Origin of the sequence: Enterobacter cloacae complex sp. GYL001 (genome assembly GCF_049237125.1) — a bacterium.
Taxonomy (GTDB): domain Bacteria; phylum Pseudomonadota; class Gammaproteobacteria; order Enterobacterales; family Enterobacteriaceae; genus Enterobacter; species Enterobacter hormaechei_C.
The window spans coordinates 1-57,671 of the sequence record NZ_JBMKGW010000003.1; the positions used below are offsets into that span (position 1 = coordinate 1).

Consider the following 57,671-nt stretch of genomic DNA (forward strand, 5'->3'; position numbering starts at 1 on the left):
CAGCAGCCCGTCGTTGCCTGATGGATCCAACCCCTCCGCTGCTATAGTGCAGTCGGCTTCTGACGTTCAGTGCAGCCGTCTTCTGAAAACGACAATCCGGGTCTTTTCCCCTTCAAGATTGTATCGAAATAGTATTGATCAATTTAATCGACACACCTATAATCGATACACACTAAATCGCTACGCTCAACAGAACAGGGAAACTACAATGGCTAACATCGGTTACATTCGAGTAAGTACAGATAAACAATACACAGAGCGCCAGCTCGACGGCGTGACACTTGATGAAAAGTTTGAAGAGAAGGTAAGCGGCAAGAATACCAACCGTCCCAAACTCCAGGAGATGATTGCTTACGTTCGTAAAGGCGACGTGATCCACGTTCACAGCCTTGACCGCTTAGGGCGTAACCTCCGTGATGTTCTCGACATTATCGAGCACGTTAAAGCCAAAGGCGCAAGCGTCCAATTCCACAAGGAAGGGATAACAGCAGGAGCAGAAGCCAACGCCGCCAGCAACCTTATGCTAAACATCTTCGCGGCTATGTCACAGATGGAACGTGAAATGATGCTCGAACGCCAGGCAGAAGGCTACGCAGCAGCCAAAGCAGCGGGACGCAAAGGCGCTCGTGGTAATGGCGCAGCGGTTGACCGTGTAGGGATTGTGTCAGCACTTGCCGCTGGTCAGTCTATCCGAACCATAGCGAAAGATTTCAACGTGTCCACCAGCACCGTGCAGCGTATCAAGACCGAACAAGCCGCCGCCTAACAAGATTCCTTTTGAGGCCACAAGCCACTGATATTTAAGGAATCCTACCGCTGGAATTGGGTACGTCGCGGAAATCGTGTTAAACATCTCAAGTAATGGCGCAACACACATCACCTGGTAAACGTCTTGTTTATACACTGATACGGATGATGCGAAGTAGATTATTGTTAAATTAGTCGCTTGCCATCCTTCCCTACGACCTTTTCTCCATCTTCCTTAATGAACTCGCCTTTCTGAGGGTTTGGAAGAATGTCCAATACCACTTCTGATGGACGGCAAAGGCGTGTTCCAAGTGGCGTAACGACAATCGGACGGTTGATCAAAATGGGATGACTTAGCATTGCCTCTATCAATTCTTCATCGGTGAAACGGTCTTCTGTTAAACCAAGTTGCTCGTATGGTTCAACATTTTTTCGTAGCAACGCACGAACACTGATCCCCATCGCGCTAATCAATTCCTTGAGTTTATCCCTGTCTGGAGGTGTTTCCAGATAGAGAATCACAGTTGGCTCAACACCGCTATTTTGAATTAAAGCCAGCGTATTACGGGATGTTCCACATGCTGGATTGTGGTAAATGGTTATGTCAGTCATGATTATTCTCTTATCTTACAGGGAAAACGACAGGCGCAATGCCAGCGCACTAAGGGTAACGAACAGCACAGGCAGCGTCATAATCACGCCTACGCGGAAGTAGTACCCCCAACTTATTTTTATGCTTTTCTGTTCAAGGACATGCAACCAAAGCAGCGTTGCAAGACTTCCTATGGGTGTGATTTTTGGTCCCAGATCGCAGCCAATCACGTTGGCATAGATCATCGCTTCCTTGATAATCCCTGATGCCATACTTCCATCTATCGACAAAGCACCAATCAAAACAGTGGGCATGTTGTTCATGATGGATGACAAGAACGCAGCTAAGAAGCCAGTTCCCAGCGTAGCGGCCCAGATACCTCTATCAGCAAGCTGGTTTAGAACACCCGAAAGATGTTCGGTTAGTCCTGCATTACGCAGACCATAAACAACCAGGTACATACCGAGCGAGAACACTACAATCTGCCAGGGCGCACCACGCAACACCTTGCCCGTATTAATCGAATGCCCTCGTTTGGCAACAAGAAAAAGTATTAAAGCCCCTGCTGCTGCAATCGCACTTACAGGTATTCCGAGAGGTTCGAGTACAAAAAAACCTATTAAGAGAAGCAATAGCACTATCCAACCAGTTCTGAACGTTGCCAGATCTTTGATAGCTTCTGCTGGCGCTTTTAACCGGGACAATTCATAAACGGCTGGAATGTCTTTACGGAAGAAGAGATGAAGTACCGCAAGCGTGGCAGCAATCGCCGCAAGGTCTACCGGAACCATCACGGAAGCGTAATCACTGAACCCAAGTTTGAAGAAGTCAGCGGAAACAATGTTCACAAGATTAGATACGATCAGCGGTAAACTTGCAGTATCAGCTATAAACCCGGCTGCCATAACGAAAGCCAGCGTTGTTTCTTTACTGAATCCCAACGCCAGTAGCATAGCAATAACAATCGGTGTAAGAATCAGCGCGGCTCCATCGTTAGCAAACAGAGCAGCAACAGCGGCCCCCAGCAACACTATGTAGGTGAATAGCAGCCGCCCACGTCCATTACCCCATCGGGCAACATGTAAAGCGCACCATTCAAAGAAGCCAGACTCATCAAGCAGTAAGCTGATGATGATAACCGCGATAAAGGCTGCGGTAGCATTCCATACAATGTGCCATACAACCGGGATGTCACTTATTTGTATAACCCCCGTAACCAAAGCCAGCACCGCACCAATTGAGGCAGTCCAGCCAATACTAAGCCCGCGAGGTTGCCAAATCACAAAGAAGATGGTTAGTGCGAAGATTGCTCCTGCCAATAACATTCCGAACCCCTTAAACACATTCGATTTAGTGAATGTATTTTTGTTATCATCCGCAAACAGCGGTATTTACGTTATTCAAAGATTGTCGTACTTCATCGCGCTGGCTACTCCAGGCAGTATCGATGATTGAAGCTGCCCATGCAGCCATGTGTGGTGAAAGACGATAATAGATCCATTTACCTTCTCGGCGATCCAGCACCAATCCGGCATCCCTTAGCAAAGCAATGTGGCGTGAAACCTTTGGCTGAGATTGGTTAGTGACCGAACATAGCTCGCAAACACACAACTCCCCAGCCTCACGCAGTAATAGAATAATCGTCGTGCGTGTCTCGTCTGCAAGTAGCTTGAAAAGTTGAACAGGTAACATCTGTAAGCAGCCTCAGATAAAAACGAATACATATGTTAATCCGTATGTGTTAAAAGTAAAGCATAGTGTACAAACTCTGGAGTAAAGCCATGAAGACATTCCCCGCTCTTAATACTGATTGCTTTGATGCAACCATAGCTGAAAAGGTCGGAGGTACAGCCATCCCTCCTCGCTTTCTTCTCCTTTACGGCTCAGTACGTCAGCGATCTTTTAGTCGATTTAGTGCCGAAGAAGCCGGGCGATTGCTTACGGAAATGGGTGCTGAAGTGAAAATTTTTAATCCTTCTGGTTTACCACTTCCTGACGATGCTCCTGAAACACATCCAAAGGTGCAAGAGCTACGGAGTTTGGTTCGGTGGTGTGATGGTATGGTGTGGAGTTCGCCAGAGCGACATGGCGCGATGAGTAGCATTCTGAAAGCCCAAATAGACTGGATTCCTTTAACAGAAGGAGCGATTCGCCCTTCCCAGGGAAAAACTTTGGCAGTGATGCAAGTTTGCGGTGGTTCCCAATCGTTTAACGCAGTTAACCAAATGCGTGTCCTTGGACGCTGGATGAGGATGTTTACTATCCCTAACCAATCATCGGTAGCAAAAGCATGGCAAGAGTTTGATGATGATGGACGAATGAAACCATCTTCTTATTACGACCGCATTGTTGATGTGATGGAGGAACTATTCAAAATCACACTGATTTTGAAAAACCATACTGAATACCTTGCTGACCGCTACAGCGAAAGAAAAGAAAATCACGAACAACTCTCTATCCGGGTGAATCAGCGGAAAATTTAAAAAATTGGTAAAGATAGCTGGTAATTGAAACCATAAAACCCGTTGGTGGGACAGCTTTACCAGTTTATGCCATCAACCACTGGAAGTAAGTCCCTCAGCGGTGGCCTATGTGTATACCGTGCCGTGATACCTAACGATTGAGTTCGGGAGTGTCCGACGCAAAACTGCACCATCACGGGCATCGCTTTTGTCATTGCCTCTGAAATAAAAGTATGACGAAGGGCATGGATCACCCTCTTTTGTCCAAATTCATTAAATTTTTGTATGTTGCAATCGGCCATGATGCTGTTCCACTCAAGCCCGATCTGCTCATACGTCGGTAAATCACCGAAAACAGGATCAGTGGGTTTGAGCGATTTAACACGCGCCAAAAGTAACTTTTCTGAGGTCTTGTTTAACGGTATCTGCCGCACAGCCTGTTCAGTTTTCCCGCCGTCAATGAAGACATACCAACGCCGTGTTTCTTCATCTTCGCGAATGTGCTCTTTACGGATAGCAGCAATTTCGCCCCGGCGTGCTCCGGTATAAATCAGAGTCAGGAAATAATCACGTCGCCAATCTTTGCAAGTATTCAAATACGTTACAAGGCGTTGCATCTCAGGTTTTGAGTAAGAGCCGCCCTTGTTCTCCGTTACCTCGTATTTGATCCCTTCTGTGGGGGCTTTCTCTAAAATGTCCTTTTCATCTTTCAGGAAGACTTTGAAGAACGAGGAATAAATCTTGAGATGCTTTTGGACGTTAGCGCTGCTCATCAAATCCTCTTCCGGTACATCAAAATCAATACACTCCGTAAGCGTCATTTCGGAATAAGGTTTTTTATTTCGACGGGGAAGATTTTCAATAATGGTTATAGTTTGCCGTATGTGCTGCTTCGTGATCACTCCGACAGGAAGATCACCGATAACATGCAACAACACATTATAGAAGCGCTGGTTTTCGTTGGCGACAGCCGCCACCCAGTCCTTTCCTTTTTCAGTGGTAAACATTTTCCATGAAACAGAAAGCAGAGGCGTATCGTTACTTTCAGACTCAACCGTTGGCGCTACAGCATGTTTAGCTGCTGGCTTCTTCAATCGCTCGGCTTCTGTCAGCTTGAATTGCATCTCTTCGACCAAAGAGCGATATCGAACAAGATCACCAGAATAGAAAGCGTCGTAGGCTTGGTGGAGCATAGCCTGATGTAAATCAATCTGCCCCGCCACATCGTAAGCCTGTTCAACATCACGTTGATCAAAGGAAACCTTCTTCATCAGCAAAGTGGCAAGAAGCATCCGCGCCGTTGAATCATCACCGTTATACACTCGGTTCAGATGTATCTCAGCACGGCCTTTAGCCTCTGTAACGTTGGCAGTCGGGGAGATTGCTGCATCTGGATCGATCTTGCGTTGCATCCGTCCAAGTTCCGGCATTCGTTTAGCTTCATCAACACCCATCCTAAGCCAGTCCAACAGATAAGTGTCGAAATCGCGCTGAGTGGCTTCCCTGAAACCGTCAATGTGCATTTTGAACTGTTCGTTGGACAGCGAACCATTTTGAACAAGGGGGATGTATGCACTAAGACGTGACATTGTAACCCCGACCGCTTGCAATGAATCTGTGCCGAGGCTACGACGGAAAAATGTTCCGTCGGGAAGTCGAAAGTTGATGTAGTAGACGTTACCGCGCTTCGTCGTGAATCGAGGAGTCTTGTTGTACACTCTGTTCCTCATTGCGTTACCCATTTTGTTATACATTTCATGGAGTTAACGCTAACACTTTGATTTGATTCGGTGATTTTTCGCCTTCACAGGCGTCGAATCAGGTCAAAAACAGGGCGGCGCCCTGCTTTGATGGCCGCGTAGTATATCTGCTTACACCCTTACAAGAAAGGCTTAACATCGCCCACGCCTTCACGAATCACTTCTGGCGCGTCTTCGGTGAGATCCACCACGGTGGTCGGCTGCTGGCCAAGATAGCCGCCATGGATAATCAGCTCCACCACCTTCTCCAGACGATCTTTGATCTCTTCCGGGTCGGACTCGGTAAACTCACTGCCCGGCAGCATCAGCGATGTGGAGAGCATCGGCTCCCCGAGGGTTTCCAGTAGCGCCTGGGCAATCGGGTTCGACGGCACGCGCATGCCGATGGTTTTACGTTTTTCCTGCAACAGACGACGCGGCACCTCTTTTGTCCCCTTCAGAATGAAGGTGTAGTTACCCGGCGTGTTGTTTTTAATCAGACGAAAGGCCACGTTATCAACATAAGCATAGGTCGACAGCTCAGAGAGATCGCGACACATCAGGGTGAAGTTGTGGCCATCCGGCAGCTGGCGGATGCGACAGATGCGCTCCATCGCCCCTTTATCCTCAATTTTACAGCCCAGCGCGTAGCCAGAATCGGTTGGGTAGACAATAACGCCGCCTTTGCGGACGATCTCCACGGCCTGATTAATCAGACGTGGCTGGGGGTTATCCGGATGGATATAGAAAAACTGACTCATACTTCCCTCTCTTCAATTTGCTGTGGCTGTTCCCAGAGCTGCCAGACAGGCTCAACGCCCGCGGGTAACCAGAGCTTGCGCCCCAGTTCAATCCACGCGCAGGGCTGATGGAAATCTGAACCCTGTGACCCAAGCAGACCAAACTGACGGGCGTAGGTCGCGAGCTGCGAACGCTCATTGGGTGCCTGCTGACACTGGGCAACTTCCATCGCCTCACCGCCGCATTCGGCAAAGTGTGCCAGCAGTCTTTTCAGCCATTTAGCAGAAAGATTATACCGCCCCGGATGGGCCAGCACGGCCTTACCGCCAGAATGATGAATCACATCAATAGCTTGTTTTATTGTACACCACTGTGGGGGAACGTATCCGGTTTTCCCGCGCGCCAGATACTTTTTAAAGACATTCGCCATGGTCGTCGCCTTACCGGCATCCACAAGAAAACGGGCGAAATGGCCGCGCGTCACCGCCCCACCGTTCGCCAGCTTTCGCGCGCCTTCCAGCGCACCGGGAATATGCGCTTTTTCCAGACGTTCGCCAATCATCTCCGCGCGTTGATTGCGGCGTGTTTTTTGTTCTTGCAAAAAAGCACGCATGGCCGGATGTTCTGTATCGATATTCAGGCCAACGATATGAATTTCGTGGTTTTCCCAGACCGTCGAGATCTCAACCCCGGCCACCAGATCCAGCGCCAGTCCGCTACGGGCAATCTCGGCGCGCGCGGCGGGAATGCCGTCAGTGGTATCGTGATCGGTTATTGCCAGCGTGCCGACACGCATTTCAACGGCGCGATGGACCAGGGCTTCGGGTGTCAGCAGGCCATCTGAAGCCTGCGTATGGCTGTGTAAATCATAAATTACGGCGTAGGTGGTATCGCTCAAAGCACTTCCCATAACAGGTTGGAGACATCCGAAGCCCCTATGATACCGACTAACCGTGAAATACTGAAATCAGGGGTTGACAACACGCCATCGAACTAGTTAACTAGTACGCAAGTTCACACGAGAAAGGTATCTGAAAATGACAGCACATTTCGCTCTGCACGGTTGGTGGCGTACTTCCTGATCTTCGGGCAGTGTCACGCGTCTGCGAAATGCAAACAGATACCCGGCCCGCTACCCAGCGGGCTTTTTTTTGAACAGAATATGAGAACAACAACATGCAAACAGCCAAACCTCATCTCGAACTGCTGACCTGCGAGGCGGCCTATCGCCATAACCCTACCGCGCTGTTTCATCAGGTGTGCGGCGCACGTCCCGCGACGCTGCTGCTGGAGTCAGCTGATATCGACAGTAAGGACGACCTCAAAAGCCTGCTGCTGGTTGACAGCGCGCTGCGCATTACCGCGTTAGGTGACACCGTCACTATCAGGGCGTTGTCTGACAATGGCGCGTCGCTCCTGCCGCTGCTGGATGCGGCGCTGCCTTCAGGCATTGAAAATGAACGCCACCCGGACCTGCGTATTCTGCATTTCCCGCCGGTGAGCCAGCTGCTGGATGAGGATGCCCGCCTCTGCTCGCTCTCCGTTTTTGACGCCTTTCGCCTGCTGCAAAATCTGGTGGCCGTGCCGGAAGTTGAGCGCGAAGCAATGTTTTTTGGCGGGCTGTTTGCTTACGACCTGGTTGCTGGCTTTGAAGATTTACCGGAAACCGAGCAGGGAAACCGCTGCCCGGACTACTGTTTCTACCTGGCCGAAACCCTGCTGGTGATCGACCATCAGAAAAAATATACCCGCATCCAGGCCAGCCTTTTCACTCCGTCTGAGTCTGAGAAAAATCGCCTCGCGCAGCGCATCGCCCAACTGCAACAGCAGATGTCAGAAGCACCGCCCGCGCTCCCGGTGCAGCGTGTTGAAAAGATGACCTGCGAGGTGAGTCAGACCGACGATCAGTACGGCGCGGTGGTACGTCAGATGCAAAAAGCGATTCGTGCCGGGGAGATTTTCCAGGTAGTGCCGTCCCGTCGCTTCTCACTGCCCTGCCCGTCGCCGCTGGCGGCTTACGATGTACTGAAAAAGAGCAACCCAAGCCCGTACATGTTCTTTATGCAGGACAATGATTTCACCCTGTTTGGCGCGTCGCCGGAAAGCTCCCTCAAGTACGACGCCACCAGCCGCCAGATTGAGATCTACCCGATAGCGGGAACCCGTCCACGCGGCCGTCGTGCCGATGGCTCCCTGGACCGCGATCTCGACAGCCGCATCGAACTGGAAATGCGTACCGACCATAAAGAGCTCTCCGAACACCTGATGCTGGTTGACCTGGCGCGTAACGATCTGGCACGCATTTGCACCCCAGGCAGCCGCTACGTGGCGGACCTGACCAAAGTCGACCGCTACTCCTTTGTCATGCACCTGGTCTCCCGCGTGGTGGGTGAACTGCGCCACGACCTCGACGTTCTGCATGCCTACCGCGCCTGCATGAACATGGGCACCCTGAGCGGCGCGCCGAAAGTCCGCGCCATGCAGCTGATCGCCGAAGCGGAAGGACGCCGTCGCGGCAGCTACGGTGGTGCCGTGGGCTATTTCACCGCTCACGGTGACCTTGATACCTGCATCGTGATCCGCTCCGCCTACGTTGAGGACGGCATTGCCACCGTCCAGGCCGGGGCCGGGATTGTGCTGGATTCTGTTCCGCAGTCGGAAGCCGACGAAACCCGCAGTAAAGCGCGCGCGGTACTGCGCGCCATTGCTACCGCACATCATGCACAGGAGATTTTCTGATGGCTGACATTCTGCTGCTCGATAATATCGACTCCTTTACTTACAACCTGGCAGATCAGCTGCGTGCGAATGGTCACAATGTCGTTATCTATCGCAACCACGTTCCGGCCCAGACGCTAATTGACCGTCTGGCGACCATGCAAAACCCGGTGCTGATGCTCTCCCCGGGCCCAGGCGCACCGAGCGAAGCAGGCTGTATGCCTGAGCTGTTGACCCGTATGCGCGGCAAGCTGCCGATTATCGGCATCTGCCTCGGCCACCAGGCGATTGTCGAAGCCTACGGCGGTTACGTGGGTCAGGCGGGGGAGATCCTGCATGGCAAAGCGTCAAGTATTGAACATGACGGTCAGGCGATGTTTGCCGGTCTGCCAAACCCGCTTCCGGTAGCCCGTTACCACTCGCTGGTCGGCAGCAATATTCCGGCCGGGCTGACCATTAACGCCTCGTTTGAAGGGATGGTGATGGCGGTGCGTCACGATGCGGATCGCGTCTGCGGGATGCAGTTCCACCCGGAATCTATCCTGACGTCCAACGGCGCGCGTCTGCTGGAGCAAACGCTCGACTGGGCGCTACAAAAGCTGGAGCAGACCAACACCCTGCAACCGATTCTGGAAAAACTGTATCAGGCTCAGACCCTGAGCCAGCAGGAGAGCCATCAGCTGTTCTCCGCCGTCGTGCGCGGCGAGCTGAAGCCTGAGCAGCTGGCCGCTGCGCTGGTGAGCATGAAGGTACGCGGCGAAAGCCCGCAGGAGATCGCCGGCGCGGCAACCGCGCTGCTGGAAAATGCCGCCCCGTTCCCGCGCCCGGACTATCCGTTTGCCGATATTGTCGGGACCGGTGGCGACGGCAGTAACAGTATTAATATTTCCACCGCCAGCGCCTTTGTGGCCGCGGCATGCGGTCTGAAGGTGGCGAAACACGGCAACCGCAGCGTGTCCAGCCGTTCAGGATCGTCCGACCTGCTGGCGGCTTTCGGTATCAACCTGGACATGAACGCCGAGCGTTCCCGTGAAGCGCTGGATGACCTGGGCGTCTGTTTCCTGTTTGCGCCGAAGTATCACACCGGTTTCCTCCACGCGATGCCGGTTCGCCAGCAGCTCAAAACCCGCACGCTGTTTAACGTGCTCGGTCCACTCATTAACCCGGCGCACCCGCCGCTGGCGCTGATTGGCGTTTACAGCCCGGAACTGGTCCTGCCGATTGCGGAGACGCTGCGCGTCCTCGGTTACCAACGCGCCGCCGTGGTACACAGCGGCGGGATGGATGAAGTTTCCCTGCATGCGCCCACGCTGGTGGCGGAACTGAATAACGGCGAAGTGCTGAACTATCAGCTTGAGGCCGCTGACTTCGGGTTGACCCCGTACCATCAGGACGCCCTGGCGGGCGGCACGCCGGAAGAAAACCGTGACATTCTCACGCGCTTATTACAAGGTAAAGGTGAGGCCGCCCATGAGGCCGCCGTGGCGGCCAACGTAGCCATGCTGATGCGTTTACATGGCGAGGAAGATCTGAAAGCCAACGCCCAAAAAGTTCTGGACGTACTGCGCTCCGGTGCAGCTTACGATCGCGTTACCGCACTTGCGGCAAGAGGGTAAATAATGCAGACCGTTTTAGCGAAAATCGTCGCCGATAAGGCCATCTGGGTGGAAGCCCGTAAGCAACAGCAGCCGCTCGCCAGTTTTCAGAATGACGTCGTTCCGAGCAGCCGTCGTTTTTATGATGCGCTCCAGGGCGCGCGTACCGCGTTTATTCTGGAGTGTAAAAAAGCGTCTCCGTCCAAAGGCGTGATCCGCGACGATTTCGACCCGGCGCGTATTGCCGGTATCTACAAGCATCATGCGTCTGCCATTTCTGTGCTGACGGATGAGAAATATTTCCAGGGCAGCTTCGATTTTCTGCCCGTAGTCAGCGGCATCGCGCCGCAGCCGATACTGTGCAAAGACTTTATTATCGACCCGTATCAGATCTGGCTGGCGCGCTTTTACCAGGCCGATGCCTGCCTGCTGATGCTCTCCGTGCTGAATGACGAGCAGTATCGCCAGCTCTCGGCCGTCGCGCACAGCCTGAATATGGGCGTGCTGACCGAAGTGAGCAACGAAGAGGAGCTGGAGCGCGCCATCGCGCTGGAAGCCAAAGTGGTCGGCATTAACAACCGCGACCTGCGCGACCTGTCGATTGACCTCAACCGTACGCGCCAGCTTGCGCCGCGTCTGGGCGCGGGCGTCACGGTGATCAGCGAATCCGGGATTAACAGCTACGCTCAGGTGCGTGAACTCAGCCACTTTGCCAACGGTTTCCTGATCGGCTCCGCGATGATGGAACACGACGATCTTAATGCGGCCGTGCGCCGCGTGCTGTTGGGTGAGAACAAAGTCTGCGGCCTGACCCGTGAACAGGATGCGCAGGCCGCATATGAAGCGGGCGCGATCTATGGTGGTCTGATCTTTGTTGAGTCCTCTCCTCGCGCCGTTAATGAGGAACAGGCGCACAAGGTGATGGCGGCTGCGCCTCTGAGCTACGTGGGCGTGTTCCGCAATGCGGATATTAACGACGTTGCGGCAAAAGCGGACGCGTTATCCCTGAGCGCGGTCCAGCTGCACGGCGATGAAGATCAGGCGTACATCGATGCTCTGCGACATGTTCTGGCGCCTCAGGTTCAGATCTGGAAAGCGCAAAGCGTTGGCGCCACCCTGCCCGCGCGTAACCTGAAGCATGTTGATAAATACGTGCTCGACAACGGCCAGGGCGGCACGGGGCAGCGTTTTGACTGGTCACTGCTGCGTGGCGAAGTGCTGGACAATGTCCTGCTGGCGGGGGGATTAAGCCCCGATAACTGTGTGGAAGCGGCCAAAACCGGCTGCGCAGGCCTCGATTTCAATTCAGGCGTAGAGTCCCAACCGGGCATTAAAGACGCCAGCAAGCTGGCATCGGTATTTAAAACTCTGCGTGCATATTAAGGAAGAGAAGATGACGACATTACTTAACCCGTATTTTGGTGAGTTCGGTGGGATGTATGTCCCACAAATCCTGATGCCCGCGCTGCGCCAGCTGGAAGAAGCGTTCGTGAGCGCACAGAAAGATCCGGCGTTTCAGGCGGAGTTTACCGACCTGCTGAAAAACTACGCCGGTCGTCCGACGGCGCTGACAAAGTGCCGCAACCTGACCGAAGGCACTAAAACTACGCTGTATCTTAAGCGTGAAGATCTGCTGCACGGTGGCGCGCATAAAACTAACCAGGTGCTTGGCCAGGCGCTGCTCGCGAAGCGGATGGGTAAAACCGAAATCATCGCCGAAACCGGCGCGGGACAGCACGGTGTGGCCTCAGCGCTCGCCAGCGCCCTGCTCGGTCTGAAATGCCGCATTTACATGGGGGCGAAGGACGTTGAGCGCCAGTCGCCAAACGTGTTCCGTATGCGTCTTATGGGGGCGGAAGTGATCCCGGTGCACAGCGGTTCTGCCACGCTGAAAGATGCCTGTAATGAAGCGCTTCGCGACTGGTCTGGCAGCTACGAAACCGCCCACTACATGCTCGGTACCGCCGCGGGCCCGCACCCGTTCCCGACCATCGTGCGTGAATTCCAGCGCATGATCGGCGAAGAGACTAAAGCGCAGATCCTCGAAAAAGAGGGTCGCCTGCCGGATGCGGTGATCGCCTGCGTTGGCGGCGGATCTAACGCCATCGGCATGTTTGCCGATTTTATCGACGAAACCAGCGTTGGGCTGATTGGCGTTGAGCCTGCCGGCCACGGTATTGAAACGGGCGAGCATGGTGCGCCGCTGAAGCATGGCCGCGTGGGGATCTACTTCGGCATGAAGGCCCCGATGATGCAGACCGATGAAGGGCAGATTGAGGAGTCTTACTCAATCTCTGCCGGGCTGGATTTCCCGTCCGTAGGGCCGCAGCACGCGTTCCTGAACAGCACCGGCCGCGCGGATTATGTCTCCATCACCGATGACGAAGCGCTGGAGGCCTTCAAAACGCTGTGCCGCAATGAAGGGATCATCCCGGCGCTGGAGTCTTCCCACGCGCTGGCGCACGCGCTGAAAATGATGAAGGAAAACCCGGAAAAAGAGCAGCTGCTGGTGGTAAACCTTTCCGGGCGCGGTGACAAAGATATCTTCACCGTTCACGATATTCTGAAAGCACGAGGGGAAATCTGATGGAACGCTACGACAACGCATTTGCACAACTGAAAGCTCGCCAGGAAGGCGCCTTCGTTCCCTTCGTGACGCTGGGCGACCCCGGCCTGGAGCAGTCGCTGAAGATTATCGACACCCTGATTGATGCCGGTGCCGACGCGCTGGAGCTCGGTATTCCGTTCTCCGATCCGCTGGCGGATGGCCCGACCATTCAGAACGCAACGCTACGCGCGTTTGCCGCGGGCGTGACGCCGAGCCAGTGCTTTGAAATGCTGGCGGCGATCCGTCAGAAGCACCCGACCATTCCGATCGGCCTGCTGATGTACGCCAACCTGGTGTTCAGCCGCGGTATTGATGCGTTTTACGCAGAGTGCGCCCGCGTGGGCGTTGACTCCGTGCTGGTGGCTGATGTGCCCGTTGAAGAGTCTGCGCCATTCCGTCAGGCGGCAATGCGCCACAACGTCGCGCCGATTTTCATCTGTCCACCGAATGCCGATGACGATCTGTTGCGCCAGATTGCCTCTTACGGACGAGGTTACACCTACCTGCTCTCCCGTGCGGGCGTCACCGGTGCGGAAAACAAAGCCGCGCTGCCGCTGCATCATCTGGTGGAGAAGCTGGCAGAATACCATGCTGCACCGCCGCTTCAGGGCTTTGGCATTTCTTCACCGGATCAGGTTACTGCGGCGATTGACGCGAAAGCCGCCGGAGCCATTTCCGGTTCGGCTATCGTGAAAATTATCGAGAAGAACGTGGATAAGCCAGAGCAGATGCTGGCTGAGTTACACGCATTCGTCACATCCATGAAAGCGGCCACGCGCAAGGCGTAACCGTTAACACCGTCTGGCCCCGGCGTCAGGCGGTTTTCCCTTCTCTCTTCCTGAAAGAAGCAGGTCAAAATTGATCCTGTCGATATTTTCGGTGTGAATGACTTTCCAAACTTTCGCGTAAGCGTATGATCTGGGCTCTTTTTAGCGTTACCCTTCTGAGTTCAGAGGTTATTCATGTCATGGCATTCCTTCAAACAGACTTACCTGGTTAAGTTCTGGTCACCTGTTCCGGCCGTTATCGCGGCAGGCATTCTCTCTACTTATTATTTCGGTATTACCGGCACCTTCTGGGCTGTTACGGGCGAGTTTACCCGCTGGGGTGGGCAGCTATTACAGCTGGCAGGCGTCCATGCCGAAGAGTGGGGCTACTTCAAACTGATCCATCTTGAGGGCACACCGCTGACCCGCATCGACGGGATGATGATCATTGGCATGTTCGGCGGCTGTTTTGCGGCCGCGCTGTGGGCCAACAACGTTAAGTTGCGCATGCCGAAAAGCCGCATCCGCATTATGCAGGCCGTGGTCGGCGGCATCATTGCCGGGTTTGGCGCCCGCCTGGCGATGGGCTGTAATCTGGCCGCGTTCTTTACCGGTATTCCGCAGTTCTCGCTGCATGCCTGGTTCTTTGCCGTCGCCACCGCCATCGGCTCCTACTTCGGTGCTAAATTCACCCTGCTGCCGCTGTTCCGCATTCCGGTGAAAATGACGAAAGTTAGCGCTGCCTCTCCGTTAACGCAAAAACCCGATCAGGCGCGTCGTCGCTTCCGCCTCGGTATGCTGGTCTTTTTTGCCATGGTTGCCTGGGCGATTTGCACGGCGATGAATCAGCCAAAACTTGGCCTGGCCATGCTGTTCGGCGTCGGTTTTGGTCTGCTGATTGAACGCGCGCAGATCTGCTTTACCTCCGCGTTTCGCGATATGTGGATCACCGGACGCACCATGATGGCGAAGGCGATCATTGCCGGTATGGCCGTGAGCGCGATCGGCATCTTCAGCTACGTTCAGCTCGGCGTGGAACCGAAAATCATGTGGGCGGGCCCAAATGCCGTCATTGGCGGGCTGCTGTTTGGTTTTGGCATCGTGCTGGCGGGCGGGTGTGAAACCGGCTGGATGTATCGCGCTGTGGAAGGCCAGGTGCATTACTGGTGGGTGGGTCTGGGTAACGTGATTGGCTCTACCATTCTGGCCTACTACTGGGATGACGTCTCTCCGGTACTGGCAACAAACTGGGACAAGGTCAACCTGCTGAATACCTTTGGTCCACTCGGGGGGCTCCTGGTGACCTACGCCCTGCTGCTTATCGCCTTCTTACTGGTTGTTGCACAAGAGAAGCGCTTCTTCCGACGCGCCACCGCCAAAACTGAAACTCAGGAGAATGCCGCATGAAAGAGATCGTGCCTGATTATCGTCTCGATATGGTGGGTGAACCTTGCCCTTACCCGGCCGTCGCCACGCTTGAAGCGCTACCGCAGCTAAAGAAAGGTGAAATTCTGGAAGTGGTGAGCGATTGCCCCCAGTCGATCAATAACATTCCTCTTGATGCCAAAAATCACGGCTATACCGTGCTGGATATCCAGCAGGACGGACCAACCATTCGTTATTTAATTCAGAAGTGACTTCACGATCTAAAAAGGCCTCTCAGAGGCCTTTTCTAGTTTACTGGCTTTGGCCACCGTCGTCGTCTGAGCTTCGGCAGGCATGAATGAATGGTGAGACGTGTTCCGCAAACGGAACAGATAGCACCGTGAGGTAGGCTATGTGCTGGGCTGAACGTCGTGAACTGAAACTGTTTACCTGCACAAACCGGACACTCAAATTTGATGTTGGGGATATCCCCTCCAGCCAGGTGTATGGAACAACCACCATACAGCAATCACCGGCTGACAGGGGATATATCTTCTGTCAGAAACGATAGCCTGCTGAGAACATAAATACCCACGGATCCAGACGGGTATTGATACTTTGCTGCTGCCCGTCAGCTTTAAAGCGCACGTCCGTATCAATGTCCATATACCAGACCGAGGCGTTGATCAGCCAGTCACGGTTAATCAGATAATCCAGACCAACCTGCCCCGCCATACCCCACGAGTCTTTCAGGCTGAGATCGGAGAGCCCGGCCTTTTTACCGGTATCGTTAAATTTCTCATCAAAGAAGGTGGTGTAGTTAACCCCTGCACCAATATAAGGGCGCACCTTGCTGCTGGAATCGCCGAAGTACCACTGCGCCATCAGCGTTGGTGGCAAATGGTGAACCGTGGCAATGTCCCCGGTCGGTCCTAAACCGACGCGGTGACGGAATGGCGTGGCGGCTAAAAGCTCGACGCCAACGTTATCCGTTGCCATATACGTAAACGTCAGGCCTAACTGGGTGTTATTGCTGACGTTAAACCCGCCCATACCCAGTACATTATCGGACCCTTCCGTTGGACGTACCGTTGCCGAACCGGCACGAATAAAGAATTCGCCTGCTTCATGCGCGTACGCGCCGCCAGAGAGACTGCTTAAGATAAGGGCTGCCACCGCTAATTTTTTCATATCCGCTCCATCGTTGTGGTTTTAATTGCGGAGGAGAATATACTCACAAATGAGTAATAAGTGATCTAACACAGATCACATTAAAACCAGTAAGTTAACATTCATTGATCTAGGTTAATTTTTGGTGACACCTCATAAAGCAATAAGTTGTTACCGCGTCAATTTTTGGCATCTCATGGTTACAAAATTTTCTGTTTTCCCTCTCTTGCGCTTCCTGTAGCGGCTGGATAATTTATCGCTCTCACAATGTGATTTGATGCGTTCTACTTTTGCAGGTGTGCCATGAGTGATCATAACCCGTGCATGACGTGCGGAGCCTGTTGTGCGTATTTTCGAGTCTCTTTCTACTGGGCTGAAGCCAGCGATGGCGGCGGCACCGTTCCGGTTGATCTCACTGAACCCTTAACCCCTTTTCTGCGCTGTATGCGCGGCACCAACCAAAAACAGAGCCGCTGTGTGGCACTGCAAGGTGAGCCTGGGGTATCCACCCGCTGTTCCATTTACGCGGATCGCCCCAGCCCGTGTCGCACTTTCGCGATGTCGGGAAAGGATGGGCAGGTCAATGAGGCATGCAATCGCGCCCGCGCCCGCTATGGATTACCGCCGCTTTACAAAGATATGCTTTTCCATACAAGCCTTGATGCTGCCACCAGCGTGTTATCCGGTGTACAATTGCCGGCTAATTAACACCTGCAATACTCAAGGAGAGTGCATGTCTATCACGGCGAAGTCTGTCTACCGTGACACGGGAAATTTTTTCCGCAATCAGTTCATTACCTTTTTACTGATCGCGTTGTTGTGCGCCTTTATTACGGTGGTGCTGGGTCATGCGTTCTCACCCAGTGATGAACAGATTGCCACGCTAAGCCAGGGGGAAAATCTTGCAGGCAGCGCAGGGTTGTTTGACCTTGTACAGAATATGACGCCAGAGCAACAGCAAATCTTGCTGCGCGCATCTGCGGCATCTACCTTCTCGGGCCTGATTGGCAACGCCATTCTGGCGGGTGGCGTGTTGCTGATGATCCAGCTGGTGTCTGCCGGCCAACGCGTCAGCGCGTTACGTGCAATCGGGGCCAGCGCTCCGGTGCTGCCAAAACTGTTTATCCTCATCTTCCTGACCACGCTGCTGGTCCAGATGGGGATTATGCTGGTCGTGGTCCCGGGTGTATTACTGGCTATCGTGCTCTCTTTCGCACCGGTAATGATTGTGCAGGATAAGATGGGCATCTTTACTGCGATGCGCAGCAGCATGAGACTGGCGTGGGCGAATATGCGTCTGGTGGCACCGGCCGTTATCGGCTGGCTCCTGGCCAAAACGATGCTGTTGTTGTTTGCACCGAATTTTGCAGTGTTAACGCCGAACGTAGGCGCGGTCGTTGCTAATACGCTGAGCAACCTGATATCAGCAATCCTGCTGGTCTACTTGTTCCGCCTGTATATGTTAATTCGTCAGTAATTGGGATCGCAGAATGAAGCAGTTTCTTGATTTTTTACCGCTGATCGTATTTTTCGCTTTTTATAAGCTGTACGACATTTATGCCGGTACGCTGGCGCTGATTGTGGCAACGGCTGTGGTGCTGATTTACAGCTGGGTTCGCTATCGCAAAGTTGAAAAGATGGCGCTCATCACCTTCCTGATGGTGGCGGTGTTTGGAGGTCTGACGTTGTTCTTCCACAATGATGAATTTATCAAATGGAAGGTCACGGTGATTTACGGCCTGTTTGCGGGCGCACTCCTCATCAGCCAGTGGGTGATGAAGAAGCCGCTGATCCAGCGCATGCTGGGGAAAGAACTGACCCTGCCGCAGGCTGTGTGGGGACGTCTGAATATCGCCTGGGCGCTATTTTTTATTCTGTGTGGTCTGGCGAATATCTATATCGCATTCTGGCTGCCGCAGAATATCTGGGTCAACTTCAAGGTGTTTGGCCTGACGGCGCTGACTCTTATCTTCACCCTGCTCAGCGGCGTTTATATTTATCGCCACATGCCGCAGGATGACAAGCACTGATCCTTCTGGCCAGATCGCCACGCGGTCTGGCCTCTTTTCCCGCCTTCTCTTTTCTCTACATCCTTCCTGCGAAAATGTCTGAATCATGAAGATTTTATGGAGATTGCTGTCACTTTATTGTAATGAGAATGACTATCATTAATATTCGTCATCGCATTTTTAACAAATGGAAATGAGTTGATGAATAACATAATAAGATTTGCCCCGGCTACACTTACGCTCGCCATTCTTTCAACGCTTTATCAGAGCGCACACGCAGCGGAAGATCCTCTCGCCGATGGTGAAACAATGGTTGTTCAGGCCACCGCTGAAGAGGCGCTGAAGCAACAGCCGGGGGTTTCCATCATCACAGCAAAGGACATAGAAAAGGATCCACCGGTTAACGATCTTTCTGAAATTATTCGCAAAATGCCCGGGGTTAACCTCACCGGAAACAGCGCGACAGGCAGCCGCGGTAACAACCGCCAGATCGACATCCGCGGTATGGGGCCGGAGAACACGCTGATTCTGATTGACGGTGTGCCGGTGACGTCACGTAACTCGGTGCGCTACAGCTGGCGCGGGGAGCGCGACACCCGCGGGGATACCAACTGGGTTCCGCCAGAGATGGTTGAGCGCATTGAAGTGCTCCGGGGACCTGCTGCCGCCCGCTATGGTTCGGGGGCGGCCGGCGGCGTCGTCAACATCATTACCAAACGCCCGACCAACGACTGGCACGGCTCGCTCTCCCTGTACACTAACCAGCCTGAAAATGATAAAGAGGGAGCGACGAAACGCGCTAATTTTGATCTGAGCGGCCCCCTTGCGGGCGATGCGTTAACGATGCGCCTGTACGGGAATATCAACAAAACTGACGCAGATGCTCAGGACATCAACACCGCGCAAAACGGCTCTTACGCCGCCGGACGTGAAGGCGTGCGCAACAAGGACATTAATGCCCTGCTCTCCTGGAAACTCACGCCACAGCAGATTATCGATTTCGACTACAGCTACAGCCGCCAGGGCAATATCTACGCGGGTGATACTCAATACAGCAACAGCAACGTCAGCCCTGACGGTCTGGTGTCGTCCCTGTATGGACACGAAACGAACCGAATGTACCGCCAGTCTTATGGCATTACGCACAACGGCATCTGGGACTGGGGTCAGTCAAAGTTCGGTGTTTATTATGAAAAGACCAACAACACCCGCCTGGAAGAAGGCTCTACGGGCAAAGTTGAGGGGATGATCAATAGCGATAAATACGATACCAGCCGGCTGGAGTCATACCGTTCAACGGGTGAACTGAACATGCCTTTCTTCTGGCTGGTCGAACAGACGCTAACCGTCGGTGCAGAATGGAACCGTGATGAACTGAACGATCCGGCCTCAATGCAGGCGACAAATGTGTCGGGAGAAGTGATTAACGGCGTTCCCGGTACGGCTTCTGAGCGCAACAGCAAAAACAGCGCTGACCTCACTGGCATCTATCTTGAGGACAATATTGAAGCGCGCCAGGGCACCAACCTGATCCCAGGGCTCCGCTTTGATTATCACAATCAGTTTGGCAGCAACTGGAGTCCTAGCCTGAACCTCTCTCAGGATTTGGGTGACATGTTCAAGGTTAAAGCGGGTATCGCTCGGGTATTTAAAGCGCCAAACCTGTATCAATCCAGCGAAGGCTATCTGCTTTCCACCCGCGGCAATGGCTGCCCGAACAACGTTTCCGAAGGAAGCTGTTACCTGTTAGGTAATCCGGATCTGGATCCTGAAATCAGCGTGAACAAAGAGATTGGCCTGGCCTTTGCGCTGGAAGGCTACGAGGCTGGCATAACCTGGTTCCGCAACGATTACAAAAACAAGATTGTTTCAGGAACGGACGTGCTGGGCCAGACAAGCAGCGGCGCAAATATCCTTCAGTGGCAGAACGGAGGAAAGGCTGTTGTTGAGGGGCTGGAAGGCAACCTCACCGTCCCGGTTATCCGCGACACGCTAACCTGGCGTACCAATGCGACGTATATGATTCAGTCTGAAAGTAAGGACACCGGCAACCCTCTGTCGATTATCCCAAAATATACCGTCAACACGATGCTCGACTGGCAGGTTAACAGCAAACTTTCAGCGAACCTTAGCTGGACGATGTATGGCCGCCAGAAGCCAAGAGAAAATGCTGAAATCCGCAAAGAGCAGAATGCGATGTCAGATAAAGAGATTGGCGCCTATTCCATCGTTGGGATCGGTAGTAACTATCAACTGACAAAAGATCTCCGCCTGAATGCCGGGATCAGCAACCTCTTTGATAAGCAAATTTACCGAGAAAATGACGGTGCATCGACCTATAACGAACCAGGCCGTGCGTATTACGCAGGCGTGACCCTGTCCTTCTGACCCGCTGGCGCCTGCTCTGCGGGCGCTAACCCTATTCTCTCCAGCCAGAAATCATAGTAGCATCCCGCCTGAAGTCTTCAGTTACGAGTTTAAAAACAATGACAACAAATGACGCCCCACAGGGCGAACTGGTTTTACGCACACTGGCAATGCCTGCGGATACGAATGCCAATGGCGATATTTTTGGCGGCTGGTTGATGTCGCAGATGGATATGGGCGGTGCAATCCTGGCAAAAGAGATTGCACACGGGCGCGTGGTGACAGTCCGGGTCGATGGCATGACCTTTCTGCGCCCTGTCGCGGTGGGGGACGTGGTGTGCTGTTACGCACGCTGCGTAAAACGCGGCAATACGTCTGTCTCCATCAACATTGAAGTATGGGTGAAAAAAGTCTCTTCTGAGCCGATTGGTCAGCGCTATAAGGCGACGGAGGCATTATTTATCTATGTGGCGGTGGATAGCGACGGTAAGCCCCGCCAGCTCCCACGGAGCTGATCCTCAGGTAAAAAAAAGCCTCCTTGCGGAGGCTTCTTTTATTCCATCTGTGCCCCGCCGTTCAGGCGGAAGACAATGTTCACAATCAACCCATTGCCGGGTTTACCGGCTTCATAGCGCCACCTGCGCATGGCCGATTTAACTTCGCGTTCAAACATATTCGCCGGCTGTGCGGACAGGATTTCCACGTTATCGACACGTCCATCGGCCGTAACGTCGAATTTCACCCGTACACGCCCTTCAATACGTAACGCCTGGGCACGTGCCGGGTACTGCGGCTGGTTACGGCTCAGCGCGCGCGGGCCCGCGGGCGCCGTTACCGTCGGTTTTGTCGCGGTCGTGGTGTTATTCATCAGCGGACGTGACGGGGCGGCATTTTCAACCGGCTGCGTGGCGCGTGGCTCAACCGGACGCACTTCGCGTTTCGGACGCTCTTCCACCTTTTTGACCGGCTTGGGTTTTGGCTTCGGCTTAGGTTTCGGCTCCGGCTTATGGATCACTACCGGCGCTTCTTTCGGCGGTTCAGGAACCGGCTCGGGCTCTGGTTCCGGCTCGGGTTCAACAACGGGCTGTGGCGGCGGCGGCGCAACCTGCGGCGGCTCAAGATCCGCAGGCGATACCATGGTCACAGAAATTGGCTGCGCTGGCGCCGGCATTTCAATAACCTGATGAACCGAGGTATAGAGCAGACCCGCCACGACAGCACCGTGAATAACGACGGAAAGCAGCGTCGGCCATGGAAAGCGGCGAGGTAAATCAAGGGTCATCGAAGTCATAATCATCAACGTTAAAAAACCGAACCTCGATTTTAAATGCAAATAGCAATCATATTCAATAAGACACTTTGTCCTGGCGCAATTTAAGCGTACATGAGGGCAAAAAAGGGGCATCCAGATCAGGGTTTTAACATTGTTATTATCTTTACATTGCAGTCATTTGTGCTTTCACATAACGTAATTGTCACTTTTACCGGTTAAGGAGCTTTGCCGTGCTTTACGTGATTTACGCTGAAGATGTACCTGATTCTCTGGAAAAACGTCTTTCCGTTCGCCCTGCTCATCTGGCGCGTTTACAGTTGCTACAGGATGAAGGTCGGTTGCTGACCGCAGGCCCGATGCCTGCCGTTGACAGCAACGATCCGGGCGCGGCGGGTTTTACCGGCTCCACGGTGATTGCCGAGTTTGAATCTCTGGAAGCCGCGCAGGCCTGGGCAGAAGCAGACCCGTACGTCGCAGCCGGCGTGTACGAGAAAGTCACGGTTCGTCCGTATAAAAAAGTATTCTGAAACGAAAGGCTCCCTCGGGAGCCTTTTCTTCATTCAGTGCAGCGACGCCAGCCTCGCCGCAAATCCGACAAACAGCAGACCTATCAGCCCGTTCCCCAGCTTCGCCAGTTTCTTTTTGGTTTTGAGGTAACGCGTGACAAACGCGCCTGAGAAAATCAGGAAGCTCATGTACATGAAGCTGATCAGCTCAAGCGTTGTGGCGAGGATCAGGAACGACGTGCCGGTATTCTTCGCATTGACATCAATGAACTGCACGAAGAACGACACGTAAAAGAGAATCGCTTTCGGGTTCGTCAGGCTCAGCACCAGCGAACGCTTAAGGATTGCGCTTGCCGGTTCGGCGCTACTTTCGTGCGCATTTTTTTGACGCGTCATAACGGACCAGAGCATTTTTCCGCCCAGCCACAGCAGATAAAACGCGCCCAGATAGCGGACAATATTAAATAAAACCGGAGTGGTCTGGATCAACGCGGCGACGCCCGCCCAGGCCAGAAACATCAGCACGGCATCACCAATAAACACACCGGTGGCTGCCAGATAGCCTTTCTTAACGCCGTGGCCAATCCCTGTTTTCAGCACAAACAAGGTGTTCGGTCCTGGAACCAGCACGATAAAAAATGCGCCGACAACATAGGTCCAGAAATTCAGTACACCAAACTCCGCAAACACGTCTCACTCCTTTCGCTCAAAAACAGCGGGGATACCGGTAATTACGGTATCCCCTGAATCAGTTGCGCTATTGTACGCCGTTATAGCCATCAAGATAAGTCGCGGCCAGTTCGTTACCAAATAATAGGGCGTCTTTACTGTCCATGTCCGAAGACCATTTATCCTTCGCGTTGCCTGCGAACAATTCCTGCGACTTCGCATTTTCTTTTAGCTGATCGCGAATGCTTTGCGCGTATTCACTGGCTTCAGCCTCAGTCCGCCCTTCCGCGCGGTCAGCTTTGCCCCGGGCATAAAGCTCGCGGAACTGCGCCACGTTCAGCTGATAATTTTTCTGCACGCTGGAGGTGTAATTGCCGCCAGTAAAGCTGGACTGATGCGACACGAAATAAAACGCGTGCCGTTCGGGTGAGGTTTTGCTGCTGGCACAACCGCTTAATATCGCAATCCCAAAGAGTGCTGCCATTACTTTTCCGTTCATCCTTTTTTCCTTTAATAAAAATGTATTCCCCATGCGAAAACATAATCTGCCAATGAGGAAAATGACGAAAGTCCTAAATCTTCCCTGAGCGCATCCAGCGACAAAAGTACAATAAAAATCCAGAGATAAGGATTCATCTTTTAATATCATGACGTTATGGGAAGTTAGTATATCGCGGAAGCAGATGGGAAGAGACTGCAAAAATTGATAGCCTGGATGTTTAATGGGCACCTTTACGGTGCCCTTCATGCTTTTCAGATGTCCTGGACCGCGAACAACAGCGCGTTACGGTGTCTGTTCAGGCCACATTTTCTGATGGCGTGGATACGCATATTGCGGCGGGATTGTGCTTCCAGCCAACGAGCCTTACGACGACTCACCTGTCGCAACATGCGCCAGCGCCCAACTTCAGTTCTACTGCGCTTCATGTCTACAACTCTTTCTCTAACAGAGATGCCATTATATGCCTAAGCAGGCGGCAAACCAGCGCTTTTATCTGCCGTTTTTATTTGCCAGATGAATCCTGATGCGTAAACTCATAACAATACGCTTTCAAAAGGATTTTTTATTTATGACAACCTTCTACACCGTGGTGAGTTGGCTGGTCATTTTAGGATACTGGCTGTTAATTGCCGGGGTGACGTTGCGCATTCTGATGAAACGCAGAGCGGTACCTTCCGCCATGGCCTGGCTTCTGATTATCTACATTCTGCCGCTGGTGGGCATCATCGCCTATCTCTCTTTCGGTGAACTTCATCTGGGTAAACGCCGCGCCGAACGCGCCCGCGCCATGTGGCCCTCCACGGCGAAATGGCTTGCCGACCTTAAAGCCTGCAAGCATATCTTCGCTGAAGAGAACAGTAGCGTGGCCGCATCTCTGTTCAAGCTGTGCGAACGCCGCCAGGGGATTGCTGGGGTAAAAGGCAATCAGCTGCAACTGATGACCTCTTCTGATGATGTGATGCAGGCGCTGATCCGTGATATCCAGCTCGCCCGGCATAATATCGAGATGGTGTTTTATATCTGGCAGCCGGGCGGCATGGCGGACCAGGTCGCCGAATCGCTAATGGCCGCTGCACGTCGCGGTATCCACTGCCGCCTGATGCTGGACTCCGCCGGCAGCGTGGCCTTTTTCCGTAGCCCGTGGGCAGGCATGATGCGCAACGCCGGTATCGAGGTGGTCGAGGCGCTGAAAGTGAATCTTTTCCGCGTCTTTCTGCGCCGCATGGATCTCCGCCAGCACCGGAAAATGGTTCTGATCGATAACTATATCGCCTACACCGGCAGCATGAACATGGTTGACCCCCGCTTCTTCAAGCAGGATTCCGGCGTGGGGCAATGGATCGATCTGATGGCGCGGATGGAGGGACCGATCGCGACCTCAATGGGCATCGTCTACTCCTGCGACTGGGAAATTGAAACTGGTAAACGCATTCTTCCCCCACCGCCGGATGGCAATATCATGCCGTTTGAGGAAGCCAGCGGGCACACTATCCACACTATCGCCTCCGGTCCTGGCTTCCCGGAAGATCTGATCCATCAGGCACTGCTTACCGCCGCCTACTCCGCGCGGGAATATCTGATCATGACCACGCCCTATTTCGTTCCCAGCGACGACCTTCTGCATGCCATCTGTACAGCGGCACAGCGCGGAGTGGATGTGAGCATTATTATGCCGCGCAAGAACGATTCGCTGCTGGTGGGATGGGCAAGCCGCGCGTTCTTTAGTGAGCTGCTGGCCGCAGGCGTTAAAATTTATCAGTTCGAAGGCGGCCTGTTACACACCAAGAGCGTGCTGGTGGACGGAGAGCTGAGCCTGGTGGGTACCGTCAACCTCGATATGCGCAGTCTGTGGCTGAATTTTGAAATTACGCTGGTCATTGATGACGCCGGGTTCGGTGGCGATCTGGCGGCGGTTCAGGACGATTATATCTCCCGCTCACGCCTGCTGGACGCCAGACTGTGGGCGAAACGTCCGCTGTGGCAGCGAATTGCCGAACGACTGTTTTACTTCTTTAGTCCGTTGCTGTAAAACGTGCCCAACGATGTTTAACAGGTAGTCATCATGGAAATGGATCTGAACAATCGCCTGACCGAAGACGAAACGCTCGAACAGGCCTACGATATTTTTCTCGAGCTGGCGGTCGATAATCTCGACCCTGCTGACGTCATTCTTTTCAACCTACAATTTGAAGAGCGTGGCGGTGCTGAGCTGTTCGATCCGGCTGAAGACTGGGCCGAACATGTCGATTTTGATCTCAACCCGGACTTCTTCGCCGAGGTGGTGATTGGCCTTGCAGATGAAGACGGCGGAGAAATTAACGACATCTTTGCCCGCGTCCTGCTGTGCCGCGAGAAAGATCACAAACTGTGCCATATCCTTTGGCGCGAATAATAAAAAAGGCTGCCCGCGCAGCCTTTTTATTTAATCCGGTAAGGCATTTCCACAGCGGTGACAAAACCGCGCGCCGGGTTCATGATTCCCCTGCTGACAATTCGGACATTTGCGTTGCTGCTTGCTGTTCTGGAAGGCGCTGCTCATATGGGTGGTAATTAACCCCGTCGGAATCGCTATCACAGAATAGCCGATCAGGATAAGAACCGATGCCACAATACGTCCGAGCGGCGTATGCGGGGTAATATCGCCATAGCCCACGGTGGTCACCGTGACGATAGCCCAGTAAACAGACGCATTAAGCGTGGTAAACCCGTATTTCGGCCCTTCGATTAAATACATCAGGGAGCCAAAAACGATCATCACGATAGCAATAAACGAATAGAAGAGAATCAGCTGGTGGCGGGCGCTGACAATGGCAACCCAAAAAACCCGCAGCGACGGCATAAAGCGCAGCAGTTTGAGAATCCGTAACACACGAATCGCCCGCATTGCACGCCAGGCAAACACATAATTCAAGCTGATCTCAGGCCACAGCCACATGACATACAGCGGCAGGATGGTGGCTAAATCAATAAATCCCCAGAAGCTGAAAACGTATTTCGCCGGATTTGGCCAGCTAATGACCCTCAGCACATATTCCGCAGTAAACACCAGCGTGACAATCAATTCCAGCCAGACGAAAACGTGCCACTCCTCATACGTCATGTGGTACTGCGTTCCGGCGCCGGATTCGATAAAGATAATAATGACGCTAATCAGCGCAAATAAACCACACAGACCTTCGAAGCGGCGACCGGAAACCGTTTCAGGATCAAATAAAAGGTGATACAGCCGCTGGCGGGCCGACGTGAATAATCGCGACACATTAACCTCGAAAAATAAGGGCTGACATCATGTCAGCCCTTGCGATTATAACGGGTCTACTTTCAGGCAGGAAACCGCATGTCGGAAACTGCCCTCCAGAACCGGCCGTGTTTTTGCACATTCCGGCCCGGCTATTGGGCATCGAGTACGGAATACGCAGCCTGAAGGCGGGTTGATTGGCGAAGGCAGTTCACCTTCCAGAAGCTGAATGGTTTTATTTTTTTCCAGATCGGGGTCCGGAACGGGAACCGCAGACATCAGCGCTTTGGTATAAGGGTGCAGAGGATTGTGGTACACCTCATCATACGTGCCCAGCTCTACGGCGTGGCCCAGATACATGACCAGCACACGGTCCGAAATGTGTTTTACCACCGCCAGATCGTGGGCGATGAAGATCAGCGACAGCCCCATTTCCCGTTGCAGTTTCTGTAGCAGGTTAACCACCTGGGCCTGGATGGAAACGTCCAGCGCCGAAACCGGCTCATCACAGATAATCAGTTTTGGTTCAAGGATCAACGCGCGTGCGATACCGATACGCTGGCACTGACCGCCGGAAAACTCGTGTGGGTAGCGGTTGATGAGGTTAGGCAGCAGACCCACCTTGAGCATCATCGCTTTCACCCGATCGCGAATTTCCTGGCGCGGCATCTTCGGATGATAGGTGCGCAGCGGCTCGGCAATGATTTCGCCAATGGTCATACGCGGGTTCAGGGACGCAAGTGGATCCTGGAAAATCATCTGGATGTCGCTGCGCACGTCGCGCCATTCATCCGGCTTCATCCCCAGCAGATCTTTGCCAAGCCAGGCCACTTTCCCGTCGGTGGCCTTCACCAGGCCGATGATCGCACGCGCAAACGTCGATTTGCCGCAGCCGGATTCGCCTACCACGCCCAGGGTCTCGCCTTCGTACAGGCGTAGCGTGACGCCATCCACCGCTTTCAGGGTTTTGGCAGGCTGCCAGAACCACTGTTTACCGTCTTTGATATCGAAATGGACCTTCAGGTCAGCGATTTCGAGCAGCACATTTCTTTTTTCGTCGATCGCGTTCATACCAGCTCCTCCAGCGGCTTAAAGCAGGCGCGCAGACGGCCTGGGGCAAACGCTTCCAGCGGCGGTGCGCTGTTACAGATTTCCATCGCATGCGGACAACGCGGCTGGAACGGGCAGCCTTTTGGCAGACGCAGCAGGTTTGGCGGGTTGCCCGGGATAGTCAGCAGCGACTCCCCTTCCGCATCAAGACGCGGAACGGCATTCAGCAGCCCGATAGAGTACGGATGGGCTGGCTGGTAGAACACATCGCGAGCATTACCGTATTCCATCGTGCGGCCTGCATACATGACCAACACTTTGTCGCAGATCCCGGCAACGACGCCTAAATCGTGGGTGATCATAATGATGGCGGTGTTGAACTCGCGCTTCAGCTCGTTCAGCAACGTCATGATCTGCGCCTGAACGGTCACGTCCAGGGCGGTGGTTGGTTCATCAGCGATCAGCAGTTTTGGCCGGCAAAGCAATGCCATCGCGATCATAACGCGCTGGCGCATACCGCCGGAGAACTCGTGCGGATACATGCGCATGCGCTTGCGTGCTTCAGGCATTTTCACCGCATCCAGCATTTTGACGGACTCTTCAAACGCTTCGGCTTTACCCAGCCCCTTGTGGAGCATCAGCACTTCCATCAGCTGTTCACCCACCCGCATATAGGGGTTCAGGGACGTCATCGGATCCTGGAAAATCATTGAAATCTGCTCGGCGCGCAGCTTGTTCAGCTCATGTTCCGGCAAATTCAGGATCTCTTTCCCGTTAAACGTCGCCGAACCGCCGATCACGCCGTTTGACGCCAGCAGGCCCATCAGCGCGAATGCGGTCTGGGATTTACCGGAACCGGATTCGCCCACAATGCCCAGCGTTTCACCGGCACGCAGGTCGAAGTTGAGATCGTTAACGGCAGTAACATCACCGTCAGGGGTTTTAAACGTCACGCGGAGGTCTTTAACGTCCAGCAGTGCGCTGGTCCGCTGTTGCGCCTGTGGCGCGGTTGCCGTTTCAATAATGGTCATGACGGCGCTCCTTAACGGTCTTTCGGGTCGAGGGCATCACGCAGGCCATCGCCGATAAAGTTGAAACAGAACAGGGTGACGACCAGGAAGCCCGCCGGATACAGCAGTAACCACGGTGACACTTCCATGGAGTTTGCGCCATCACTTAACAGAGCGCCCCAGCTACTCAACGGCTCCTGCGTACCTAATCCCAGGAAGCTCAGGAAAGATTCAAACAGGATCATACTTGGCACCAGCAGGGAGGCGTACACCACCACCACGCCCAGCACGTTAGGAACGATATGACGCACCACAATATTGGCGGTAGAAACGCCGCCAACCTGTGCGGCTTCGATAAACTCCTTACGTTTGAGGCTCAGCGTCTGGCCGCGCACAATACGCGCCATATCCAGCCAGGACACCATCCCGATCGCCACGAAGATTAGCAGGATATTTTGACCAAAGAAGGTCACCAGCAGAATGACGAAGAACATGAACGGGAAGGAGTTCAGGATTTCTAGCAGACGCATCATCACGGAGTCCACTTTCCCGCCGAGGTAACCGGAAAGCGAGCCGTAAAGCGTGCCGACAATCACCGCCACTAGCGCCGCCGCGATGCCAACCATCAGGGAGATACGGCCGCCAATCGCCACACGCACCAGCAAATCACGCCCGGAGGAGTCGGTGCCGAAATAGTGCCCGGATTCCATATCCGGCGCGCTGGACATCATGCCCCAATCCGTATCGAAATAGGTGAACTGAGAGAGCATTGGCGCCAGGGTTACAAACAGCGCGATAAGCACCAGCACGACCAGGCTGGCAACGGCGGCACGGTTATGCATAAAACGACGGCGGGCGTCCTGCCAAAGGCTACGACCTTCGACCTCCAGCTTTTCACTGAAGTTTTCCAGCGCCTCGCTGTTTTTCTTACTCAACATCATGGCGTGCTCCAGTTAGTAACGGATTTTCGGGTCGATAACGGCATACAGCACATCGACAACGGCATTAAACAGAATGGTCAGCGCGCCCACGAGGATCGTCAGGCTCAGCACCAGCGAATAGTCACGGTTAAGCGCCCCGTTAACAAACAGCTGCCCGATGCCCGGCAGGCCATAAATGGTTTCAATCACCATTGAACCCGTGATAATGCCGACAAAAGCCGGACCCATATAGGAGAGTACCGGTAACAGTGCAGGCTTGAGGGCATGACGGAAAATAATCCGGCGCATCGGCAGCCCTTTCGCACGAGCGGTACGGATAAAGTTCGAGTGCAGGACCTCAATCATCGATCCACGGGTAATACGGGCGATGCTGGCGATGTAGGCCAGAGATAATGCCACCATCGGCAATATCATGAACTTCAGCGCCCCGCCGTTCCAGCCGCCCCCGGGGAGCCATTTCAGGGTTATGGCGAATATCATGACCAGCAACGGCGCGACAACGAAGCTGGGGATAACCACCCCGGTCATTGCGACCCCCATGACGGCGTAATCCCATCGGGTATTTTGTTTTAGCGCAGCGATAACGCCCGCAGTGACACCGAGAACAACGGCCAGGATAAATGCAGCAGCCCCTAATTTAGCCGATACCGGGAAGCTGGACGCCACCAGGTCGTTAACGGAATAGTCTTTATATTTAAATGACGGACCAAAATCACCGTGTGCAAGCTGCTTCAGATAGTTGAAGTACTGCGTGGTGATAGGATCGTTTAAATGGTATTTCGCTTCGATGTTGGCCATAACTTCTGGCGGAAGCGTGCGTTCACCGGTAAAAGGACTGCCCGGTGCAAGACGCATCATGAAGAAGGAAATTGTAATTAGAATAAATAACGTTGGAATCGCTTCAAGACAGCGACGCAGGATAAATTTCAACATTGCCCGTACCTTCTGGCGTGTGCCTGATGAATGTTACAAAATAGACACAGTGGGGCAAGCTCGCTCGCCCCACGTATTGCCATTAATGCTTGATAATATAAAGATTCTTAACGGAAATATTATCCAACGGGTCTTTACCGGTATAACCCCCTACCCATGGTTTCACCAGGCGGGCGTTAACGTAGTAGTAAACCGGAACGATCGCAGAGTCTTTATCGAGCTGTTGTTCTGATTTCGCGTACAGATCGGCGCGCTGGGCGTCATCTGCCACCTTCAGGGTTTCGCCAATCAGCTTATCAAACGCCGGGCTCTTATAGTGTGCGGTATTGTTCGAACTGTCGCTCAGCATGGTGTTCAGGAATGAGGTCGGTTCGTTATAGTCCGCACACCATCCTGCACGAGCCACGTCAAAGGTTCCCTGGTGGCGCGTATCGAGGAAGGTTTTCCATTCCTGGTTTTCCAGCTTCACGTTCACGCCGAGGTTTTTCTTCCAGATTGACGCGACGGCAATAGCCAGCTTTTTATGCAGATCGGAGGTGTTGTACAGCAGGCTAAAGGTCAGCGGCTTGTCGGCGGTATAGCCAGCTTCAGCCAGCAGTTTTTTCGCTTCTTCGTTACGTTTTTCCTGGGACCATTTGAACCATTCAGGTTCAACCAGCTTCATACCGTCGGTGTAAGGCGGGGTGTAGCTGTAAGCCGGCAGGTCGCCCTGATTCTTCACTTTATTCACGATAATGTCGCGATCCAGAGCCAGCTTCAGTGCGGTACGAACACGTACGTCGGTGAACGGTGCTTTCTGGTTGTTAATTTCGTAATAGTAGGTGCACAGATACGGATCGACGTGAACTTCTTTAGGGATCTCTTTTTTCAGCTTCTGGAACAGTTCAATCGGCATATTGTTATAGGTCATGTCGATTTCACCGCTGCGGTAGCGGTTTACGTCCGTCACTTCAGAAGAGATTGGCAGGTAGGTGACCTGATTGATAACGGTCTTCGCATTATCCCAATACTGCGGGTTGCGCTCCAGCACCATACGTTCGTTAACGACCCAGTCCTTCAGCTTATATGCACCGTTGGTCACGATATTCGCAGGCTGCGTCCATTTTTCACCAAATTTTTCTACTGCGGATTTTGGTACCGGGGAGACGGACGGGTGAACCAGCAGCTTATAGAAGTACGGAACAGGTTCGCTCAACGTCACTTCAAAGGTGTTGGCATCGATGGCTTTTACGCCCAGGTCGGTAACTGGCTTTTTACCCGTGATGATGTCATCGATATTGGCAATATGGCCATACTGGAGGTAACTCGCATACGGGGAGGCGGTATTTGGATCCGCCAGACGCTGCCAGCTATAGACGAAATCTTCGGCGGTAACCGGCGTACCGTCGGACCATTTCGCATCTTTACGCAGATGGAAGGTCCAGACTTTAAAATCTTTGTTGTCCCATTTTTCCGCCACGCCCGGAGCCGGGTGGCCGTCTACGTCAGTCACCAGCAGACCTTCAAACAGATCGCGGTTAACGTTAGACTCTGGAACACCTTCAATTTTGTGCGGATCAAGAGACTGCACTTCCGCACCGTTATTACGTACCAGCGTTTGCTTCTCAGCCAGCTGAACACCAGCAGGAACGTCCGCAGCCATTGCAGCGTTGCCCGCGATTAGCGCAGTTAAAATCCCCGCCGCTACCAGACTTTTTTTTGTGATGATGGACATTGTGTTGATACTCCACTCATTATAATGACCGGCCTTCGCCAGTTGTGTAATCCCCTGTTGGGGCCTGTACAGCGCAGGAGTTTTTTTTGCTACTGTCAGGTTCTTTTTTTACTTCTTGCTATCACCGACTTCATTATTACTGACCGCTCGTACGGCGGTCTTGCGTCGATTCTTTACACCTCTCCCCTGTCAGAGAGATGCGTTGGATATCTTATGTGAGGGCTACATGAAAATAGTTCTCATCAACTTGTTTAATGCTGCAAAATATAAGGCCGGAAAGTACCAAATGGTGCCAACTCTCGCCAATACATTTTGCAAATTTGTTAAGCATTTCTCTTTTACGATGGCTGGCATAACTATGGCGCCAACCCTGGCTTACGCCGAAACCAACAAAAAGAGATTAAATTCATATGGATAAGAAATTTTGTTGCTACAAACGCGACGACGAAGCTTGGCTGAACGATTTTTCACGATAATTTAACAATTGATTATTATTTAGCACATTCGTCTGAGTCAGCGTCGAAATTACTAATATCATTTCGGTTATCTGTCAGCAAGCCCCAGAGTATCATGTGAGTAAAATAACAGAGGGTTTGAGGGATTTATGCGCGGCAAGGGGAAATGAAAATAAACAACCCCTTGAAAAACAACAAAAGAGGATTATTAGTAGAACTTATTATGACTGGCGCCTATTTCAACTTTATTTATATGATTTGCAGATAATCACGTAAAAAAAACGGAGCCGCTGGCTCCGCTCTTTCAAATGAAAGTCAGTGTACTAACCCGGGGAATATACTTTTTATACCGGTAACGATAAATTCGATGCCCAACGCCATTAACAACAGACCCATGATACGGGTAATCACGTTGATGCCCGTTTGTCCCAGCAAGCGAACCAGCCATGGCGCCATACGAAATACGCCCCAGCAGCACAGCGCGAACAGCGCAATGGCAACAGAAAAGCCAATGAGGTGCATTAGGCTGTGGTAGCGCGTTCCCCAGACAATGGTGGAACTGATCGCCCCCGGGCCCGCCATCAGCGGCAGTGCCAGTGGCACGACCCCGATGCTCTCGCGGATAGCTGTCTCTGATTTTTCCTGCTTGTTCTGTTTATCCTCCCCCAGCTTGCCGCTGATCATCGACATGGCAATCGTCACCACCAGGATCCCGCCTGCTATACGGAACGAATCAATCGAGATGCCGAAGACCTGAAGAATGGCGTCCCCGAGATAAAGAGACGTAAGTAGGATGATCGCCACCGACAGGTTTGCCGTCAGGTTGGTTTTATTTCGTGCCGCAGCCGTCTGATAGCTGGTCATACTAATGAAGACAGGGATGATCCCTACCGGGTTAACCAGAGCAAACAAGCCGATAAAAAACTTGAAATATGTAGGGAAATCAAAGAGCGTTTGAATCACATTAAGCTCCGCAATTGAGCATGGCCAGGGAGAAACTGCGTGTCATGATAAATCCGCGCTGAAGATACGCTTTTTAGCCGCATACTTCACCAGAAATCTGTTCTTAAACGTTATCAATTCATGATGTTAAACATTTGTGTAATCAATGATATCGCTGCTTCCAATAGTTACTTAATTATTTAACAGTAGAATAATTAGCACAAAATAACCCTGCTGAAAGGTATCAGCTTAGGACAAAATTGATCTCGATCATAATTTTCGTACTCAGAAGTGAGTAATCTTGGTTACGCCGCCAGGGAGATCACCTATCAAAAAGGTATGATGCTAAGGTAAGGCTCTTTTAGTAAATTAGTGAGCTGGAGCAGTGAGTAATCCTTTGTTTTACTGTGTGTTACGCAAGTGGGATCGGCTCTGACTATACTGTCAGACGTATCGAGCGCTGGTTTACTAAAAGAGTTTAAACATTATCAGGAGAGCATTATGGCTGTTACCAATATCGCTGAACTGAACGCCCTCGTCGAGCGCGTAAAAAAAGCCCAGCGTGAATATGCCAATTTCACCCAAGAACAGGTTGATAAAATCTTCCGCGCGGCCGCTCTGGCTGCTGCTGATGCTCGAATCCCTCTCGCTAAAATGGCCGTTGCCGAATCCGGCATGGGTATCGTTGAAGATAAAGTGATCAAAAACCACTTTGCTTCAGAGTATATCTACAACGCCTATAAAGATGAGAAAACCTGCGGTGTGCTGTCAGAAGACGATACTTTCGGCACCATCACCATCGCAGAACCGATCGGCATCATTTGCGGTATCGTTCCAACCACTAACCCAACCTCTACCGCCATCTTCAAATCTCTCATCAGTCTGAAGACACGTAACGCAATCATTTTCTCCCCGCATCCACGTGCGAAGGATGCCACCAACAAAGCAGCAGATATCGTGCTTCAGGCTGCCATTGCGGCGGGTGCGCCAAAAGATCTCATCGGCTGGATCGACCAACCTTCTGTTGAACTGTCCAACGCACTGATGCATCACCCGGACATTAACCTGATTCTGGCGACCGGTGGTCCTGGTATGGTTAAAGCTGCGTACAGCTCCGGTAAACCAGCCATCGGCGTAGGCGCAGGTAATACCCCTGTGGTGATCGACGAAACGGCTGATATCAAGCGTGCTGTTGCCTCTGTGCTGATGTCTAAAACCTTCGATAACGGCGTTATCTGTGCATCTGAACAGTCTGTTGTCGTGGTTGATTCGGTATACGACGCCGTTCGTGAACGTTTCGCCAGCCACGGCGGCTACCTGTTGCAAGGTAAAGAACTGAAAGCTGTTCAGGACGTAATTCTGAAAAATGGCGCGCTGAACGCGGCTATCGTAGGTCAGCCAGCGTATAAAATCGCTGAACTCGCTGGCTTTAGCGTCCCTGCTACCACCAAGATTCTGATTGGTGAAGTGAAGGTCGTCGATGAAAGTGAGCCGTTTGCTCACGAGAAACTCTCCCCGACGCTGGCAATGTACCGTGCGAAAGATTTCGATGACGCGGTAGAAAAAGCAGAGAAACTGGTGGCGATGGGCGGTATCGGCCACACCTCTTGCCTGTACACCGACCAGGATAACCAGCCTGAGCGTGTTGCTTACTTCGGTCAGAAGATGAAGACGGCACGTATCCTGATCAACACCCCTGCTTCTCAGGGTGGTATCGGTGACCTGTACAACTTCAAACTCGCACCTTCCCTGACTCTGGGTTGTGGTTCCTGGGGTGGTAACTCCATCTCTGAAAACGTTGGTCCAAAACACCTGATCAACAAGAAAACCGTTGCTAAGCGAGCTGAAAACATGTTGTGGCACAAACTTCCGAAATCTATCTACTTCCGCCGCGGCTCTCTGCCAATCGCGCTGGATGAAGTGATTACTGATGGCCACAAACGTGCGCTCATCGTGACCGACCGTTTCCTGTTCAACAATGGCTATGCAGACCAGATCACCTCTGTTCTGAAAGCGGCTGGCGTTGAAACTGAAGTCTTCTTTGAAGTTGAAGCTGACCCAACCCTGAGCGTTGTACGTAAAGGCGCTGAACTGGCGAACTCCTTCAAACCTGATGTGATCATCGCACTGGGTGGCGGTTCCCCAATGGACGCCGCGAAAATTATGTGGGTGATGTACGAGCATCCGGAAACTCACTTCGAAGAACTGGCGCTGCGCTTTATGGATATCCGTAAACGTATCTACAAGTTCCCGAAAATGGGCGTGAAAGCGAAAATGATCGCCGTCACCACCACTTCCGGTACTGGTTCAGAAGTGACGCCATTTGCCGTTGTGACTGATGACGCAACCGGTCAGAAATACCCGCTGGCTGACTACGCACTGACGCCAGATATGGCTATCGTTGACGCCAACCTGGTCATGGAAATGCCGAAATCACTGTGTGCGTTCGGTGGTCTGGATGCGGTAACTCACGCTCTGGAAGCTTACGTTTCCGTACTGGCTTCTGAGTTCTCTGACGGTCAGGCTTTGCAGGCGCTGAAACTGCTGAAAGAAAACCTGCCAGCTTCTTACAACGAAGGTTCGAAAAACCCTGTTGCGCGTGAACGTGTACACAGTGCGGCAACCATCGCGGGCATTGCGTTTGCTAACGCCTTCCTGGGTGTCTGTCACTCCATGGCGCACAAGTTGGGTTCACAGTTCCACATTCCTCACGGTCTGGCGAACGCCCTGTTGATCAGCAACGTTATCCGCTATAACGCAAACGACAACCCAACCAAGCAGACTGCATTCAGCCAGTACGACCGCCCACAGGCGCGCCGTCGTTATGCTGAAATCGCAGATCACCTGGGTCTGAGCGCACCGGGCGACCGTACTGCCGCGAAGATCGAGAAACTGCTGGCATGGCTGGAGAGCCTGAAGGCTGAACTGGGTATTCCTAAATCTATCCGCGAAGCAGGCGTTCAGGAAGCTGACTTCCTCGCTCACGTAGATAAGCTGTCTGAAGATGCATTCGATGACCAGTGTACTGGTGCTAACCCGCGCTACCCACTGATTTCCGAACTGAAACAGATCCTGCTGGATACTTATTACGGTCGTAACTTCACTGAAAGCGATGTCGCTGCCGTAAAAGTTGAAATCCCCGCAGTTGTAAAGGCTGACAAGAAAGCGAAGAAAAATGCTTGATTGACAGTATGATAAAAAAACCCGCCGCTGGCGGGTTTTTTTATATCTGAGGATCCGTAAAACATTCTTATTATTTTCGATTGTCGCCCTGTAACGCCGTCAGCGAGCCTACAGCCAGCGCCTCTTTATAATGCTTGCGGCAGACCGAGACATAACGTTCATTGCCTCCTATCACCACCTGCTCGCCATCAGCATAGGGTTTACCCGACTGGTCCAGGCGAAGAACCATACTTGCCTTGCGGCCACAAAAGCAGATTGTTTTCAGCTCAACCAGCTTATCCGACCAGGCCAGCAGATACTGACTGCCGGCAAATAACTCCCCACGAAAATCGGTACGTAATCCATAGCAAAGAACGGGAATATCCAGCTCATCAACGACCTCTGAAAGCGCATGGACCTGCTCTCGGGTCAGGAACTGGCTTTCATCTACCAGCACGCAATGGACAGGCTTAGTGGCATGCTCGGCACGAATGTCCTCCAGCAGGTCCGTTTCAGGGTTAAACAGCCTTGCAGGCGACGAGAGCCCTATTCTTGAGCTCACCTTCCCTGCCCCAAAGCGATCGTCGATTTCGGCGGTATAAACAACGGTACGCATCCCCCGCTCCTGATAATTGTATGAGGATTGCAGTAACGCCGTCGATTTCCCTGCATTCATTGCCGAATAGTAGAAATAAAGTTGTGCCATTGGCCGAAGAACCCTAATCAATGTGTAATATTCCCGATGGATCATTGTACCATATTTTGTACCGTCATCAGCGGCGGGCTGCGCTCTCCACCCTGCCATGCATCAGTAAATCCTTCGCGAATGGCGCAAAATAATGCGTTAAAACAGGCAGTAAAGTCATTAAACACTGACAATAAGGTGAGTCCGCAACCAGAGATAACACTTCTTTTTATAGTGTCTTCTTCGTTCATTAAAATTCACTATTTATTAACTATTCTTGTCTTCGCTGCGCTTACTCGGGGTAATACAAAAGGCTGATATTTATCAATCGCAACTATAATTCCTGAGGTAAAAGTCACAAAACATACACGCAAATGACGCGCTTTTGCCGTTTGAAACGATATCTCATAGACCCAACAAACAATGAAATTTAAGTTAGCGTAATTAATAATAGCGTCGTTTATTTTGTATTTTTTGAATTCCTTACATTCCCACCTATTGCACAAGTGAAATTAAGGCTCTATTATTAGGACAACAAACCCACCCCCATTATAAGTTTGAGATTACTACAATGAGCGAAGCACTTAAAATTCTGAACAACATCCGTACTCTTCGTGCGCAGGCAAGAGAATGTACCCTTGAGACGCTTGAAGAAATGCTCGAAAAATTAGAAGTTGTAGTTAACGAACGTCGTGAAGAAGAAAGCGCTGCTGCGGCTGAAATCGAAGAACGTACACGTAAACTGCAACAGTATCGTGAAATGCTGATTGCCGATGGTATCGATCCAAACGAATTGCTGAACAGCATGGCTGCGGCTAAAACCGGTACCAAAGCAAAACGCGCGGCACGTCCTGCTAAATATAGCTACATCGATGAGAACGGCGAAGAGAAAACCTGGACCGGCCAGGGCCGTACTCCTGCTGTAATCAAGAAAGCAATGGACGAACAAGGTAAACAACTGGATGACTTCCTGATCAAGGATTAATCTGGAAAGATTCTGAAAAATCCCGCTTAATGCGGGATTTTTTATGCCTGTAATATTCGCCCGAACATCTCCTTACATTCTGTCATATTGTGAGGCTCCCTATTTAACGTCCTTGACAATCCCCCGCCAATTACGGAGCGACAGGCATAAAAAAACCGGTGGACATCGCTCCACCGGTCTTGTTCACTGGGCCTGTGAGTTTATTACTTAATACCCACGCTACCTTTGAGCCAGGCTTTAAATTCTTCACCCAGGCTGTTATGGCGAATACCATATTCGACGAATGCCTGCATATAACCGAGCTTATTCCCGCAGTCATGGCTCTTACCTTTCATATGGTAGGCTTCCACGGTCTCTTTCTCGATCAGCATATCGATAGCATCCGTCAGCTGGATTTCATCGCCCGCACCCGGAGGCGTTTTCGCCAGCAAAGCCCAAATTTCAGCACTCAGGACGTAACGACCAACGACAGCAAGGTTAGACGGCGCGACGTCCGCTTTAGGTTTTTCAACAACGCCAACCATCGGTACGCTTTCGCCAGGTTGCAGGTCAACGCCTTTGCAGTCAACCACGCCGTAAGCGGTCACGTCGTCGACTGGCTCAACCATAATCTGGCTGCTGCCGGTTTCGTCGAAGCGTTTAATCATTTCCGCCAGGTTTTCCTGGGAAAGATCGGACTCGTACTCATCAAGAATCACGTCAGGCAGAATAACCGCGACCGGCTCATCACCCACTACCGGGTGTGCACACAATACTGCGTGCCCCAGGCCTTTCGCCAGGCCCTGACGAACCTGCATAATGGTAACGTGTGGAGGGCAAATAGACTGCACTTCCTCCAGCAGCTGGCGCTTAACGCGTTTTTCCAGCATTGCTTCGAGTTCGAAACTGGTATCGAAATGGTTTTCGATAGAGTTTTTAGATGAATGCGTCACCAGCACAATTTCGGTGATACCTGCTGCAATACATTCATTCACGACATACTGGATTAATGGCTTATCAACCAGAGGCAGCATCTCTTTTGGGATTGCCTTCGTCGCTGGCAACATCCTGGTACCCAATCCCGCCACCGGGATAACGGCCTTTCTGACTTTCGAATTAAGGGCAGCCATTGAAATTCTCCTGAACTGTTCAAGTTTTGAACTTTTATGCATTGAATAACGCGTTGAGTATACAGTCTCAGCCACTAATACGGGTCTGAAAAGAACGCGTTGCCGATCAATTAAGACAAATACGCATGAAACTTGCAGCGATAGTAGCACTGCCAGCAAAAACACAGGTAAAGCAATCTGAAAAATAAAATCTGACTGCTTACTCCGTGGACAACATTAAGCGTAACCGCCCTCCGGCACCCCAAATTTGGCACTGCCAGGAGGTGCAGCGATGGCTAATTTGATTAAGGTAAGTATTTCCCAGCGTACCCAACGGCACGCCGTTACTCACCTGAATATGGTGTTCGCCAGTATTCAGCGTGGCATTTAAACCCGCAGAGACCAGAATAAGGTTATTCAACCCGCTGTGATAATAGCCAACCAGAAGCGGGAACTGCCCCGGCAAATTGGCCTGGCGAAAAAGTTGGTTGACCTGTTTTAGTAAACTGCCTAACTCAGGAAGTCGTTGCCCCTGATGGGATAATTGTTCCTGTAGCAATCCATTAAACAGCGCACGGAGTAATAAGGCCGCCAGAACGCCGTTATCTCCCGCCCGGGTAACATCCAGGCAATAAAAAGCGAGGTCAGAATCTGATAACGGCGCAATATCCAGCACCAGCCCAGGCTGGTCAGCCTCTACCAGCTGGCGATAATTTACTCTGCAATGAGAGATATTTTGCTGCACCGGCGGCTGAAGTTCCTGAAGCAGCTTCGCGGCCGCGAGCGGATTACTGACTAAAGCATCCCAGTCCTGGAAAAGACGTTCTTCTTCTTCCACCCGGGAATTAAACATATTGGGATACAGGCAGGCCAACACCGTTTCACGCAGACGGTTCAAATCTTTAACCGGTTTGAGCAGAATATCCTGCACACCTAAACGCAACGCCTTAGCAATATCCGCCATATTTTCGGTGGCCGAGATCACCAGTATCGGTGTCTGATAACCTTCATTACGCAGGTTTTCCACCAGCATTAATCCGTCCATGCGCGGCATCTCAAGGTCGCAGATCATCAGATCAGGCGCCGTGCTGGCCATTTTTTCCAGTGCCTCGACGCCATCTTCGGCAAGGGACGTGGTTGCACCCAGTGAGGATAACCACGAATCCAGTAGCGATCGGAAAACGGGCTCGTCTTCAACTATCAAAATATGTTTTCCGGCCAATGGCTGTGTCATGGTTCCTCCCCTGGCTGACAGTTACTCAATAGTGGCATGCTATTGGTACTATCGCCTGTCAGATTTTGCTGAAGTAATCAAAAAAGTGCTCAACGTGCTGTACGCACAAAAGGCAACAGTTCATCTATTTTCTTTTCGACGGCTAACGAGCCCGCTGCTATGGCGGCCTCAGCCCGGTGGAAATCAAGGGTAGAGATTTGTGGACAATAGGGTTGAATAAGAATATCCGGAGGATCGCCAGCCATACGGTTTCGCTTCAGGCGATTCTCAAGGATTTGAATAGAGGTCGTCATGATTTCAATGGCGTTCGGCGCGGTCACCGCGCGACGGGCGGTCAGGCGCCCTATTCTGCCGCGTAATCGCGCATGCCAGGCAAGTTTCTCTTCTTCCGCGTCATCGCTCTGAAGATTAACCGGCATCAAATCTTGCTGCATAAGGTGTGCGTCGTGCTGTAAATCCACGGCAATAACGATATCCGCCCCCATGGCGCGGGTCAGAGAGATGGGTACAGGATTCACTACGCCCCCATCAACGAGCCAGTAGCCGTTGTGAGGCACAGGCGCCATTAACCCCGGCATGCTACAGGATGCGCGAACGGCGAGATGAATATCCCCTTCAGTGAGCCATAACTCCCTGCCCGTACTGAGGTTGGTTGCAACGGCACCGAAAGGCATTTGGCAGCGGCTGAAGTCAGCGAGGGGCATTATCTTACGAAACTGATTGAACACGCGTTCGCCGCGCAGCAGGCCGCCACGCTGCCAGGAGAGATCCATCAGGCGCAGCACATCCCAGTAACTGAAGGAGCGCACCCAGCTTTCAAGCTCCGGGAGCTTACCGCAGGCGTACGCGGATCCGACCAGCGACCCGATTGAACATCCTGCGACAATATCAACGTCAATCCCCATCTGGTTTAAGGTATTGATAACGCCAATATGTGACCAACCCCGGGCTGCACCTGAGCCCAACGCCAGTCCAATTTTTACCTTTCTCATTAGCCCTGTTTCACTTCCCCTGGATTCCCGACATAGCGTCAACGCACCTGCTCAGTTAACATATTGCTACCTTAAGCGTTTAACGCCTTATTTTTTGTTCCAGGAAGAGAATCGTGTCTCAACTCTGCCCCTGTGGTAGCGCTCTGGAGTATAGCCTATGTTGCCAGCGATATCTTTCTGGCGAGCAGGTTGCACCAGAGCCGTCACACCTTATGCGCTCGCGGTATACTGCTTTTGTGATCAAAAACGCAGACTACCTGATTAAAACCTGGCATCCGTCCTGCCATGCTGCCGATTTTCGCCAAGAGATTGAAGCCGGATTTGCCAACACCGTCTGGCTGGGCCTCACCGTCTTTGAAGCCGCTCCCGGCCGCGATGCCAACGAGGGTTATGTCAGTTTTGTCGCCCGCTTTAGCGAACAAAACAAGCCCGGCGCCATCATTGAACGCTCACGGTTCTTAAAGGACAGCGGGCAATGGTATTATATTGACGGCACACGTCCGCAATTCGGTCGTAACGATCCCTGCCCCTGTGGTTCAGGAAAAAAATTTAAAAAGTGTTGCGGCAGTAATGCCTGACAACTCAGACTTCGCAAATACATAAACAGGATTTCCCGGCGATGCAATCATTACAACGTAAAGTTCTGCGCACTATCTGTCCCGATCAAAAAGGGCTGATCGCACGAATTACCAACATTTGCTACAAGCATGAACTGAATATCGTGCAGAACAACGAGTTCGTTGACCACCGTACCGGTCGCTTCTTTATGCGTACCGAACTGGAAGGCATTTTCAACGACACAACCCTGCTTGCCGATCTGGACAGCGCCCTGCCGGAAGGCTCGGTGCGCGAGCTGAACCCGGCGGGCCGTCGCCGCATTGTCATTCTGGTCACCAAAGAGGCGCACTGCCTGGGCGATCTGCTGATGAAAGCCAACTACGGTGGCCTGGACGTCGAAATTGCCGCCGTCATTGGCAACCACGAGACGCTGCGTACGCTGGTAGAACGTTTCGACATTCCGTTTGAACTGGTCAGTCACGAAGGCCATACCCGTGAAGAGCACGACAACCTGATGGCAGATGCGATTGAAGCGCATAACCCGGACTATGTGGTGCTGGCGAAATATATGCGCGTGCTGACGCCATCCTTCGTGGCGCGCTTCCCGAACAAGATTATCAACATCCACCACTCCTTCCTGCCAGCCTTTATTGGCGCGCGTCCGTATCACCAGGCATACGAGCGTGGGGTGAAGATCATTGGCGCAACCGCGCACTACGTGAATGACAATCTGGACGAAGGTCCAATCATCATGCAGGACGTGATCCACGTGGATCACACCTATACGGCAGAAGATATGATGCGTGCTGGCCGTGACGTTGAGAAGAACGTACTGAGCCGTGCGCTGTATCAGGTACTTGCTCAGCGCGTCTTTGTGTACGGCAACAGAACGATTATTCTTTAATCCCTCGGAAAATGAATTGATTAGCTTTACGCCTTTACGGATAAAAAGCAGGCAAACAGCTTCATTTTCCTAAAGGAATGCTTTACAGGGGCGTCTCATTTGATATGATGCGCCCCGCTTCCAACAGGAAGCAGGCCAGTTAAAAGTATTACCCCGTGGTGGGGTTCCCGAGCGGCCAAAGGGAGCAGACTGTAAATCTGCCGTCATCGACTTCGAAGGTTCGAATCCTTCCCCCACCACCATCTCCAGCTTTACCTCAAAATATGAATTACCCCTGGTGGGGTTCCCGAGCGGCCAAAGGGAGCAGACTGTAAATCTGCCGTCATCGACTTCGAAGGTTCGAATCCTTCCCCCACCACCATCACTTCCAGATTCTTAAGCACTCACTCAAGCACAATGCTCCATATTCCTCGATGCCGGGAGTAATCCTTCCCTGCCTGTTTTCCCCGGTGGCGCTTCGCTTACCGGGGCTACGAATAGGGTCTGTAGGCCGGGTAAGGCGCAGCCGCCACCCGGCATCCGCACGCCCCCCTGGATCGGGGACAAAAAAAACCCCGCAAATGCGGGGTTGTATTAATACAGCGAATCAGCGACGGGCACGCACAACCTGATATTTGCGCGTCAGGTACTCCACCGGCGCACTCCAGATGTGCACCAGGCGAGAGAATGGGAACAGCACAAACAGGGTCATACCCAGCACCAGGTGAACGCGGAAGATAAACGCCACGCCGTCCAGATGCTCAGAAGCGCCCCCGCGGAAGGTCACGACAGACTGTGCCCATCCAACCAGCTTCATCATCTCGCTGCCGTCCATATGCTGCGCAGAGAATGGAATGGTCAGCAGACCAAGCGCACACTGCACCATCAGCAGGGAGAGGATCAGGATGTCCGCTCCGGTCGTGGTAGCCCGCACGCGTGGGCTGAACAGACGTCGTTTCAGCAGCAGCAGACCACCCACCAGGGTCATCACGCCACAGGCGCCGCCGGCAATCATCGCCATCTTCTGCTTCACTTCAATCGGCAGCCACGCTTCGTACATCCAGTGCGGGGTCAGCATCCCCAGGAAGTGGCCGGCGAAAATTCCCAAAATCCCGATGTGGAACAGGTTTGACGCCAGGTTCATCCCTTTACGATCCAGCATCTGGCTGGAGGCAGCACGCCAGGTGTACTGGCCATAGTCATAACGCAGCCAGCTTCCCACCAGGAATACGGTGCCCGCGATATACGGGTAAATGTCAAAGAAGAACATATTCAGGAAGTGCATTAGTGCTGTCCTCCGTTAGAGATATTCAAATATTGCGGAGCCACCGCTCCGGCAAAACGACGCTGATGCGCGGAGATTTCAGATTCGCCACAGCTCTGGTCAGCAAAGAATTTCACCTGCTCCTCTTCCCAGACGGCATCCAGTGCTTGTGGGGTATCGTCACGGGCTTCATCCGCAATTTTTTCCGCCACTTTTTGACTGTCAACCGAGGCGTTAGCCAGTTTCACCAGCAGATCGAACAGGACTGCATAGCTGCTCTCACGTTGCTGGAGACGCGCGCCGAGCAACGCCAGAATAGGAGCAATGTCCTGCAACCCGCCCAGCGCTTCCTCTTTCGGCAACTGTGCCAGATATTCCAGATACAGCGGCAGGTGATCCGGCAGCTCGCGGCTGTCGAGTTGCAAACCGTGCTGCTCGTACTGGGCCATCAGATCCACCATCGCCTGACCACGGTCGCGGGATTCACCGTGAACGTGTTCGAACAGCAGCAGAGACGTGGCACGGCCCCGGTCAAACAGCTGGCTGTAGTCCGCCTGCGCATCAAGAAGATCGCGTGCCAGCAGATCGCGGAGGAAAACGCCCAGCTTCTGGGCATCCTCTTTATCCAGGTTTTCAGATGACGCGAGTGCATCAAAGAGTTCCTGTTGATGCTGCACAAGCGCAGCATCAGGGTACTCGAGCAGACGCGAAACAATGACGAGTTCAATCATTGGTGCGGCTCCGTTTTGCTGGTCACATCCATCGCGTCAATGCGGCGGCTGTTGAACAGGTTGAATTTGCTGTCTGACCCGTGGCAACCGTCGCCAAAGGTAAAGCCACACCCACTTTTCTCCGGGAAGGCCTCGCGAGCCAGTTCACGGTGGCTGCTCGGCACCACGAAACGATCTTCGTAGTTAGCGATTGCCAGATAGCGGTACATCTCCTGCGCCTGCGCTTCGGTCAGACCAACCTCCTCCAGCGCGCGGGTATCGTTAACGCCGTCAACGGTTTCGGCACGTTTGAAGTGACGCATCGCCAGCATACGTTTCAGCGCCAGCAGTACCGGCTGGGTATCCCCTGCGGTGAGCAGGTTGGCCAGATACTGAACCGGGATACGCAGGCTTTCCACGTCCGGCAGAATGCCGTTGCTGCCCAGTTCACCCGCGTCCGCCGCAGACTGAATCGGAGACAGTGGCGGCACGTACCAGACCATCGGCAGCGTGCGGTATTCCGGGTGCAGCGGCAGGGCCAGCTTCCAGTCCATCGCCATTTTGTACACCGGGGACTGCTGTGCGGCGTCAATCACGCTCTGCGGAATACCGTCTTTCAGCGCCTGCTCAATAACCTTCGGATCGTTTGGATCGAGGAAGACGTCCAGCTGACGCTGATACAGATCTTTCTCGTTCTCGGTGCTTGCGGCATTTTCAATCGCGTCCGCGTCGTACAGCAGCACGCCGAGGTAGCGGATACGACCTACGCAGCTTTCTGAGCAGACGGTCGGCATACCGGCTTCGATACGCGGGTAGCAGAAGATGCACTTCTCAGACTTACCGCTCTTCCAGTTGAAGTAGATTTTTTTGTACGGGCAGCCGGTGATGCACATACGCCAGCCGCGGCACTTGTCCTGGTCGATCAGCACAATGCCATCTTCTTCACGCTTGTAGATGGCGCCGCTTGGGCAGGTCGCCACGCACGCCGGGTTAAGGCAGTGTTCGCACAGGCGCGGCAGGTACATCATGAAGGTGTTTTCGAACTGGCCGTACATCGCCTTCTGCATGTTCTCGAAGTTCTGGTCTTTGGCGCGTTTTTCGAACTCGCCGCCCAGAATCTCTTCCCAGTTTGGACCGCTGGTAATTTTGTCCATGCGCTGGCCGGTGATCAGCGAGCGAGGACGGGCGATCGGCTGGTGTTTGCTTTCCGGCGCGTTGTGCAGGTTCTGGTAGTCGTAATCAAACGGCTCGTAGTAATCATCAATGCCCGGCAGATGCGGGTTAGCGAAGATTTTTCCCAGCAACATGGCACGGTTACCCATGCGCGGTTGCAGTTTGCCGTTGATTTTACGGATCCAGCCGCCCTTCCACTTCTCCTGGTTTTCCCAGTCGGTCGGGAAGCCGGTGCCCGGCTTACTTTCCACGTTGTTGAACCAGGCGTACTCCATACCTTCACGGCTGGTCCAGACGTTTTTACAGGTGACTGAGCAGGTATGACAGCCGATGCATTTATCCAGATTCAGCACCATGCCGACTTGTGAACGAATTTTCATTTTACGCTCTCCTGTACCTGGTCATTACCTTCGCCATCTAACCAGTTAATATTCTTCATCTTACGTACCACCACGAACTCATCGCGGTTCGATCCTACGGTGCCGTAGTAGTTAAAGCCGTAGGCCAGCTGGGCATAACCACCGATCATGTGGGTCGGCTTCGGCGTAATACGGGTCACGGAGTTGTGAATACCGCCGCGCTGCTCGGTGATCTCAGACCCCGGCAGGTTAACGATACGTTCCTGCGCGTGGTACATCATGGTCATCCCGGCCGGTACACGCTGGCTCACCACCGCACGTGCCGTCAGGGCGCCGTTGCTGTTGAACACTTCGATCCAGTCGTTATCTTCGATACCCAGATCTTTGGCGTCCGCTTCGCTCATCCAGACGATTGGCCCCCCGCGCGACAGCGTCAGCATCAGCAGGTTGTCGCTGTAGGTGGAGTGGATACCCCACTTCTGGTGCGGCGTCAGGAAGTTCAGCGCCTTCTCAGGGTTACCGTTCGATTTCGCGCCCATCACCGCTTTCACGGAGCGGGTGTCGATTGGCGGACGGTAAACCAGCAGGCTTTCACCGAAGTCACGCATCCACTGGTGATCCTGATACAGAGACTGACGGCCAGAAAGCGTGCGCCATGGGATCAGCTCGTGAACGTTGGTGTAGCCGGCGTTATAGGACACATGTTCATCTTCGAGGCCAGACCAGGTCGGGCTGGAGATAATCTTGCGCGGCTGGGCCTGAATATCGCGGAAGCGGATTTTCTCTTCCTCTTTATTCTTCGCCAGGTGCGTGTGGTCACGACCGGTAAACTCGCTCAGGGCCGCCCAGGCTTTCACCGCCACGTGGCCGTTGGTTTCCGGGGCCAGGGTCAGGATCATCTCTGCCGCATCAATTGCCGTGTTCAGCATCGGCTGGCCTTTCGCCGGGCCGTCTGCTTTGGTGTAATTGAGCTTGCGCAGCAGATCCATTTCGCTCTGGGTGTTCCAGGCGATGCCTTTACCGCCGTTACCGATCTTCTCCATCAGCGGGCCGATAGAGGTAAAGCGTTCGTAAGTTGCCGGGTAATCACGTTCAACCGGAATAATGTGCGGCGCGGTTACGCCCGGGATCAGATCGCACTCGCCTTTTTTCCAGTCCTTCACGTCCAGCGGCTGAGCCAGTTCGGCAGCCGAGTCGTGCTGGATTGGCAGCGTCACCACGTCGGTCTCTTTGCCCAGGTGCCCTACACAGACTTCAGAGAATTTCTTCGCGATGTCTTTGTAAATTTCCCAGTCGCTTTTTGATTCCCACGCCGGGTCAACGGCCGCAGACAGCGGATGAATAAACGGATGCATATCCGACGTATTCATGTCGTCTTTTTCGTACCAGGTGGCAGTAGGCAGCACGATGTCGGAGTACAGGCAGGTACTGGACAGACGGAAGTCCAGCGTCACCACCAGATCCAACTTTCCGTCGAGACCGTTGTCTTTCCACTCCACTTCTTCCGGCTTCACGCCGCCCTGCTTGCCGAGATCTTTACCCTGAATACCGTTTTCGGTACCGAGCAGGTATTTCAGCATGTACTCGTGGCCTTTACCGGAAGAACCCAGCAGGTTAGAGCGCCAGATGAACAGGTTACGCGGATGGTTTTTACCGTTCTCCGGCTGTTCTGCCGCGAAGCGGATTGAGCCGTCTTTGAGGGATTTAACGGTGTAGTCCACCGGTGACATGCCCGCCTGCTTCGCCGCTTCCGCAATACGCAGCGGGTTCGTACCCAGCTGCGGCGCAGACGGCAGCCAGCCCATACGCTCAGCGCGCACGTTGAAGTCAATCAGGTGGCCGCTGTAGCGGGATTTATCCGCCATCGGCGACAGCAGTTCCTGGGCGGTAACCGTCTCGTAGCGCCACTGGCTGGAGTGGTTATAGAAGTAGGAGGTGCTGTTCATGTGACGAGCCGGACGCTGCCAGTCAAGGGCAAACGCCATCGGCTGCCAGCCGGTCTGCGGACGCAGTTTTTCCTGGCCCACGTAGTGCGCCCAGCCGCCGCCGCTCTGCCCGACGCAGCCGCAGAAGATCAGCATGTTGATCAGGCCACGATAGTTCATATCGAGGTGATACCAGTGGTTCAGACCGGCACCGACGATGATCATGGAGCGACCGTGCGTTTTGTCGGCGTTTTCCGCAAATTCGCGGGCGATACGGGTGATCTGGGCGCGTGGCACACCGGTGATCTGCTCCGCCCAGGCTGGGGTATAAGCCTTCACGTCATCATAGCTGGTCGCGCAGTTTTCATCGTTCAGGCCGCGCTCCAGGCCGTAGTTCGCCATGGTCAGATCGTAGACGGTAGTGACCAGAGCAGTAGAACCGTCTGCCAGTTGCAGGCGCTTCACCGGCAGCTTGTGCATCAGAACGTTTTGCAACTCAACCTTGTTGAAGTGCTCGGAACCTTCACCACCAAAGTACGGGAAGCCGACATCGGCGATCTCGTCCTGGCTGCCCAGCATGCTGAGACGCAGCTCCGTCTCTTCACCCGTGGTGCCGTTACGCTGCTCCAGGTTCCATTTGCCTTTTTCGCCCCAGCGGAAGCCGATAGAACCGTTTGGCGCCACCAGCTCGCCGTTGCTGTTGCAGGCGACCGTTTTCCACTCCGGGTTGTTTTCCTGACCCAGCGCGTCCACCAGATCCGCGGCACGCAGCATACGGCCTGCGGCGTAATAGCCGTCACGCTCTTCGAGCATCACCAGCATTGGCATGTCGGTGTAGCGACGCACGTAATCGGTGAAATACTGGCTTGGCTTGTCGAGGTGGAATTCACGCAGCATGACGTGGCCCATCGCCAGCGCCATTGCGGCATCGGTACCCTGTTTCGGCGCCAGCCACAGGTCGCACAGTTTGGCGATTTCGGCGTAGTCCGGGGTCACGGCGACGGTTTTGGTCCCTTTGTAACGTACTTCGGTAAAGAAGTGCGCATCCGGGGTACGGGTCTGCGGAACGTTAGAGCCCCAGGCGATGATGTAGCTGGAGTTATACCAGTCGGCGGACTCCGGCACGTCGGTCTGCTCACCCCAGGTCTGTGGTGACGCTGGCGGCAGGTCGCAGTACCAGTCGTAGAAGCTCAGGCAGGTACCACCGATGAGTGACAGGTAGCGCGCGCCGGAGGCGTAAGAGACCATCGACATCGCCGGGATTGGCGAGAAGCCTGCCACACGGTCAGGACCGTAGGTTTTCACGGTGTAGACGTTGGAAGCCGCAATCAGCTCGTTCACCTCTTTCCAGGAAGAGCGAACGAAACCACCGCGACCACGCGCCTGCTTGAAGCTTTTCGCTTTGTCGGCATCTTCAATGATGGAGGCCCAGGCATCAACCGGATCGCTGTGCTGCACTTTCGCTTCACGCCACATTTTCATCAGGCGTTTACGCATCAGCGGGTATTTCAGACGGTTGGCGCTGTAGAGATACCAGGAGTAGCTGGCCCCACGCGGGCAGCCGCGCGGCTCGTGGTTCGGCATATCCGGACGGGTACGCGGATAATCGGTCTGCTGCATTTCCCAGGTCACCAGACCGTTTTTAACGAAAATCTTCCAGCTACATGAGCCAGTGCAGTTTACGCCGTGGGTAGAACGGACAACTTTGTCATGCTGCCAGCGTTGACGGTAACCGTCTTCCCAGTCCCGGTTGGTATCCAGAACCTGGCCGTGCCCATCGGCAAAAGTTTCACCCTTCTGTTTGAAGTAGCGAAACCGGTCCAAAAATTTGCTCATCGGGTATCTCCTGTGTGGAGCCTGTGGCTCTCTAAATCGACATTGCTGATTTGCAGCGAAGGTAACGCTATGAAAGATGGTGAGAATTGATAACGATCAAGACGAAGGGGGACTCTGAGGGGGGGTATTAGATCAAATACCACCAAAGCGGTAGCCGTTAATATTTTTTAACTTTATGATTTATATAGATATATTTTATTTATCGTACAATAAGCGAGGCAAAATTTAACATCTTAGGTATTAAGGGGTAGAAACACCTGTAAAGCGATGGCGATCACAGCGTTACCTGCGTATGACCACAGGAAAAGCTATTAGTATGTTGTAACTATTTAGCGATTAAAAAAAGCGCGGCACTCAGGCCGCGCAAACGGATAATCAAGCTTACTTGTTTTTCTTGGTATTACGGCCATATACCAGCCAGGTGATGACCACGCAGGCGATATAGAAGACGAGGAATACTTTCATCGCACCCGCCGGAGAGCCGGTCAGATCCAGTGAGATACCGAATGCTTTTGGAATAAAGAAGCCGCCAATCGCGCCAATCGCAGAGATAAACCCAAGCGCCGCAGCGGTATCGGTGGCGGCTTCACGCATTGCCTGCTCGTCGCTCCCACCCTGCGCTTTGACGCGGTCCATGGTCAGCTTGCGGAAGATGACAGAGATCATCTGGAAAGTAGACGCACTGCCCAGCCCGGCGGTCAGGAACAGCACCATGAATACGCCAAAGAAGGCAAAGAAGTTACCCCCCTCACCACCCGCAGGCAGCGTCAGGAACAGCAGCGCACAGAAGATGGCCATCACAACAAAGTTCACCAGCGTAACGCGCGTTCCCCCCAGACGGTCGGAGATCATCCCGCCCAGCGAACGTGCCAGCGCGCCGATAAACGGACCGAAGAAGGCAAACTGAAGGATCTGCACGTCCGGGAACTGGGTTTTAGACAGCATGGCAAAGCCTGCTGAGAAACCGATGAACGAGCCGAAGGTCGCCAGATACAGCAGCGCCATCACCCACAGGTGGCCACGCTTCAGCACTGGCAGCTGCTCGCTCAGTGACGCTTTGGACGCGGACAGATCGTTCATGAAGAACCACGCCGCCAGGGTAAAGACCACCAGGAACGGTACCCAAATCCAGGAGGCGTTTTGCAGGAACAGCACGGAACCGTCGGGCTGCGTCACACCGCCGCCGCCAAAGGCCGCAAAGATGGAGACAGAGATCGCCAGCGGGGCAATCAGCTGCATCACGCTCACGCCCATATTACCGAGGCCGCCGTTAATGCCCAGCGCACCACCCTGCTTCGCTTTCGGGAAGAAGAAGCTGATGTTTGCCATACTGGACGCAAAGTTCGCCCCCGCAAAACCGCACAGCAGAGAGATAATCACGAATACGCTAAACGGTGTGGAGGTATCCTGCACCGCAAAACCGAGCCACACGCACGGTACGATCATGATCCCGGTACTGAAAGCCGTCCAGCGACGACCACCAAAGACCGGCACCATAAACGCGTAAGGAACGCGCAGCAGTGCGCCTGAAAGCGACGGCAACGCGGTCAACATAAATAGCTGATCGGTGGTAAAGGTAAAGCCCACTTTTGGAAGGTTAACCGCAACCGCACTAAACAACATCCAGACGCAAAACGCCAGTAACAGACATGGAACGGAAATCCACAGATTACGACTTGCTACACGATGGCCGCGCTGTTGCCAGAACGCCGGATCCTCTGGACGCCAGTCTGTAATAACGGCACCAGTTTCCCTTTCGGGAGCGGAAGAGTGACTCATAGACACCTCTGATTCTCGAATGATGCTGCAAACATTAGGGCTTTAGAGCGGCGGTAAGTTGATATAAATCAAAGGAAAAGTGGGAGGTTTTGCGGCGAAAAAAAAGCCATCACTCTTAATGAGTAGATGCAAAACGTAAAAAAGGTGTGGTTTTTCACGGTGCTGACGCATCCCTGCTTCGTCCACCCACTAACCGTTACCCCTCTGGCAATTTAGAGGTAATCCTTTATTGGTATGGGTATACTCCAGGGTATGCACCAGAATAGCGCCATTCCTGCAATCAGGTCACGTCAGGAGCCCGGCAACTCTATGTTAAAAAGATGTTTATCTCCGCTGACGCTGGTTAACCAGCTGGCGCTTATTGTTCTGCTGTCCACCGCTATCGGTGTGACCGGCATGGCTATTTCTGGCTGGCTGGTACAGGGTGTACAGGGTAACGCGCATGCCATCAACGAGGCAGGCTCGCTACGTATGCAGAGTTACCGGCTGCTGGCGTCGGTGCCGCTGACGCAGGCTGACCAACCGCTTATCGACGAAATGGAGCGTACCGCATTCAGCCCTGAACTGGAAAGAGCCGCCATCCGTGACGGTCAGCAATCTCAGCTTAAGGCGCTTCAGGGCTACTGGCATACCCAGCTGGAGCCTGGGTTAAAGCGGGCGGAAGACCGGGAAACGGTCGCCCGGGACGTCGCCGGGTTTGTGTCACGCATCGATCATCTTGTCTCCTCATTCGATCGCACCACAGAGTTACGCATTGACCGTGTGGTGATGGTTCACCGCGCAATGGCGCTGTTTATGGGTTTGCTGCTGATTTTCACGGTTATCTGGCTGCGCGCGCGGTTGCTTAACCCCTGGAAACAGCTCCTGGCGATGGCTCGCGCCGTCACACAGCGCGATTTTACCCAGCGCACGCACATCAGCGGGCGCAACGAAATGGCGATGCTCGGCGAGGCGCTCAACACCATGTCGGCAGAGCTATCAGAAAGCTACGCGGTACTGGAACAACGCGTCCAGGAGAAAACCGCCGGGCTTGAGCAGAAAAACGAGATCCTCTCTTTCCTCTGGCAGGCGAACCGTCGCCTGCATATGCAGGTCCCGCTTTGCGAACGTCTCTCGCCGGTACTGAACGGCCTGCAAAATCTGACTCTGCTCCGCGATCTTGAGCTTCGGGTTTACGACGTTGAAGATGAGGAAAACCATCAGGAATTTACCTGTCAGTCGGACATCTCCTGCGACGATAAAGGGTGTCATCTGTGCCCGCGCGGCTTGCCGCCACTTACCACCAGCGGCACGACCCTCAAGTGGCGGCTGATGGACAGCCATACCCAGTACGGTATTTTGCTGGCCACCCTGCCCGCCGGACGTCACCTGAGCCACGACCAGCAGCAGCTGGTCGATACGCTTGTTGAGCAGCTTACGGCCACGCTGGCGCTCGACCGCCACCAGGAGAAACAGCAGCAGCTGATCGTGATGGAGGAGCGTGCCACCATCGCCCGCGAGCTGCACGACTCCATCGCCCAGTCCCTCTCCTGCATGAAGATGCAGGTGAGCTGCCTGCAAATGCAGGATGAAGGCATGCCCGAGAGCAGCAAACAGCTGCTCAGCCAGATCCGCAACGAGCTTAACACCTCGTGGATTCAGCTTCGCGAGCTGCTGACCACCTTCCGTTTGCAGCTCACAGAGCCGGGGCTGCGCCCTGCGCTGGAATCCAGCTGTCAGGAGTTTAGCGCCCGGCTGGGCTTCCCGGTGAAGCTGGATTACCAGCTGCCACCGCGTTTTGTCCCCTCTCACCAGGCGATCCACTTGCTGCAAATTGCCCGCGAAGCCCTGAGCAACGTGCTCAAGCATGCCGAGGCGACGGCCGTCACGGTCACCGTCAGCTGCCAGGATAATCAGGTGAAGCTCAGGGTTCAGGATAACGGCCGCGGCGTGCCGGAAAATGCCGAACGAACGAACCACTATGGTTTAATTATTATGCGAGACCGCGCGCAAAGCCTGCGCGGTGATTGCCAGGTTCGCCGGGGAGAGTCAGGTGGCACCGAAGTTGTGGTCACCTTTATACCCGAAAAGCCCCTCATAACTGCTCAAGGAGAAAACCATGACTAATCAGGAACCGGCATCTATCCTGTTGATTGACGATCATCCGATGCTGCGCACTGGCGTTAAACAGCTTGTCAGCATGGCGCCAGATATCACCGTCGTCGGGGAAGCCAGCAACGGCGAACAGGGTATTGAACTTGCCGAATCGCTCGATCCTGATTTGATCTTGCTCGATCTCAACATGCCGGGCATGAATGGCCTGGAAACCCTCGACAAGCTGCGGGAGAAATCCCTCTCTGGCCGGGTGGTGGTCTTCAGCGTCTCAAACCATGAAGAAGACGTGGTCACCGCCCTCAAGCGAGGGGCAGACGGCTATCTGCTGAAAGATATGGAGCCGGAAGATCTGCTCAAGGCGCTGCAACAGGCTGCCGCAGGCGAGATGGTGCTGAGTGAAGCGTTAACGCCGGTACTGGCCGCCAGCCTGCGTGCGAACCGCGCCACGTCTGATCGTGACGTCAGCCAGTTGACCCCGCGCGAGCGTGACATTCTGAAGCTGATTGCCCAGGGGCTGCCGAACAAAATGATCGCCCGCCGTCTGGACATCACCGAGAGCACGGTCAAAGTGCATGTCAAACACATGCTGAAAAAAATGAAGTTAAAATCCCGCGTCGAAGCCGCCGTCTGGGTGCATCAGGAGCGCATTTTTTAACTTACTCATCCGGCAGCAACTTCCACCGTGGATCGTCGGCAGGCATTGCGACGAGCGGTTGCACCACGGAAAGCGTGATCTCATTGGAGGAGACACGCTGCCCATCCTTATCTTCCACCACGGCCGTAAGCCGCCATGTATTTTTCGCCCCTTCCGAATCATCCCATGCAGGCATGATCACACTCCAGCCATCGCTGCTGTTGCCGTTTGCCGGTGAGGTCAGGCTGAGCGCCTGGGTATCACCCAGCCAGTGGATCTGCCGGATACCGTGCGTGCTGCGAATTTGCAGCTTCAGCATCACCGTTTCGCCTGGCTTAAGATCCCACGGTGGCGTGGCCAGATATACCGAGAGGGTTTTGCGCTGACGGAATTCCATCACGGGCAGATTATCGCCATCGGGTGAATCATAGCGGCTGCCCCGCAGCGAGCGCGTCGCCGCCACTTCCCCGGCGGAAAGCTGTTTCGCCAGCGGCACGCCAAAACGATAGTTGAGCTTCAGCCCGAGGTTATTCTGGCTAACGCCGCTCTCCCCCTGTTTATGGGCAGCCGTCAGGGTGACCAGCGGTACGGGGGTATAGTTCAGCCCCAGGTTGACCGCAACCGGGTTGTGATACCCCGTACCGCTGTTAAACAGATCGACGTTATCGCCAAAATACTGTTCAAAGCTGACGCTGGTGTTCAGGTGGTGAAACCAGGGAAGCCAGGCTTTGGCCGTTACGTCGTATCCGCGCGCCATGCGCTGCTCGCGGATGTCGGAACGCGGCTGCCAGCCAGCGAACGGCTGGTAGTAATTGGCCGACAGGCGCAGGTTTTCACCCCACGCCTCTGCGCCCAGCCCGGCACGTTGCAGGTTGTCTTCCAGCAGGTTGTCGTAAAAAGTGTTGTAGCCCAGCAGCCAGTTTCCGGCAACCCAGCGCTGACCTGCCTCGACGTTACTCACCAGCCCGTCTGTCTGCTGCGTCAGCCCAAGCTGGCTCCAGCTCAGATAGCGGGTGTTGTCGTTCCAGGGGATAAACCAGTTTCCGCTGCTGCCGTTAAAGTTGCCGTCGTCATCCACCAGCACATTGACGTTGGCGTTTCCCCAGGATGAAAGCCAGGATTCAATCTGCTCGTTGACTTCCCCGCTCACGGCATCCCGCACCTTGCCAAACGCGAACTGTCGCGCCTGCTGCCCGGCCGTCAGGCCGTTATCGGTCATACTGGCTTCACCGAAGGCCTTAGCCATTTCAGCCAGATGCTTTTCGCCTTCGCTGGTCGGTTGCGCCATGCCGAGATCCGGCAGACTATCGCCGTTGTTATCAAACGGATTTTGCGCCTGCTGCACGAAGGATTTCGGCGCACCATGAACGGCTCCAGCCGTAAAAAGGGGGAGTAACAGCAAAAAACGGATGCGGGACGATACAGCCTTCAACGTCGTCAATCAGAACCTGTGTTTATGAACAAACACTTATTATGTTAACGCCATAAGCCCTGAAAACCAGTCTTAACAGAAATTTCAGGAATATCCTGAAAAGATTTGTCGGGTGGCGGCTTCGCCTTACCCGACCTACAAATTCGTACCGGTGCGAAGCCGCCCCCCGACGCCCTTACACTATTATCCCAACAGCGCTTTCAGCTCCGGCACGCAGGAACCACAGTTCGTGCCGCAGCGCAGCTTCACGCCCAGCGCTGGGGCAGAATCACAGCCTCCGGCTATTGCCTTACGTATCGTATTTTCACCCACGCTGAAGCAGCTACAGATAATTCGCCCGGGATCGGCATCTTCGTCCGGCCGTTGCCCGTGCAGCAGCGCATGGCGTTCAGCAAGTTGGACGGGCGCAGCAGCAAAGGCTTCTTCAATAAACGCATGCGCCAGCGCCGGCAGCGTATGGCCCTCCCAGTAGCCCAGCATCAGCTCACCGTGATGCCAGGCGAGCACGCTGCTGCGTTCTCCCGTCTGTGCCACCTGTAACTGCCAGCCCCGACCGCTGGCGTACGCCATGATCCACGACAGCAACGGCTGCTCCCCCGCCACCGTCAGACGTGAGGCTTTACGCCACCAGCAGACCGACGGCGGCAGCGCTGGCAGCTCGCGGGCATACAGTTCACCCTGCCAGGCGGGTAGCCAGGGCAGGATCCTCACCGCGGTTTGTTTACTCTCCGGCTGGCCGGACCCGGCATCAACCCGCCCTTCCAC

At 53.5% G+C, this 57,671-nt stretch carries 53 protein-coding genes, 2 tRNA genes, 1 pseudogene and 1 other annotated feature (1 of these 57 running past the window's edge); of the genes and pseudogenes, 26 read left to right on the forward strand and 30 right to left on the reverse strand.

Translation table 11 applies throughout. The annotated features are described in order from the left end of the window. Positions 1–208 precede the first annotated feature (208 nt). Positions 209–766 carry a recombinase family protein gene (locus ACOTWU_RS07350; protein WP_001273865.1) on the forward strand — a complete coding sequence of 186 codons (558 nt, stop codon included), beginning with the start codon at positions 209–211 and terminating at the stop codon, positions 764–766. 167 nt (positions 767–933) lie between these two features. Here the strand turns inward: ACOTWU_RS07350 and arsC are convergent, their stop codons facing one another. Genes arsC through ACOTWU_RS07365 form a run of 3 tightly spaced genes read right to left on the reverse strand, consistent with a single transcriptional unit; the run spans position 934 to position 3,031 of the window. Continuing rightward, positions 934–1,359, reverse strand: coding sequence for a glutaredoxin-dependent arsenate reductase (arsC, locus tag ACOTWU_RS07355; protein WP_006810858.1), 426 nt, complete (start codon positions 1,357–1,359; stop codon positions 934–936). A gap of 15 nt (positions 1,360–1,374) precedes the next feature. Continuing rightward, complete coding sequence (locus ACOTWU_RS07360; RefSeq protein WP_006810859.1) at positions 1,375–2,664, reverse strand: arsenic transporter; 1,290 nt, start codon at positions 2,662–2,664, stop codon at positions 1,375–1,377. A 46-nt stretch (positions 2,665–2,710) separates the two neighbouring features. Next, the gene (locus ACOTWU_RS07365) at positions 2,711–3,031 is read right to left on the reverse strand and encodes a metalloregulator ArsR/SmtB family transcription factor (protein WP_006810860.1); all 321 of its coding nucleotides are present in this window, start codon (positions 3,029–3,031) and stop codon (positions 2,711–2,713) included. 89 nt (positions 3,032–3,120) lie between these two features. Here ACOTWU_RS07365 and arsH point away from each other — a divergent pair, with 89 nt between their 5' ends. Beyond that, positions 3,121–3,822, forward strand: coding sequence for an arsenical resistance protein ArsH (arsH, locus tag ACOTWU_RS07370; RefSeq protein ID WP_000847113.1), 702 nt, complete (start codon positions 3,121–3,123; stop codon positions 3,820–3,822). 56 nt (positions 3,823–3,878) lie between these two features. Here the strand turns inward: arsH and ACOTWU_RS07375 are convergent, their stop codons facing one another. From ACOTWU_RS07375 to rnm, 3 genes are all read right to left on the reverse strand, one after another. Next, positions 3,879–5,519: a tyrosine-type recombinase/integrase gene (locus ACOTWU_RS07375; RefSeq protein WP_252049274.1), complete on the reverse strand. Its 1,641-nt coding sequence runs from the start codon at positions 5,517–5,519 to the stop codon at positions 3,879–3,881. Positions 5,520–5,680: 161 nt separating this feature from the next. Then, positions 5,681–6,301, reverse strand: a complete 621-nt coding sequence (locus ACOTWU_RS07380) for an L-threonylcarbamoyladenylate synthase (RefSeq protein ID WP_003856793.1) — start codon at positions 6,299–6,301, stop codon at positions 5,681–5,683. Further along, positions 6,298–7,191: an RNase RNM gene (gene rnm / locus ACOTWU_RS07385; RefSeq protein ID WP_026080677.1), complete on the reverse strand. Its 894-nt coding sequence runs from the start codon at positions 7,189–7,191 to the stop codon at positions 6,298–6,300. The genes ACOTWU_RS07380 and rnm overlap by 4 nt, the downstream gene beginning before the upstream one ends. A 127-nt stretch (positions 7,192–7,318) precedes the next feature. Here rnm and trpL point away from each other — a divergent pair, with 127 nt between their 5' ends. The 8 genes from trpL (at position 7,319) to yedF (ending at position 15,606) form a co-directional block, all read left to right on the forward strand. Next, the gene (gene trpL / locus ACOTWU_RS07390) at positions 7,319–7,363 is read left to right on the forward strand and encodes a trp operon leader peptide (RefSeq protein ID WP_071524153.1); all 45 of its coding nucleotides are present in this window, start codon (positions 7,319–7,321) and stop codon (positions 7,361–7,363) included. Then, positions 7,340–7,434, forward strand: a sequence feature (Trp leader region). Its footprint overlaps the gene before it by 24 nt. A 23-nt stretch (positions 7,435–7,457) precedes the next feature. Further along, positions 7,458–9,020, forward strand: coding sequence for an anthranilate synthase component 1 (locus tag ACOTWU_RS07395; protein ID WP_015570383.1), 1,563 nt, complete (start codon positions 7,458–7,460; stop codon positions 9,018–9,020). Continuing rightward, positions 9,020–10,615: a bifunctional anthranilate synthase glutamate amidotransferase component TrpG/anthranilate phosphoribosyltransferase TrpD gene (gene trpD / locus ACOTWU_RS07400; RefSeq protein ID WP_220719504.1), complete on the forward strand. Its 1,596-nt coding sequence runs from the start codon at positions 9,020–9,022 to the stop codon at positions 10,613–10,615. Before ACOTWU_RS07395 ends, trpD begins: the two co-directional genes overlap by 1 nt. Positions 10,616–10,618: 3 nt before the next feature. Then, positions 10,619–11,977: a bifunctional indole-3-glycerol-phosphate synthase TrpC/phosphoribosylanthranilate isomerase TrpF gene (gene trpCF / locus ACOTWU_RS07405; protein ID WP_023296720.1), complete on the forward strand. Its 1,359-nt coding sequence runs from the start codon at positions 10,619–10,621 to the stop codon at positions 11,975–11,977. 10 nt (positions 11,978–11,987) lie between these two features. After that, positions 11,988–13,181 (forward strand): tryptophan synthase subunit beta, encoded by a 1,194-nt coding sequence (gene trpB, locus ACOTWU_RS07410; RefSeq protein WP_003856780.1) that lies wholly within the window; start codon positions 11,988–11,990, stop codon positions 13,179–13,181. Next, positions 13,181–13,990 carry a tryptophan synthase subunit alpha gene (gene trpA / locus ACOTWU_RS07415; protein WP_045335032.1) on the forward strand — a complete coding sequence of 270 codons (810 nt, stop codon included), beginning with the start codon at positions 13,181–13,183 and terminating at the stop codon, positions 13,988–13,990. The genes trpB and trpA overlap by 1 nt, the downstream gene beginning before the upstream one ends. A 174-nt stretch (positions 13,991–14,164) precedes the next feature. After that, positions 14,165–15,376, forward strand: coding sequence for a selenium metabolism membrane protein YedE/FdhT (yedE, locus tag ACOTWU_RS07420; RefSeq protein ID WP_023296721.1), 1,212 nt, complete (start codon positions 14,165–14,167; stop codon positions 15,374–15,376). After that, the gene (gene yedF / locus ACOTWU_RS07425) at positions 15,373–15,606 is read left to right on the forward strand and encodes a sulfurtransferase-like selenium metabolism protein YedF (protein WP_003856774.1); all 234 of its coding nucleotides are present in this window, start codon (positions 15,373–15,375) and stop codon (positions 15,604–15,606) included. Before yedE ends, yedF begins: the two co-directional genes overlap by 4 nt. A 286-nt stretch (positions 15,607–15,892) precedes the next feature. Here yedF and ompW read toward each other — a convergent pair whose 3' ends face one another. Then, positions 15,893–16,525, reverse strand: a complete 633-nt coding sequence (ompW, locus tag ACOTWU_RS07430; RefSeq protein ID WP_023296723.1) for an outer membrane protein OmpW — start codon at positions 16,523–16,525, stop codon at positions 15,893–15,895. Positions 16,526–16,807: 282 nt separating this feature from the next. On the opposite strand from ompW, the gene ACOTWU_RS07435 reads away from it, so the two are divergent. From ACOTWU_RS07435 to yciA, 5 genes are all read left to right on the forward strand, one after another. Next, the gene (locus tag ACOTWU_RS07435; protein ID WP_023296724.1) at positions 16,808–17,212 is read left to right on the forward strand and encodes a YkgJ family cysteine cluster protein; all 405 of its coding nucleotides are present in this window, start codon (positions 16,808–16,810) and stop codon (positions 17,210–17,212) included. Between the two features lie 25 nt (positions 17,213–17,237). Continuing rightward, positions 17,238–17,981 (forward strand): YciC family protein, encoded by a 744-nt coding sequence (locus ACOTWU_RS07440; RefSeq protein WP_045335034.1) that lies wholly within the window; start codon positions 17,238–17,240, stop codon positions 17,979–17,981. A 13-nt stretch (positions 17,982–17,994) separates the two neighbouring features. Continuing rightward, a complete protein-coding gene (locus tag ACOTWU_RS07445; RefSeq protein WP_003856762.1) occupies positions 17,995–18,534 on the forward strand; it encodes a septation protein A in 540 nt (179 codons plus the stop codon). A 180-nt stretch (positions 18,535–18,714) separates the two neighbouring features. Continuing rightward, positions 18,715–20,901 carry a TonB-dependent siderophore receptor gene (locus tag ACOTWU_RS07450; RefSeq protein ID WP_032671613.1) on the forward strand — a complete coding sequence of 729 codons (2,187 nt, stop codon included), beginning with the start codon at positions 18,715–18,717 and terminating at the stop codon, positions 20,899–20,901. A 98-nt stretch (positions 20,902–20,999) separates the two neighbouring features. Beyond that, positions 21,000–21,395, forward strand: a complete 396-nt coding sequence (gene yciA, locus ACOTWU_RS07455) for an acyl-CoA thioester hydrolase YciA (RefSeq protein ID WP_003856759.1) — start codon at positions 21,000–21,002, stop codon at positions 21,393–21,395. Positions 21,396–21,433: 38 nt separating this feature from the next. On the opposite strand, the gene tonB is transcribed toward yciA, so the two are convergent. Next, complete coding sequence (gene tonB, locus ACOTWU_RS07460) at positions 21,434–22,162, reverse strand: TonB system transport protein TonB (protein WP_017384230.1); 729 nt, start codon at positions 22,160–22,162, stop codon at positions 21,434–21,436. 221 nt (positions 22,163–22,383) lie between these two features. Here tonB and ACOTWU_RS07465 point away from each other — a divergent pair, with 221 nt between their 5' ends. Further along, positions 22,384–22,680: a YciI family protein gene (locus ACOTWU_RS07465; RefSeq protein ID WP_003856755.1), complete on the forward strand. Its 297-nt coding sequence runs from the start codon at positions 22,384–22,386 to the stop codon at positions 22,678–22,680. 33 nt (positions 22,681–22,713) lie between these two features. Here the strand turns inward: ACOTWU_RS07465 and leuE are convergent, their stop codons facing one another. The 3 genes from leuE to ACOTWU_RS07480 all read right to left on the reverse strand — a co-directional run bounded on the left by leuE (position 22,714) and on the right by ACOTWU_RS07480 (position 24,255). After that, entirely contained in the window at positions 22,714–23,349 is a 636-nt protein-coding gene (leuE, locus tag ACOTWU_RS07470; protein ID WP_006810877.1) for a leucine efflux protein LeuE, read from the reverse strand. 67 nt (positions 23,350–23,416) lie between these two features. Further along, positions 23,417–23,827 carry an Exc2 family lipoprotein gene (locus tag ACOTWU_RS07475; protein ID WP_015570374.1) on the reverse strand — a complete coding sequence of 137 codons (411 nt, stop codon included), beginning with the start codon at positions 23,825–23,827 and terminating at the stop codon, positions 23,417–23,419. A gap of 254 nt (positions 23,828–24,081) precedes the next feature. Then, positions 24,082–24,255 (reverse strand): YciY family protein, encoded by a 174-nt coding sequence (locus ACOTWU_RS07480; protein WP_017384232.1) that lies wholly within the window; start codon positions 24,253–24,255, stop codon positions 24,082–24,084. A 143-nt stretch (positions 24,256–24,398) separates the two neighbouring features. On the opposite strand from ACOTWU_RS07480, the gene cls reads away from it, so the two are divergent. Both cls and ACOTWU_RS07490 read left to right on the forward strand, forming a co-directional pair. Beyond that, the gene (cls, locus tag ACOTWU_RS07485; protein ID WP_003856750.1) at positions 24,399–25,859 is read left to right on the forward strand and encodes a cardiolipin synthase; all 1,461 of its coding nucleotides are present in this window, start codon (positions 24,399–24,401) and stop codon (positions 25,857–25,859) included. Between the two features lie 33 nt (positions 25,860–25,892). Further along, entirely contained in the window at positions 25,893–26,222 is a 330-nt protein-coding gene (locus ACOTWU_RS07490) for an HI1450 family dsDNA-mimic protein (RefSeq protein WP_003856748.1), read from the forward strand. A 30-nt stretch (positions 26,223–26,252) separates the two neighbouring features. On the opposite strand, the pseudogene ACOTWU_RS07495 reads toward ACOTWU_RS07490, so the two are convergent. The 7 genes and pseudogenes from ACOTWU_RS07495 to ACOTWU_RS07525 form a co-directional block, all read right to left on the reverse strand. After that, positions 26,253–27,120 (reverse strand): annotated as a pseudogene (locus tag ACOTWU_RS07495) (ion transporter). Between the two features lie 14 nt (positions 27,121–27,134). Then, complete coding sequence (oppF, locus tag ACOTWU_RS07500) at positions 27,135–28,139, reverse strand: murein tripeptide/oligopeptide ABC transporter ATP-binding protein OppF (RefSeq protein WP_017384233.1); 1,005 nt, start codon at positions 28,137–28,139, stop codon at positions 27,135–27,137. After that, positions 28,136–29,149, reverse strand: coding sequence for an ABC transporter ATP-binding protein (locus ACOTWU_RS07505; RefSeq protein ID WP_017384234.1), 1,014 nt, complete (start codon positions 29,147–29,149; stop codon positions 28,136–28,138). The genes oppF and ACOTWU_RS07505 overlap by 4 nt, the downstream gene beginning before the upstream one ends. A gap of 11 nt (positions 29,150–29,160) precedes the next feature. After that, a complete protein-coding gene (gene oppC / locus ACOTWU_RS07510) occupies positions 29,161–30,069 on the reverse strand; it encodes an oligopeptide ABC transporter permease OppC (RefSeq protein WP_003856740.1) in 909 nt (302 codons plus the stop codon). 12 nt (positions 30,070–30,081) lie between these two features. Then, positions 30,082–31,002, reverse strand: coding sequence for an oligopeptide ABC transporter permease OppB (gene oppB / locus ACOTWU_RS07515; RefSeq protein WP_003856738.1), 921 nt, complete (start codon positions 31,000–31,002; stop codon positions 30,082–30,084). Between the two features lie 82 nt (positions 31,003–31,084). Continuing rightward, positions 31,085–32,716 (reverse strand): oligopeptide ABC transporter substrate-binding protein OppA, encoded by a 1,632-nt coding sequence (gene oppA, locus ACOTWU_RS07520; RefSeq protein ID WP_003856736.1) that lies wholly within the window; start codon positions 32,714–32,716, stop codon positions 31,085–31,087. Between the two features lie 770 nt (positions 32,717–33,486). Then, the gene (locus tag ACOTWU_RS07525; protein ID WP_017384236.1) at positions 33,487–34,134 is read right to left on the reverse strand and encodes a YchE family NAAT transporter; all 648 of its coding nucleotides are present in this window, start codon (positions 34,132–34,134) and stop codon (positions 33,487–33,489) included. Between the two features lie 480 nt (positions 34,135–34,614). Between ACOTWU_RS07525 and adhE the strand changes: the two genes are divergently transcribed. Next, a complete protein-coding gene (gene adhE / locus ACOTWU_RS07530) occupies positions 34,615–37,296 on the forward strand; it encodes a bifunctional acetaldehyde-CoA/alcohol dehydrogenase (protein ID WP_003856730.1) in 2,682 nt (893 codons plus the stop codon). Positions 37,297–37,366: 70 nt separating this feature from the next. Here adhE and tdk read toward each other — a convergent pair whose 3' ends face one another. Next, positions 37,367–37,981: a thymidine kinase gene (gene tdk / locus ACOTWU_RS07535; protein ID WP_033486914.1), complete on the reverse strand. Its 615-nt coding sequence runs from the start codon at positions 37,979–37,981 to the stop codon at positions 37,367–37,369. Between the two features lie 41 nt (positions 37,982–38,022). Further along, positions 38,023–38,211, reverse strand: coding sequence for a hypothetical protein (locus ACOTWU_RS07540; protein ID WP_126498617.1), 189 nt, complete (start codon positions 38,209–38,211; stop codon positions 38,023–38,025). Positions 38,212–38,531: 320 nt separating this feature from the next. On the opposite strand from ACOTWU_RS07540, the gene hns reads away from it, so the two are divergent. Continuing rightward, complete coding sequence (gene hns, locus ACOTWU_RS07545; RefSeq protein WP_003856724.1) at positions 38,532–38,945, forward strand: histone-like nucleoid-structuring protein H-NS; 414 nt, start codon at positions 38,532–38,534, stop codon at positions 38,943–38,945. Between the two features lie 203 nt (positions 38,946–39,148). Here hns and galU read toward each other — a convergent pair whose 3' ends face one another. The 3 genes from galU to rssA all read right to left on the reverse strand — a co-directional run bounded on the left by galU (position 39,149) and on the right by rssA (position 42,259). Next, the gene (gene galU, locus ACOTWU_RS07550) at positions 39,149–40,054 is read right to left on the reverse strand and encodes a UTP--glucose-1-phosphate uridylyltransferase GalU (RefSeq protein ID WP_003856723.1); all 906 of its coding nucleotides are present in this window, start codon (positions 40,052–40,054) and stop codon (positions 39,149–39,151) included. Between the two features lie 199 nt (positions 40,055–40,253). Then, positions 40,254–41,267 carry a two-component system response regulator RssB gene (rssB, locus tag ACOTWU_RS07555; protein ID WP_126498618.1) on the reverse strand — a complete coding sequence of 338 codons (1,014 nt, stop codon included), beginning with the start codon at positions 41,265–41,267 and terminating at the stop codon, positions 40,254–40,256. An 89-nt stretch (positions 41,268–41,356) separates the two neighbouring features. Beyond that, the gene (gene rssA / locus ACOTWU_RS07560; RefSeq protein ID WP_063413390.1) at positions 41,357–42,259 is read right to left on the reverse strand and encodes a patatin-like phospholipase RssA; all 903 of its coding nucleotides are present in this window, start codon (positions 42,257–42,259) and stop codon (positions 41,357–41,359) included. 113 nt (positions 42,260–42,372) lie between these two features. Between rssA and ACOTWU_RS07565 the strand changes: the two genes are divergently transcribed. The 4 genes from ACOTWU_RS07565 to ACOTWU_RS07580 all read left to right on the forward strand — a co-directional run bounded on the left by ACOTWU_RS07565 (position 42,373) and on the right by ACOTWU_RS07580 (position 44,082). Next, the gene (locus tag ACOTWU_RS07565) at positions 42,373–42,837 is read left to right on the forward strand and encodes a YchJ family protein (RefSeq protein ID WP_026094296.1); all 465 of its coding nucleotides are present in this window, start codon (positions 42,373–42,375) and stop codon (positions 42,835–42,837) included. A 41-nt stretch (positions 42,838–42,878) separates the two neighbouring features. Beyond that, positions 42,879–43,721, forward strand: coding sequence for a formyltetrahydrofolate deformylase (gene purU, locus ACOTWU_RS07570; protein ID WP_063413389.1), 843 nt, complete (start codon positions 42,879–42,881; stop codon positions 43,719–43,721). Between the two features lie 157 nt (positions 43,722–43,878). Next, positions 43,879–43,963, forward strand: a tRNA-Tyr gene (locus ACOTWU_RS07575). 34 nt (positions 43,964–43,997) lie between these two features. Next, positions 43,998–44,082 (forward strand) — tRNA-Tyr (locus ACOTWU_RS07580). A gap of 225 nt (positions 44,083–44,307) precedes the next feature. Here the strand turns inward: ACOTWU_RS07580 and narI are convergent. From narI to ACOTWU_RS07605, 5 genes are all read right to left on the reverse strand, one after another. Next, positions 44,308–44,985, reverse strand: coding sequence for a respiratory nitrate reductase subunit gamma (narI, locus tag ACOTWU_RS07585; RefSeq protein ID WP_015570365.1), 678 nt, complete (start codon positions 44,983–44,985; stop codon positions 44,308–44,310). Next, positions 44,985–45,695, reverse strand: coding sequence for a nitrate reductase molybdenum cofactor assembly chaperone (gene narJ / locus ACOTWU_RS07590; RefSeq protein WP_022651366.1), 711 nt, complete (start codon positions 45,693–45,695; stop codon positions 44,985–44,987). The genes narI and narJ overlap by 1 nt, the downstream gene beginning before the upstream one ends. Continuing rightward, positions 45,692–47,227 (reverse strand): nitrate reductase subunit beta, encoded by a 1,536-nt coding sequence (gene narH / locus ACOTWU_RS07595; protein WP_017384243.1) that lies wholly within the window; start codon positions 47,225–47,227, stop codon positions 45,692–45,694. Before narH ends, narJ begins: the two co-directional genes overlap by 4 nt. After that, positions 47,224–50,967, reverse strand: a complete 3,744-nt coding sequence (locus tag ACOTWU_RS07600; RefSeq protein WP_220719443.1) for a nitrate reductase subunit alpha — start codon at positions 50,965–50,967, stop codon at positions 47,224–47,226. The genes narH and ACOTWU_RS07600 overlap by 4 nt, the downstream gene beginning before the upstream one ends. A 381-nt stretch (positions 50,968–51,348) precedes the next feature. After that, the gene (locus ACOTWU_RS07605) at positions 51,349–52,746 is read right to left on the reverse strand and encodes a NarK family nitrate/nitrite MFS transporter (protein ID WP_017384245.1); all 1,398 of its coding nucleotides are present in this window, start codon (positions 52,744–52,746) and stop codon (positions 51,349–51,351) included. A gap of 309 nt (positions 52,747–53,055) precedes the next feature. Between ACOTWU_RS07605 and narX the strand changes: the two genes are divergently transcribed. Together narX and narL are read left to right on the forward strand one after the other, a co-directional pair. After that, on the forward strand, positions 53,056–54,852 hold the full coding sequence (gene narX / locus ACOTWU_RS07610; protein WP_032669674.1) for a nitrate/nitrite two-component system sensor histidine kinase NarX: 1,797 nt from the start codon (positions 53,056–53,058) through the stop codon (positions 54,850–54,852). Further along, entirely contained in the window at positions 54,845–55,495 is a 651-nt protein-coding gene (gene narL, locus ACOTWU_RS07615; protein ID WP_003856701.1) for a two-component system response regulator NarL, read from the forward strand. Before narX ends, narL begins: the two co-directional genes overlap by 8 nt. 1 nt (position 55,496) lies before the next feature. Here the strand turns inward: narL and ACOTWU_RS07620 are convergent, their stop codons facing one another. Then, the gene (locus ACOTWU_RS07620) at positions 55,497–56,915 is read right to left on the reverse strand and encodes a YchO/YchP family invasin (RefSeq protein WP_126498620.1); all 1,419 of its coding nucleotides are present in this window, start codon (positions 56,913–56,915) and stop codon (positions 55,497–55,499) included. Between the two features lie 174 nt (positions 56,916–57,089). Beyond that, a protein-coding gene (locus tag ACOTWU_RS07625; protein ID WP_126498621.1) for a nitrate reductase crosses the window boundary here: on the reverse strand, positions 57,090–57,671 show its 3' portion. Its footprint extends 1,896 nt past the window's final position; the window shows 582 of its 2,478 coding nt (coding positions 1,897–2,478); its start codon lies off the right edge, out of view; its stop codon occupies positions 57,090–57,092.

Bases quoted from the DNA above. Each gene is read 5' to 3' on its own strand.
- ACOTWU_RS07365 (WP_006810860.1), bottom strand. From the start codon at position 3,031: ATGTTACCTGTTCAACTTTTCAAGCTACTTGCAGACGAGACACGCACG.
- galU (WP_003856723.1), bottom strand. From the start codon at position 40,054: ATGGCTGCCCTTAATTCGAAAGTCAGAAAGGCCGTTATCCCGGTGGCG.
- trpCF (WP_023296720.1), top strand. From the start codon at position 10,619: ATGCAGACCGTTTTAGCGAAAATCGTCGCCGATAAGGCCATCTGGGTG.
- ACOTWU_RS07380 (WP_003856793.1), bottom strand. From the start codon at position 6,301: ATGAGTCAGTTTTTCTATATCCATCCGGATAACCCCCAGCCACGTCTG.
- ACOTWU_RS07450 (WP_032671613.1), top strand. From the start codon at position 18,715: ATGAATAACATAATAAGATTTGCCCCGGCTACACTTACGCTCGCCATT.
- ACOTWU_RS07350 (WP_001273865.1), top strand. From the start codon at position 209: ATGGCTAACATCGGTTACATTCGAGTAAGTACAGATAAACAATACACA.
- tdk (WP_033486914.1), bottom strand. From the start codon at position 37,981: ATGGCACAACTTTATTTCTACTATTCGGCAATGAATGCAGGGAAATCG.
- tonB (WP_017384230.1), bottom strand. From the start codon at position 22,162: ATGACCCTTGATTTACCTCGCCGCTTTCCATGGCCGACGCTGCTTTCC.
- trpD (WP_220719504.1), top strand. From the start codon at position 9,020: ATGGCTGACATTCTGCTGCTCGATAATATCGACTCCTTTACTTACAAC.
- yedF (WP_003856774.1), top strand. From the start codon at position 15,373: ATGAAAGAGATCGTGCCTGATTATCGTCTCGATATGGTGGGTGAACCT.
- trpA (WP_045335032.1), top strand. From the start codon at position 13,181: ATGGAACGCTACGACAACGCATTTGCACAACTGAAAGCTCGCCAGGAA.
- ACOTWU_RS07435 (WP_023296724.1), top strand. From the start codon at position 16,808: ATGAGTGATCATAACCCGTGCATGACGTGCGGAGCCTGTTGTGCGTAT.
- adhE (WP_003856730.1), top strand. From the start codon at position 34,615: ATGGCTGTTACCAATATCGCTGAACTGAACGCCCTCGTCGAGCGCGTA.
- ACOTWU_RS07490 (WP_003856748.1), top strand. From the start codon at position 25,893: ATGGAAATGGATCTGAACAATCGCCTGACCGAAGACGAAACGCTCGAA.
- ACOTWU_RS07540 (WP_126498617.1), bottom strand. From the start codon at position 38,211: ATGAACGAAGAAGACACTATAAAAAGAAGTGTTATCTCTGGTTGCGGA.
- hns (WP_003856724.1), top strand. From the start codon at position 38,532: ATGAGCGAAGCACTTAAAATTCTGAACAACATCCGTACTCTTCGTGCG.
- purU (WP_063413389.1), top strand. From the start codon at position 42,879: ATGCAATCATTACAACGTAAAGTTCTGCGCACTATCTGTCCCGATCAA.
- ACOTWU_RS07395 (WP_015570383.1), top strand. From the start codon at position 7,458: ATGCAAACAGCCAAACCTCATCTCGAACTGCTGACCTGCGAGGCGGCC.
- oppF (WP_017384233.1), bottom strand. From the start codon at position 28,139: ATGAACGCGATCGACGAAAAAAGAAATGTGCTGCTCGAAATCGCTGAC.
- ACOTWU_RS07445 (WP_003856762.1), top strand. From the start codon at position 17,995: ATGAAGCAGTTTCTTGATTTTTTACCGCTGATCGTATTTTTCGCTTTT.
- ACOTWU_RS07600 (WP_220719443.1), bottom strand. From the start codon at position 50,967: ATGAGCAAATTTTTGGACCGGTTTCGCTACTTCAAACAGAAGGGTGAA.
- yciA (WP_003856759.1), top strand. From the start codon at position 21,000: ATGACAACAAATGACGCCCCACAGGGCGAACTGGTTTTACGCACACTG.
- oppB (WP_003856738.1), bottom strand. From the start codon at position 31,002: ATGTTGAAATTTATCCTGCGTCGCTGTCTTGAAGCGATTCCAACGTTA.
- arsH (WP_000847113.1), top strand. From the start codon at position 3,121: ATGAAGACATTCCCCGCTCTTAATACTGATTGCTTTGATGCAACCATA.
- ACOTWU_RS07360 (WP_006810859.1), bottom strand. From the start codon at position 2,664: ATGTTATTGGCAGGAGCAATCTTCGCACTAACCATCTTCTTTGTGATT.
- cls (WP_003856750.1), top strand. From the start codon at position 24,399: ATGACAACCTTCTACACCGTGGTGAGTTGGCTGGTCATTTTAGGATAC.
- ompW (WP_023296723.1), bottom strand. From the start codon at position 16,525: ATGAAAAAATTAGCGGTGGCAGCCCTTATCTTAAGCAGTCTCTCTGGC.
- narJ (WP_022651366.1), bottom strand. From the start codon at position 45,695: ATGATTGAACTCGTCATTGTTTCGCGTCTGCTCGAGTACCCTGATGCT.
- narI (WP_015570365.1), bottom strand. From the start codon at position 44,985: ATGCACTTCCTGAATATGTTCTTCTTTGACATTTACCCGTATATCGCG.
- rnm (WP_026080677.1), bottom strand. From the start codon at position 7,191: ATGGGAAGTGCTTTGAGCGATACCACCTACGCCGTAATTTATGATTTA.
- narL (WP_003856701.1), top strand. From the start codon at position 54,845: ATGACTAATCAGGAACCGGCATCTATCCTGTTGATTGACGATCATCCG.
- oppA (WP_003856736.1), bottom strand. From the start codon at position 32,716: ATGTCCATCATCACAAAAAAAAGTCTGGTAGCGGCGGGGATTTTAACT.
- ACOTWU_RS07480 (WP_017384232.1), bottom strand. From the start codon at position 24,255: ATGAAGCGCAGTAGAACTGAAGTTGGGCGCTGGCGCATGTTGCGACAG.
- narX (WP_032669674.1), top strand. From the start codon at position 53,056: ATGTTAAAAAGATGTTTATCTCCGCTGACGCTGGTTAACCAGCTGGCG.
- ACOTWU_RS07440 (WP_045335034.1), top strand. From the start codon at position 17,238: ATGTCTATCACGGCGAAGTCTGTCTACCGTGACACGGGAAATTTTTTC.
- trpB (WP_003856780.1), top strand. From the start codon at position 11,988: ATGACGACATTACTTAACCCGTATTTTGGTGAGTTCGGTGGGATGTAT.
- ACOTWU_RS07605 (WP_017384245.1), bottom strand. From the start codon at position 52,746: ATGAGTCACTCTTCCGCTCCCGAAAGGGAAACTGGTGCCGTTATTACA.
- oppC (WP_003856740.1), bottom strand. From the start codon at position 30,069: ATGATGTTGAGTAAGAAAAACAGCGAGGCGCTGGAAAACTTCAGTGAA.
- rssA (WP_063413390.1), bottom strand. From the start codon at position 42,259: ATGAGAAAGGTAAAAATTGGACTGGCGTTGGGCTCAGGTGCAGCCCGG.
- ACOTWU_RS07505 (WP_017384234.1), bottom strand. From the start codon at position 29,149: ATGACCATTATTGAAACGGCAACCGCGCCACAGGCGCAACAGCGGACC.
- rssB (WP_126498618.1), bottom strand. From the start codon at position 41,267: ATGACACAGCCATTGGCCGGAAAACATATTTTGATAGTTGAAGACGAG.
- arsC (WP_006810858.1), bottom strand. From the start codon at position 1,359: ATGACTGACATAACCATTTACCACAATCCAGCATGTGGAACATCCCGT.
- ACOTWU_RS07475 (WP_015570374.1), bottom strand. From the start codon at position 23,827: ATGAACGGAAAAGTAATGGCAGCACTCTTTGGGATTGCGATATTAAGC.
- narH (WP_017384243.1), bottom strand. From the start codon at position 47,227: ATGAAAATTCGTTCACAAGTCGGCATGGTGCTGAATCTGGATAAATGC.
- yedE (WP_023296721.1), top strand. From the start codon at position 14,165: ATGTCATGGCATTCCTTCAAACAGACTTACCTGGTTAAGTTCTGGTCA.